Annotated in this window: 50 protein-coding genes, 1 tRNA gene and 2 riboswitches (2 of these 53 running past the window's edge); of the genes, 32 read left to right on the forward strand and 19 right to left on the reverse strand. The window is 56.4% G+C overall.

Translation table 11 applies throughout. The annotated features are described in order from the left end of the window. Positions 1–675, forward strand: partial view of an ABC transporter substrate-binding protein gene (locus ACTQ3R_RS07375; protein ID WP_441778447.1) — the 3' portion only. The gene continues 480 nt to the left of window position 1, outside the view; the window shows 675 of its 1,155 coding nt (coding positions 481–1,155); its start codon lies off the left edge, out of view; the stop codon is at positions 673–675. Between the two features lie 94 nt (positions 676–769). Next, the gene (locus tag ACTQ3R_RS07380) at positions 770–922 is read left to right on the forward strand and encodes a hypothetical protein (protein WP_441778446.1); all 153 of its coding nucleotides are present in this window, start codon (positions 770–772) and stop codon (positions 920–922) included. A gap of 496 nt (positions 923–1,418) precedes the next feature. Here the strand turns inward: ACTQ3R_RS07380 and ACTQ3R_RS07385 are convergent, their stop codons facing one another. After that, positions 1,419–3,482, reverse strand: coding sequence for an LTA synthase family protein (locus ACTQ3R_RS07385; RefSeq protein ID WP_441778445.1), 2,064 nt, complete (start codon positions 3,480–3,482; stop codon positions 1,419–1,421). A gap of 263 nt (positions 3,483–3,745) precedes the next feature. On the opposite strand from ACTQ3R_RS07385, the gene ACTQ3R_RS07390 reads away from it, so the two are divergent. The 3 genes from ACTQ3R_RS07390 (at position 3,746) to ACTQ3R_RS07400 (ending at position 6,802) form a co-directional block, all read left to right on the forward strand. Further along, a complete protein-coding gene (locus tag ACTQ3R_RS07390) occupies positions 3,746–4,285 on the forward strand; it encodes a hypothetical protein (protein ID WP_441778444.1) in 540 nt (179 codons plus the stop codon). Next, positions 4,282–6,021 carry a carbon starvation CstA family protein gene (locus tag ACTQ3R_RS07395; RefSeq protein WP_441778443.1) on the forward strand — a complete coding sequence of 580 codons (1,740 nt, stop codon included), beginning with the start codon at positions 4,282–4,284 and terminating at the stop codon, positions 6,019–6,021. The genes ACTQ3R_RS07390 and ACTQ3R_RS07395 overlap by 4 nt, the downstream gene beginning before the upstream one ends. Before the next feature lie 115 nt (positions 6,022–6,136). Beyond that, a complete protein-coding gene (locus tag ACTQ3R_RS07400) occupies positions 6,137–6,802 on the forward strand; it encodes a TIGR01906 family membrane protein (RefSeq protein ID WP_441778442.1) in 666 nt (221 codons plus the stop codon). A 39-nt stretch (positions 6,803–6,841) separates the two neighbouring features. Here the strand turns inward: ACTQ3R_RS07400 and ACTQ3R_RS07405 are convergent, their stop codons facing one another. The 3 genes from ACTQ3R_RS07405 to ACTQ3R_RS07415 are packed head-to-tail and all read right to left on the reverse strand — an operon-like array spanning position 6,842 to position 9,838. Continuing rightward, entirely contained in the window at positions 6,842–7,291 is a 450-nt protein-coding gene (locus tag ACTQ3R_RS07405) for a GtrA family protein (protein ID WP_441778441.1), read from the reverse strand. Beyond that, entirely contained in the window at positions 7,263–8,234 is a 972-nt protein-coding gene (locus tag ACTQ3R_RS07410; RefSeq protein ID WP_441778440.1) for a glycosyltransferase family 2 protein, read from the reverse strand. Before ACTQ3R_RS07410 ends, ACTQ3R_RS07405 begins: the two co-directional genes overlap by 29 nt. Positions 8,235–8,239: 5 nt before the next feature. Next, positions 8,240–9,838 carry a glucosyltransferase domain-containing protein gene (locus ACTQ3R_RS07415; protein ID WP_441778439.1) on the reverse strand — a complete coding sequence of 533 codons (1,599 nt, stop codon included), beginning with the start codon at positions 9,836–9,838 and terminating at the stop codon, positions 8,240–8,242. A 139-nt stretch (positions 9,839–9,977) separates the two neighbouring features. Between ACTQ3R_RS07415 and ACTQ3R_RS07420 the strand changes: the two genes are divergently transcribed. From ACTQ3R_RS07420 to ACTQ3R_RS07440, 5 genes are all read left to right on the forward strand, one after another. Continuing rightward, positions 9,978–10,406, forward strand: coding sequence for an RrF2 family transcriptional regulator (locus tag ACTQ3R_RS07420; RefSeq protein ID WP_441778438.1), 429 nt, complete (start codon positions 9,978–9,980; stop codon positions 10,404–10,406). A 231-nt stretch (positions 10,407–10,637) separates the two neighbouring features. Beyond that, entirely contained in the window at positions 10,638–12,002 is a 1,365-nt protein-coding gene (locus ACTQ3R_RS07425) for a uracil-xanthine permease family protein (RefSeq protein WP_441778437.1), read from the forward strand. A gap of 395 nt (positions 12,003–12,397) precedes the next feature. Continuing rightward, positions 12,398–13,369 (forward strand): hypothetical protein, encoded by a 972-nt coding sequence (locus tag ACTQ3R_RS07430; protein ID WP_441778436.1) that lies wholly within the window; start codon positions 12,398–12,400, stop codon positions 13,367–13,369. Positions 13,370–13,478: 109 nt separating this feature from the next. Then, the gene (locus ACTQ3R_RS07435; RefSeq protein WP_441778557.1) at positions 13,479–14,204 is read left to right on the forward strand and encodes a response regulator transcription factor; all 726 of its coding nucleotides are present in this window, start codon (positions 13,479–13,481) and stop codon (positions 14,202–14,204) included. Further along, a complete protein-coding gene (locus ACTQ3R_RS07440) occupies positions 14,185–15,498 on the forward strand; it encodes a histidine kinase dimerization/phospho-acceptor domain-containing protein (RefSeq protein WP_441778556.1) in 1,314 nt (437 codons plus the stop codon). Before ACTQ3R_RS07435 ends, ACTQ3R_RS07440 begins: the two co-directional genes overlap by 20 nt. Positions 15,499–15,558: 60 nt before the next feature. Here the strand turns inward: ACTQ3R_RS07440 and ACTQ3R_RS07445 are convergent, their stop codons facing one another. The 3 genes from ACTQ3R_RS07445 to ACTQ3R_RS07455 form a co-directional block, all read right to left on the reverse strand. Further along, entirely contained in the window at positions 15,559–16,107 is a 549-nt protein-coding gene (locus ACTQ3R_RS07445) for a nitroreductase family protein (RefSeq protein WP_441778435.1), read from the reverse strand. 153 nt (positions 16,108–16,260) lie between these two features. Beyond that, positions 16,261–18,378: a rubrerythrin gene (gene rbr, locus ACTQ3R_RS07450; RefSeq protein WP_441778434.1), complete on the reverse strand. Its 2,118-nt coding sequence runs from the start codon at positions 18,376–18,378 to the stop codon at positions 16,261–16,263. Continuing rightward, complete coding sequence (locus ACTQ3R_RS07455; protein WP_441778433.1) at positions 18,375–18,752, reverse strand: Fur family transcriptional regulator; 378 nt, start codon at positions 18,750–18,752, stop codon at positions 18,375–18,377. Before ACTQ3R_RS07455 ends, rbr begins: the two co-directional genes overlap by 4 nt. 227 nt (positions 18,753–18,979) lie before the next feature. Here ACTQ3R_RS07455 and ACTQ3R_RS07460 point away from each other — a divergent pair, with 227 nt between their 5' ends. From ACTQ3R_RS07460 to ACTQ3R_RS07495, 8 genes are all read left to right on the forward strand, one after another. Beyond that, positions 18,980–20,083 (forward strand): hypothetical protein, encoded by a 1,104-nt coding sequence (locus ACTQ3R_RS07460; protein WP_441778432.1) that lies wholly within the window; start codon positions 18,980–18,982, stop codon positions 20,081–20,083. A gap of 90 nt (positions 20,084–20,173) precedes the next feature. Further along, a complete protein-coding gene (locus tag ACTQ3R_RS07465; protein ID WP_441778431.1) occupies positions 20,174–20,524 on the forward strand; it encodes a BlaI/MecI/CopY family transcriptional regulator in 351 nt (116 codons plus the stop codon). 11 nt (positions 20,525–20,535) lie between these two features. Beyond that, a complete protein-coding gene (locus ACTQ3R_RS07470; RefSeq protein WP_441778430.1) occupies positions 20,536–23,112 on the forward strand; it encodes a M56 family metallopeptidase in 2,577 nt (858 codons plus the stop codon). 138 nt (positions 23,113–23,250) lie between these two features. Beyond that, positions 23,251–23,574, forward strand: coding sequence for a PadR family transcriptional regulator (locus ACTQ3R_RS07475; protein ID WP_441778429.1), 324 nt, complete (start codon positions 23,251–23,253; stop codon positions 23,572–23,574). Beyond that, positions 23,571–24,950, forward strand: a complete 1,380-nt coding sequence (locus ACTQ3R_RS07480; protein WP_441778428.1) for a DUF2812 domain-containing protein — start codon at positions 23,571–23,573, stop codon at positions 24,948–24,950. The genes ACTQ3R_RS07475 and ACTQ3R_RS07480 overlap by 4 nt, the downstream gene beginning before the upstream one ends. 162 nt (positions 24,951–25,112) lie before the next feature. Next, positions 25,113–25,688: a TetR/AcrR family transcriptional regulator gene (locus ACTQ3R_RS07485; RefSeq protein ID WP_441778427.1), complete on the forward strand. Its 576-nt coding sequence runs from the start codon at positions 25,113–25,115 to the stop codon at positions 25,686–25,688. 9 nt (positions 25,689–25,697) lie between these two features. Then, entirely contained in the window at positions 25,698–28,139 is a 2,442-nt protein-coding gene (locus tag ACTQ3R_RS07490; protein WP_441778426.1) for an efflux RND transporter permease subunit, read from the forward strand. Further along, positions 28,136–31,303, forward strand: coding sequence for a hypothetical protein (locus ACTQ3R_RS07495; RefSeq protein ID WP_441778425.1), 3,168 nt, complete (start codon positions 28,136–28,138; stop codon positions 31,301–31,303). Before ACTQ3R_RS07490 ends, ACTQ3R_RS07495 begins: the two co-directional genes overlap by 4 nt. A 96-nt stretch (positions 31,304–31,399) precedes the next feature. Here the strand turns inward: ACTQ3R_RS07495 and ACTQ3R_RS07500 are convergent, their stop codons facing one another. The 5 genes from ACTQ3R_RS07500 to ACTQ3R_RS07520 form a co-directional block, all read right to left on the reverse strand. Beyond that, positions 31,400–32,098: an ABC transporter ATP-binding protein gene (locus ACTQ3R_RS07500; protein ID WP_441778424.1), complete on the reverse strand. Its 699-nt coding sequence runs from the start codon at positions 32,096–32,098 to the stop codon at positions 31,400–31,402. After that, on the reverse strand, positions 32,085–33,089 hold the full coding sequence (locus ACTQ3R_RS07505; RefSeq protein ID WP_441778423.1) for an ABC transporter ATP-binding protein: 1,005 nt from the start codon (positions 33,087–33,089) through the stop codon (positions 32,085–32,087). The genes ACTQ3R_RS07500 and ACTQ3R_RS07505 overlap by 14 nt, the downstream gene beginning before the upstream one ends. Then, a complete protein-coding gene (locus ACTQ3R_RS07510) occupies positions 33,086–34,426 on the reverse strand; it encodes a branched-chain amino acid ABC transporter permease (protein ID WP_441778422.1) in 1,341 nt (446 codons plus the stop codon). The genes ACTQ3R_RS07505 and ACTQ3R_RS07510 overlap by 4 nt, the downstream gene beginning before the upstream one ends. A 13-nt stretch (positions 34,427–34,439) precedes the next feature. After that, positions 34,440–35,348 (reverse strand): branched-chain amino acid ABC transporter permease, encoded by a 909-nt coding sequence (locus ACTQ3R_RS07515; protein ID WP_441778421.1) that lies wholly within the window; start codon positions 35,346–35,348, stop codon positions 34,440–34,442. 164 nt (positions 35,349–35,512) lie between these two features. Next, positions 35,513–36,739, reverse strand: coding sequence for an ABC transporter substrate-binding protein (locus tag ACTQ3R_RS07520; protein ID WP_441778420.1), 1,227 nt, complete (start codon positions 36,737–36,739; stop codon positions 35,513–35,515). Between the two features lie 380 nt (positions 36,740–37,119). Then, positions 37,120–37,202: riboswitch (glycine riboswitch) on the forward strand. Between the two features lie 3 nt (positions 37,203–37,205). Beyond that, a riboswitch (glycine riboswitch) is annotated at positions 37,206–37,290 on the forward strand. Positions 37,291–37,425: 135 nt separating this feature from the next. Here ACTQ3R_RS07520 and ACTQ3R_RS07525 point away from each other — a divergent pair. The 10 genes from ACTQ3R_RS07525 (at position 37,426) to ACTQ3R_RS07570 (ending at position 44,131) form a co-directional block, all read left to right on the forward strand. Next, on the forward strand, positions 37,426–38,814 hold the full coding sequence (locus tag ACTQ3R_RS07525; RefSeq protein WP_441778419.1) for an alanine/glycine:cation symporter family protein: 1,389 nt from the start codon (positions 37,426–37,428) through the stop codon (positions 38,812–38,814). A gap of 96 nt (positions 38,815–38,910) precedes the next feature. After that, positions 38,911–39,822: a stage III sporulation protein AB gene (locus ACTQ3R_RS07530; RefSeq protein WP_441778418.1), complete on the forward strand. Its 912-nt coding sequence runs from the start codon at positions 38,911–38,913 to the stop codon at positions 39,820–39,822. Then, complete coding sequence (locus tag ACTQ3R_RS07535; protein WP_441778417.1) at positions 39,823–40,332, forward strand: stage III sporulation protein AB; 510 nt, start codon at positions 39,823–39,825, stop codon at positions 40,330–40,332. Positions 40,333–40,380: 48 nt separating this feature from the next. Continuing rightward, positions 40,381–40,575, forward strand: a complete 195-nt coding sequence (spoIIIAC, locus tag ACTQ3R_RS07540) for a stage III sporulation protein AC (RefSeq protein WP_441778416.1) — start codon at positions 40,381–40,383, stop codon at positions 40,573–40,575. Beyond that, the gene (locus ACTQ3R_RS07545; protein WP_441778555.1) at positions 40,575–40,964 is read left to right on the forward strand and encodes a SpoIIIAC/SpoIIIAD family protein; all 390 of its coding nucleotides are present in this window, start codon (positions 40,575–40,577) and stop codon (positions 40,962–40,964) included. Before spoIIIAC ends, ACTQ3R_RS07545 begins: the two co-directional genes overlap by 1 nt. Beyond that, complete coding sequence (locus ACTQ3R_RS07550; RefSeq protein ID WP_441778415.1) at positions 40,961–42,025, forward strand: stage III sporulation protein AE; 1,065 nt, start codon at positions 40,961–40,963, stop codon at positions 42,023–42,025. Before ACTQ3R_RS07545 ends, ACTQ3R_RS07550 begins: the two co-directional genes overlap by 4 nt. Beyond that, on the forward strand, positions 42,022–42,519 hold the full coding sequence (locus ACTQ3R_RS07555) for a stage III sporulation protein AF (protein WP_441778414.1): 498 nt from the start codon (positions 42,022–42,024) through the stop codon (positions 42,517–42,519). The genes ACTQ3R_RS07550 and ACTQ3R_RS07555 overlap by 4 nt, the downstream gene beginning before the upstream one ends. Then, positions 42,516–43,031, forward strand: a complete 516-nt coding sequence (locus tag ACTQ3R_RS07560; protein ID WP_441778413.1) for a stage III sporulation protein AG — start codon at positions 42,516–42,518, stop codon at positions 43,029–43,031. The genes ACTQ3R_RS07555 and ACTQ3R_RS07560 overlap by 4 nt, the downstream gene beginning before the upstream one ends. A gap of 23 nt (positions 43,032–43,054) precedes the next feature. Continuing rightward, positions 43,055–43,678, forward strand: a complete 624-nt coding sequence (locus tag ACTQ3R_RS07565; protein ID WP_441778412.1) for a SpoIIIAH-like family protein — start codon at positions 43,055–43,057, stop codon at positions 43,676–43,678. Positions 43,679–43,783: 105 nt separating this feature from the next. Next, on the forward strand, positions 43,784–44,131 hold the full coding sequence (locus ACTQ3R_RS07570; protein ID WP_441778411.1) for an Asp23/Gls24 family envelope stress response protein: 348 nt from the start codon (positions 43,784–43,786) through the stop codon (positions 44,129–44,131). A gap of 101 nt (positions 44,132–44,232) precedes the next feature. Here the strand turns inward: ACTQ3R_RS07570 and tsf are convergent, their stop codons facing one another. Together tsf and rpsB are read right to left on the reverse strand one after the other, a co-directional pair. Continuing rightward, positions 44,233–45,150 (reverse strand): translation elongation factor Ts, encoded by a 918-nt coding sequence (gene tsf, locus ACTQ3R_RS07575; protein ID WP_441778410.1) that lies wholly within the window; start codon positions 45,148–45,150, stop codon positions 44,233–44,235. Positions 45,151–45,252: 102 nt separating this feature from the next. Beyond that, positions 45,253–45,981: a 30S ribosomal protein S2 gene (rpsB, locus tag ACTQ3R_RS07580; protein ID WP_441778409.1), complete on the reverse strand. Its 729-nt coding sequence runs from the start codon at positions 45,979–45,981 to the stop codon at positions 45,253–45,255. 241 nt (positions 45,982–46,222) lie between these two features. Between rpsB and ACTQ3R_RS07585 the strand changes: the two genes are divergently transcribed. Next, the gene (locus ACTQ3R_RS07585; protein WP_441778408.1) at positions 46,223–46,768 is read left to right on the forward strand and encodes a hypothetical protein; all 546 of its coding nucleotides are present in this window, start codon (positions 46,223–46,225) and stop codon (positions 46,766–46,768) included. 154 nt (positions 46,769–46,922) lie between these two features. Then, positions 46,923–46,999, forward strand: a tRNA-Pro gene (locus ACTQ3R_RS07590). A 143-nt stretch (positions 47,000–47,142) separates the two neighbouring features. Here the strand turns inward: ACTQ3R_RS07590 and ACTQ3R_RS07595 are convergent. Next, positions 47,143–50,196: a restriction endonuclease gene (locus ACTQ3R_RS07595; protein ID WP_441778407.1), complete on the reverse strand. Its 3,054-nt coding sequence runs from the start codon at positions 50,194–50,196 to the stop codon at positions 47,143–47,145. 49 nt (positions 50,197–50,245) lie between these two features. Further along, the gene (locus ACTQ3R_RS07600; RefSeq protein ID WP_441778406.1) at positions 50,246–52,204 is read right to left on the reverse strand and encodes a site-specific DNA-methyltransferase; all 1,959 of its coding nucleotides are present in this window, start codon (positions 52,202–52,204) and stop codon (positions 50,246–50,248) included. A 525-nt stretch (positions 52,205–52,729) separates the two neighbouring features. Here ACTQ3R_RS07600 and ACTQ3R_RS07605 point away from each other — a divergent pair. Both ACTQ3R_RS07605 and ACTQ3R_RS07610 read left to right on the forward strand, forming a co-directional pair. Beyond that, the gene (locus ACTQ3R_RS07605) at positions 52,730–54,193 is read left to right on the forward strand and encodes an SLC13 family permease (RefSeq protein ID WP_441778405.1); all 1,464 of its coding nucleotides are present in this window, start codon (positions 52,730–52,732) and stop codon (positions 54,191–54,193) included. Between the two features lie 125 nt (positions 54,194–54,318). Further along, the gene (locus ACTQ3R_RS07610; protein ID WP_441778404.1) at positions 54,319–54,879 is read left to right on the forward strand and encodes a chorismate mutase; all 561 of its coding nucleotides are present in this window, start codon (positions 54,319–54,321) and stop codon (positions 54,877–54,879) included. Positions 54,880–54,974: 95 nt separating this feature from the next. Here ACTQ3R_RS07610 and ACTQ3R_RS07615 read toward each other — a convergent pair whose 3' ends face one another. From ACTQ3R_RS07615 to ACTQ3R_RS07625, 3 genes are all read right to left on the reverse strand, one after another. Then, positions 54,975–55,439 (reverse strand): DUF6465 family protein, encoded by a 465-nt coding sequence (locus ACTQ3R_RS07615; protein ID WP_441792666.1) that lies wholly within the window; start codon positions 55,437–55,439, stop codon positions 54,975–54,977. 81 nt (positions 55,440–55,520) lie between these two features. Continuing rightward, positions 55,521–57,401 carry an S-layer homology domain-containing protein gene (locus tag ACTQ3R_RS07620; protein WP_441778402.1) on the reverse strand — a complete coding sequence of 627 codons (1,881 nt, stop codon included), beginning with the start codon at positions 57,399–57,401 and terminating at the stop codon, positions 55,521–55,523. 15 nt (positions 57,402–57,416) lie between these two features. Then, on the reverse strand, positions 57,417–57,671 hold the 3' portion of the coding sequence (locus ACTQ3R_RS07625; protein ID WP_441778401.1) for an ABC transporter permease. 936 nt of this gene lie beyond the right edge of the window; 255 of the gene's 1,191 nt are visible here — the last part of the coding sequence; the start codon falls outside the window, past its right edge — the gene reads right to left on this strand; its stop codon occupies positions 57,417–57,419.

A 57,671-nucleotide genomic window follows, 5' to 3' on the forward strand; every position in this document is an offset into this window, starting at 1 on the left:
GGCATCATCTACAACACCACCATGGTGGACGAGCCCATTACCAGCTGGGAGGTCATGTTCTCCGATGAGTATGCCGGAAACATCCTGCTCATCGACAACTCCCGTGACGCCTTCGGCATGGCCCTCTACTATCTGGGCTATGACGTGAATACCACCGATGAGGCTCAGATCCGGGAAGCAGCCAAGCTGGTGGCCGATGCCAAGGCCCGCGGCGTCTATGACGGCCAGGGCATGGATGAGGTCTTCCAGATCATGGAGCGCGGCAACCTGGCTATCGCCACCTATTATGCCGGTGACTTCCTCAGCATGCATGAGAATAATCCCGATCTGGCCTTCTGCATTCCTGAGGAGGGTTCTAACTGGTTTGTGGATGCCATGTGCTTGCTGAAGAACGCTAAGAATGTGGACGAGGCCCACGAGTGGATCAACTTCATCGCTTCCACTGATTCCAACCTGGCCAACATGGATTACATCTGGTACGCCTCTCCCAACGCAGAGGCACTGGAGAAGTACCCCGCCTACTACGAGGAGACCTACGGGGAGCCTCTGGATCAGGAGCTGTACGAGATCATGGCCGCCCCCAAGGACGTTCTGGCTCGCTGCTCCATGTATGAGAACCTTCCCGCTGAGACCCTGGCCCTCTATAACGACCTGTGGATCGAGCTGGGTATTTGAGCTGTTTAAAAAATCCGCGCGGAATGATTTCCGCGCGGATTTTTTTGTCCGTTCCTACCCATACTAGGAAAAACGAGGAAAGGAGGTGAGCACCGTGAGCAGAGCAAAGGAAGCGAAGGGCTGCCAAGGGAAAAAGCGGAAAAGCTCCGCCCCTGTGGCCGGTCCTACCGACCCGAAGCGCAGTGCCCAGGACCCCATGGCCGATCCCCTGGAGATGCGCATGAAGGGAGAGAGCCACCAGATGTAAGACACATTTTGAGAAGATGTTTTCTCTGGGCGGACAGGTTAGAAATTGTTTCGAACGGTTCACATAATGTTCATGGAAAATTCCAGATTTGGTGAAGATTCCCCTGGGGCACTATGGTAAGCTATGGACAGATCAAAGATCTGATCTGTTTTCCTCCTTTCCCGTGGCACAGGCCGCGGGGGGACGATCCGGCACCCGCGCGAATACCGGATCACGGGAAATAGCCCTTTTCTCCCGGGGCTGTGAACCGACCTCTTGACGCAGAGGGTATGCGTCTCACTGCCGCCGCCGCTGTATCGCCACGGGGCGGCAGACCAAAGGCTCCCGCCCGTTTTCGGACGGTTTGCATATATTCATTTCTTCACCTCCCTCTCTTTTATGCCAAAAGGCCCGCCGTTTTCGGCGGGCCTTTTGGCATGTTCCAAACAGCAGCGGGGCTGTTTTTGGAAGATTACTTGTTCGCTGCCTGGGGCGGTGAACTTCTCAAAGGGCGTTCTTAGGGGGTGAGAGGCAGGCTCAGCAATCCAGCCGGGCCCTTCTCCATGAGCTGATAGTAGTCGTAGTTGAAAAGGATACGGTAGTAATCGGTGTCCAGAATGGTGGAGGAGTAGGCAACGCGGTTTTGTACCTCAGCGATGAGATTGGCCACTGTCTCCGCATCGGGCTCGGCTCCGTCCCAGCGGGTAAACTCGTCGGTGGTGGAGTTATAGTAGCCGGTTTCGCTGATAAAACTATAATTGGCAAAGATCACCAGAGGCTCTTGATCAGAGAGAATATCGGTGCCCATAATAAGCCGGGAGTCGTATTCCAGCCCGAAAAGGTTAGAGAGGGTGGGCATCACGTCCAGACTGGAGCAATACTTGTCCACATACACCGGCTCTTCCATTTCACTGTTCCAGACGATCAGGGTGTTTTCGTAGATCTCAAACACCGGGTCTACAGGGTGCCCCAGCAGCTCGCTGTATTCCGCATCGGTGAGCCCGTAGGGGTAGTGGTCGGCAGAGAGGACAATTACGGTGTCTTCCAGCTTTCCAGCCGCTTCCAACTGGTTCAAAAGCCGCTCCATCGCCAGTTCCAGCTCCATCTGACTGGCCAGATAGCATTTGACCGCTTCGCTGTAAGGCAGATCCTCCACTTTGCTCCAGTGCCGGGCGGCCATGGCGTTTTCTTCCAGATTATAATTCAGGTGGCCGCTTACCGTCAGACAGTAGACCATGAACTGGTCTTCGTCAATGAACATGGGGACGATTTCCTCCATCATCTCCAGGTCGGAGGGAGGGAACTGGCCGCCCCAATCCATATTGAGCCCCTGGCCGATGGCGTAGTACTCGTAGCCCATGTTGGGGTGGGAGAGGTTGCGGTCATAGTAATCGTACAGGTAATCATGGAAGGCCATGGTCCGGTAGCCTTCTTTCCGGAACTGGTTGCCCAGAGCAAAGGGCATGTAGTTTTCCGAAGACAGGGAGTAGCTCCACACGCCGGATTTTGGGATCAGGCCGGTGGTTGTCACATATTCTCCGTCCGAGGTGGATACTCCCCACAGGGGCGTGTAGAAATTCTCAAAGACAAAACCCTGGTGAGACAGCTTCCAAAGGGTAGGGGTGCGCTGGGGATCCATAGCCAAAGTGGAAAAGCCCTCGGCCACGATCCAGATGAGGTTTTTCCCTTCAAAGTAGCCGGTCCACTGGTTTTCCGGGGTGGGGGTACGCTGGGAGAACCACTGGTGAGCCTGAAGGAGCCCCTCGTCCGTCTCTTGGGCAATGATGGTGTCAAAGTCGATGGGGAGAGTGTGTACTCCCTCGGGGGCAAAAGCCGGGATAGAATTCCCATCATCTTTTCCCTGGCTGCCATCTGGGCTGGGGGCATCTGAGCCGGGCTCCAGCTCCTGGTCAGGGTCAATGCCGAAGAGCACACGGCGCAGCTCCAACTGGGTTTGGGTAAGCGCGCCAAAGTACTGAGTCTCCAGCTCGGGGGTGGCGGTTTGAAAATAGATGTACCGCAGAGACATGACTCCGCCGCCGCACAGCATCACAAGGCCCATGGATAAAAGCTGAATGAAAGCGGCCAGCATCGCCCAGCGAAGGCCCAGTCCTTTGGAGTGCGGACGGGGAGAAATGATCCGCTCCCGCAGCCAGAAGGACAGGACCGGAGGAATAGCCATTACCACCACCGGAAACCAGTTGACCAGCACCTCCCCCACGGCCATATCTCCAAAGGCTCCTGCCACCATAGCCATTTTGGTCAGAGAGAAGATGGTCAGGAAGGTTTTAAACAGGCGGTAATAGACGGTCTGCGCCCCCAGCCACAAAGAGAGGATCAGGGTGCACAGGACCAGCAGTGCCCGTCCCCGCCGGGGGGATACGCTGCCGCACAAAAGTCCTAGCAGCAAGGCGCAGGGCAAAGAGAAGAGCAGCGTGAACAGCACCCCCGGAATGGTGAGGGAGCCGAAGCAGAAAAGCTTTAATGAGATCTCCTCGTAATAGATGACTGCGAAAAAGAACAGGGAGGGGGCGGCCAGGGGCCTCCAGCGCTCCCACAGTCGGGAGAGTCGAACAGACATGGTGGTATCTCCTTTAAGGCAGACTGTGTTGCCTTGATTATATTGAAATCCTTGGAGGTTGTCAATGTGGGAGGAAATGGAAGAAAACTATAAAAATAACATAAAAAATTTTTCCAGATAAAGTGCCTTTTTGTATGAATGACATAGGAATTTCCTTGTCAGAATAGGCTTCTTCTGCTATAATAAGTCGGAACTTCACAGTTTGTTCACATCTTTGCCGCTGGAGTTTTTGGCGGCCTTTTACAGGAAAGCGAGGAACGCGTGTGTCCCAGTTGAGCCAAGCTGTTGTCCGGGGCCTGATCGGGGCCTACTCCGCCTATTATGACGTGGAGGAGATCCCAGGGGAGGGCCCGCTGAAGGCCCTTTGTGCCTATCACTCCCGAGAGAGCCAATATGTGCTGAGCAAGAAGGCAGAGCTGTGGGCGGCGGAAAGTCACGAGTACCTCTACCTGTGGGAAGTCGAGCAGCTGGAGGAGGGGAGCGGGGAAAAGATCTTTGCTCAGGTTCTCTCCGATGGAGAACCACGGATCAAGCCCCATTCCCAGCATATGAGTACCTATTTGACTGCGGTGGTTCTCTATGAGAGTGCCGCCCCCCGGACTCTGCAGCAGCTGAAAAAGCTGAAAAAGCGCCGGGAATTTAAGCTATCGCTCCATGGATGGATGGAGTTTCGTATAGCCGCCGTGGACTTGTCCACAGGCGAGATTTCCACCAATCGGGCGGGAAAGGTCCTGGAGAAAGACCTCAAGCGCCTGGTGGAACGCATCATTGCTAACTATAAAGGAGAGGAGAAAACTCAATGAATGCAATGCTTGTTGTAATCGTTGGCATTATCATTCTGGTCGCAGGATACATTTTCTACGGCGGATGGCTTGCCAAGCAGTGGGGCGTTGACGACTCCAAGGTCACCCCCGCCCATGAGCTGGAGGACGGTATGGACTATGTCCCCGCCAAGGCCCCCGTGCTGATGGGACACCACTTTTCCTCCATCGCCGGCGCCGGCCCCATCAACGGCCCCATCCAGGCTGCTGTGTTCGGCTGGGTGCCTGTGGTGCTGTGGGTTTTGATCGGCGGCATCTTCTTCGGTGCCGTCCACGACTATGGCGCTTTGTTCGCCTCCATCCGCCACAAGGGCCAGTCCCTGGGTGAGGTGGTCGCTCTGAACATCGGCGACCGGGCCAAGAAGCTGTTTTTGATCTTTTCTTACCTGACCCTGGTGCTGGTGGTGGCCGCTTTCGCTTCCATCGTGGCCAGCACTTTCGTGGGCTTCAACACCGACGGTTCCCTGAATGAGACTAACGCCTCTGTGGCTATGATCTCCCTGCTGTTCATCGTGATGGCCATCCTGTTCGGTTTCTTTGTCTATCGGAAGGGCGCCCCCCTGTCCGTGGCTACCATTGCCGGCGTGATCGGTATCGTGATCTGCCTGTATGTCGGCCTGAAGTGGCATCCCATCTACCTGAGCAGCTCCGCCTGGATGTGGATCATCGGCGCTTACATCCTGGTTGCTTCCGTGGCTCCCGTGTGGATCCTGCTGCAGCCCCGTGACTATCTCAGCTCCTTCCTGCTGTACGCCATGATGATCATCGCCGCTGTGGGCGTCATCGGCGCCGGCCTCACCGGTGCGGACGCCGCCCACATGGATATGCCCGCCTTCACCGCTTGGAAGGACCCCTATACCACCCTGGGCTATATGTTCCCCGCTCTGTTTGTCACCATCGCCTGCGGTGCTATTTCCGGCTTCCACTCCCTGGTGGGCTCCGGCACTACCGCCAAGCAGCTGGACCACGAGCGTGACGCCAAGCCCATCGCCTACGGCGGTATGCTGATCGAGTGCGCCCTGGCCCTGATCTCTCTGGCTGCTGTGTCCTTCATCTGGACCGAGTACGCCGCCGGCGACATCCGGGTGCCTACTCAGGTCTTTGCCACCGGTATTTCCCGGATGGTTGCTTCCATCCCCGGTCTGGCCGGCACCCAGGCTACCATTGCCTCCCTGCTGGTGCTGACCGTTTCCGTGTTCTGCCTGACCTCTCTGGATACCGCCACCCGTCTGGCCCGGTATATGTTCCAGGAGTTCTGGCTGAAGCCCGGCGAGACCTATAAGGATGCCACCGGCTTCAAGGCCGTTCTCACCAATCCTGTGGTGGCCACTGCCATCACCGTGGTGCTGGGTGTGGGCCTGGGTATGACCGGCTACGGCAAGATCTGGCCTCTGTTTGGTGCTGCCAACCAGCTGCTGGCTGCTCTGGCTCTGCTGACTGTGTGTGCCTGGCTGGGCAACATTGGCCGCAACAACAAGATGTTCTACTTCCCCATGGCCTTTATGCTGTTGGTCACTCTGGTGTCCCTGTTCCAGACTGTGACCACCAAGGTGGGGGAGATTGCCAGGGCTGGCGGTATGCCGCTGGATGCCGCGGGTGCCTTTGACTGGGGCCCCTACGCGCAGGCCATCCTGGGCACTCTGCTCTTCGTGCTGGCCATCGTGCTGGCTGTGGAGGGCGTGATCACCATCTTCTTCAAGAAGAAGGCCAACGTCTGATTTCCAGTCCAATTTGTAAAAGCGGACCCGATTTGGTCGGGTCCGCTTTTTGTTTGCCCGCTGGGAAAAACTGTGGTATGATGAACAGAAGAATATCAAAGTGGGGTATGTTGTTGTGAAATCCAGTAAAGTATTGTCCTTTGCCTGTGCGGTCCTGCTGGCCCTGGGGGTGCTGTCGGCCTCCATTGCCGTGCCCATTCTCTACCGGGGCTTCTATTATGCCCAGATCGGTCCCCTGGGACTGGAGGAATATACAGGACTCAACGAACCGACCATTCGGGAAGCCTATGATCAAGTTCTGGACTACTGTACTGGAAAGACCGATACCTTCTCTGCTGGCCTTCTGCCCTTTTCTGAGTCCGGAGCCAGTCACTTTGCGGATGTACGCAAGCTGTTCCTGCTGGATCTGCGGGTACTGGGATTCTCACTGACTGCACTGGCGGCGCTGCTGCTCTTTGCCCGCTGGAAAAGGCTCCGTCCACAGCGCTTTTTGGGACGGGGACCGGGCTTTTGGGGGGCGGCCGGACTGGGAGGTGCCTTCCTTTTGATCGGGGGTTTGGCTTCCTTGGACTTTAACCGGGCCTTTGTGATTTTTCATACGCTGTTTTTTCCGGGAAAGGACAACTGGATCTTTGACTGGCAGACCGACCCGGTGATTCTGATCCTGCCCCAGGATTTTTTCCGCAACTGTGCCATTCTGGTGCTGGGACTTTTGCTGCTTTGGTGCGCAGTGCTCATCACTCTGGATTTTGTACTGAGTAAGAAAAAACCTGCCAAGTAATAAGCTGCCCGAACCGCTTCCGGTTCGGGCAGCTTAATTTTATTTGGATTTTGGAGTCCGGAAGGCAAAGAAACGCTGGCCCAGGTAATTGAGTACCACGAAGAGGCCGGAGCCCGCCAGCATGGTGAGGTTTCCCTGAAGCTGTCCGCTGAGTCCCAGCCCGCCCAGCAGCTGTTCCATCACCGGCTGGGCTAGGCCATAGGCCAGCAGCCAGCACACGGAGATGTTGACGATGAACCGGGCTACAACCCCGGCTCCCGTCTCTCGACTGCGGAAGGTGAAATGCTTGTTGAGAAAAAAGCTTACGATACTTCCTACCACGTAGTTGGCTGCGGAAGAAATCCAGTACCCGGCGTCTCCCCAGGTGTGCAGTCCAGCCAGGTTATAGAGGCCGAACATGACCCCATAGCCTACCAGGGTGTTTACAATGCCCACCAGGATAAAGCGGAAAAAGGTGGGATCAAAGATCTGTTTCAGCTTGTCCATCATTGGTCTTGTCCTCGCAGAGGTCGGCCACGATATACCGGGGCCGGTCCTTGATCTCCTCATAGATTCTGGCCACATAGTAGCCGATGATCCCCAGGCAGATCATCAGCACACTGCCGATGATGAGCTGCAGGAGGATGACGGTGGTAAAGCCCTCCAGGGCCTGTCCAGAGAGCTTTTCCCACAAGGACCAGAGCCCCAGCCCCACTGAACAGACAAACACCACCAGCCCCAGCAGGGTGATGAGCTGCAGCGGCGCGGCGGAGAAGGAGGTGAGGTTCACCAGCGCATACCGGATGAGACTGCGCAGGGACCACTTGGATGCTCCCTCCAGCCGTGGTTGGACCTCAAATTCCACCTGAGCGGTGGAGAAGCCGATCCAGGAGGACAATGCCCGGAAAAAGGCATTTTTCTCCCGCATGGCCAGCAGGGTATCTACCGCTCTGCGGTCCAGAAGCTTAAAGTCCGAGGCACGGGACATGTCGATGCCCGTGGCGTTACTGATCAGCGAGTAAAAGGTTTTTGCGGCCAGAGTGTGCAAGGGGCTCTCCTTGCCGCGGCTTACCTTGACTCCCTCCACCACTTGATAACCCTGTTCCCAAAGACGGTACATCTCAACGATTTTCTCCGGGGGGTGCTGCAGGTCACAGTCCAAAACCACCACACAGTCCCCGCGCCCCTGGGCCAGACCGGCGAAGATAGCCGCTTCCTTGCCGAAGTTTCGGGAGAAGCGTACGCCGCGTACCTGGGGATGGCGGGCGGTCTGGGCTTGAATGGCTGCCCAGGTGCCGTCTTTAGAGCCGTCGTCAATAAAAATGATCTCGTGGCGGATGTTTGCTTCTGCCAGAAGGGAACAGATGACCTGAGCTGCGCGTGGAACGGAGGCCTCCTCGTTATAGGCGGGGAGGACGACCGAAAGCAAAGATTGTTTCGTTGTGTCCTGCATAGGCGTTATCTCCTGTTTTCATAGGCCAGCTCATAGTCGGACTTGGGGGTATATTCCTCCCCCATGCGCACCACGACCCGGCCGTTCAGCACCTGGACGCTGCCCTGGGCGGGGTAGAGAGGCATGGCCTGGAAAGCGGCGGAGTCCGAGATGGAAATCATGGTCTCCTCCGAGGGCTCTTCCACCGGGAAGCTCAGCCAGCTGTTCAGGTAGTAGTAGATGTGTTTGTTGAGCGGGAGGACCGAGTGGATGGGTACGCTGTAGTGGTCCACCTGGAGATAGCTGGGGATGTCCGACTGAATCTGATCGGCGGGGACGGCCCCCACAATGGCGATCTCCATCCCCGGTTCATATCCCTCACAGCTCTCGATCCGCCCCAGCAGCCGGGTGGCGTAGCTCTCTGTGGCCCGGTGGGCCTGGGCGGAGGCAGTATAAAGCAAGTTATTGGTATTCAGGCAGAAGAGAAGCAGAAGCGCACACCACACGGCTCCGGCGGGGAGAAGAAGGCGCAGCTTTCCCAAATGCTCCAATGTGTCCGCCCGGTCCAAGGCGAGAAAAACCAACAGGTAAACAGACACAAAGGCATACTTCATAAGGGGGGTGGGGGCAGAGTAGGGGCTCAATACCTGCATGAAGTTCATGCCCAGAGGCAGCAGAGCCAGCAGCGCCAGAGCGCCGATGGGCCGCCACTTCTCCGAAAAAAGTCTGCGTTGGGAAAATACCGCCCACAGAGCCAAAAGCCCCAGAGCCAGAGCAAAAAGGTCCAGGAGGACCAGAAACCAGTTAGCAAAGCCGTTTGCCGAGCCGGGAAGAAAGAAAAAGGCGATGGCTTGTTTATAGCACTCCAGGATGAGGCTGGGAAGCTGAAGGAAGGGGAAGCCCTCCGCTGCGGCGTCCATCCCCAGGTAGGAGAGCAGCTCCAGATCCTTTACCTTTAAAAAAACCAGCAAGATCACATAGTAGAGTACCGCGCCCACTGCCAGGTAACCTACCAGACGAAGCCCCAGGTTCAGGGTGTCCCGGAAGGAGCTCCCCTTGTCCAGTACCCGGCCCAGCACCACCAGCAAAGACAGTGCAATGGCCACAGTGGCGTAGGCCTGATAGGTGCCCATGGCCAGGGCCAGGGTCACGGCCCCAAGCAGCCACCGAACCCGGCCTTTCCGGGCCAGCCACACAGACAGGACGGCCAGGAAAATGGCCAGGCAGTAAGCCGAGGCGGTAAACAGATAGAGGAACGTATACCCTACGCAGGGGAAAAGGGCCATTACCGCCCCGGTGAGAGCGGAGAGGGTGCGGCTGCGAAGCTCCAGCACATCTACGGCCAAAGCGGCGGCCAGAGACAGAAAGAGCACCGACAAAAGCCCAATGAGGGCAGGCATCTGGGTGAAATCGTTGAGGGAAGAGGCGTAGTGAAGAAACCACCGCCCGGAGACGGTCATCTGCTGGGGGTCGAAGACCCGGCTCAGTCCGTCGGAATTGGGAATTAAGTTGGTAAAAGCGTAAAGGTGCCCCAGATACCCTGCCGCAAAGCAGCCAAAGAAGGCGGCGCGGCGGTTGGGGCCGGCTTTTTGCCACAGGGAACGGCTCAGTTGATCCATGAACATAGAAATCCTCCTGGAGGAAAATGATAACAATACAGCATACATTATAGGCCCAAAGGGTGGATTTTGCAAGGGGGAGAGGGTTGCAAAAGGAGAAACCCCCTGTTATAATAGGTTTAATGAATGAAAGGAGGGGTGGCCCATGATGATCTCCACCAAGGGCCGGTATGCCCTGCGGGTGATGATTGAGCTGGCCCAGCGGGAGGGGCAGGGCTATGTGGCCCTGAAGGATGTGGCCCGCCGCCAGGACATTTCGGAAAAATATTTGGAAGCCATTATGAAAAAGCTGGTGCAGGTAGGGCTTGTCACCGGCGTGCGCGGAAAGGGGGGCGGCTATCAGCTGTCCAAGCCCGCACGGGAGTGTACCGCGGGAGAGATTTTGCGGGCCACGGAGAATGCCCTTTCTCCCGTGTCCTGCCAGGGACTCGGGGAGGCCGGCTGTCCTCGGGGAGAAAAGTGTCCCACATTGCCCATGTGGCGGGAGCTCAACGGTCTTATTCAGGACTACTTTGACCGCACGACTTTGGAACATCTGGCCCAAAAGGCACGGGAGCTGGAGGGGGAGGACTGAGTCCCCCTCCCGTGCGGGCGAGAAAAGTTGAAAAATGATGAAATTTCCTCTTGCGTCCGGGGGAAAGTTCTGGTATGATACTTCGGAACATGAAAGGGGGAGGACGCCATGACCAAATTGTCCGCACGGCTGGGCACAGGGTCCGGGTCAGTGTTTCCTTTTTTCGTGGAGTGGTGACAATCACATGGTGATTGTCTTTTTTTATGCGTGTTAGAGAAGGGAGAAATGAAAATGAATCAGAACGAAGGCATCTATGACGCCCGGCAGCTGGGCCGGCCGAAGATGTTCATCCTGGGCGTGCAGCATATGTTCGCCATGTTTGGCGCCACGGTGCTGGTCCCCGCCCTTACCGGGCTTTCCGTGTCCGCTACCCTGTTGTTTGCGGGTCTGGGCACTTTGCTGTTCCACCTTTTAACGAAGCGGATGGTGCCCGCCTTCCTGGGTTCCTCCTTCGCCTTCATCGGTGGGTATGCCGCTGTGGCCCCCATGCTGGAGGATGGCACCCCCAACAATGAGATGCTGCCCTATGCCTGCTTCGGCGTTATGCTGGCGGGCCTTATGTATGTGATCCTGTCCGCGCTCTTTAAAATCTTCGGTACGAAGAAGGTTATGCGTTTCTTCCCGCCCATTGTCACCGGTCCGGTCATTATTTGTATCGGTCTGACCCTCTCCTCCACCGCCATCACCAACTGCCGGGACAACTGGGCCATCGCCCTCATTGCCATCGCCATTGTGGTGGGCTGCAACATCTGGGGTAAGGGTATGGTGAAGATCATCCCCATCCTTCTGGGTGTGGTAGGTTCCTACGCTGTGGCCGTTATTTGCCAGATCACCGGTATGCATACCATGGACTCGGCCAAGCTTCAGGCTCTGGCCGATGCGGCCTGGATCGGCCTGCCCTTCCGGTTTGAGGATACTCTCTTTGGCCTGTTCAGCCGTCCCGACTTGGATACCGGCCTGCTCCTCACCGCCGCAGTGACCATTATGCCTCTGGCCCTGGCTACCATGGTGGAACATATTGGCGACATGTGCGCCATTTCCTCCACCTGTGAGCGCAACTACCTCCAAAATCCCGGCTTCCACCGCACTCTCCTGGGCGACGGTCTGGCCACCTCTCTGGCTTCTATCTTCGGTGCTCCTGCCAACACCACCTACGGTGAGAACACCGGTGTGCTGGCCCTCAGCAAGGTTTATGACCCCCGTGTCATCCGCATTGCCGCCGGTCTTGCCATCCTGTTTTCCTTCTCCCCCAAGTTTGCCGCCCTGGTCTCCGCCATGCCTACTGCCACCATGGGCGGGGTGTCCATGGTGCTGTACGGTATGATTTCCGCCGTGGGTGTGCGCAATGTGGTGGAGAACCAGGTGGACTTCACCAACAGCCGCAACGTCATCATTGCCGCCCTCATTATGGTGCTGGCCATCGGTATCAACTACTCCGGCGCGGTGACCTTCCAGGTAGGGGAGGCTACCATCAGCCTGTCCGGTCTGGCCGTGGCCGCCATCACCGGTATTGTCCTCAACGCCATCCTTCCCGGCAAGGACTATGAGTTCGGCGCTGACGAGAAGGGTGATACTGCCGTAAACTTCAAGGTGTAAACAATTAAAACAGCAGCGCTGCCGCTGTTTGGGACAAGCGCGATCCCCCCTGATGTAGCTTTCTGCATCAGGGGGGATTTTTTATTTGTTTCTTGACTTGCGTGAGAGCGGAGGCGAACGGCTGCTTTTTGAGAAAAAAGGAATTAAGAATCGTTAAGAAGTTCACAGGTAAAGGATTAAGAAATAGGGCGTAAAATGCAGACCATCAGGGACAGCTCCCTAGAAGAACCGGGAAAGGAACCATTACGATGATGCAAAGCAGAAAAAAGCCTGTGATGAAAAACATAATCCTTATCCTAGTGCTGACAGTTCCCATTCTATTGCTGCTCAAAGGAATTGCCGTGGGCAAGCGGAGATGGAGCGCCTGAAAAACAACATTGGAAGGAAGTACTATTATGAAGACGTTGGCAAAACGTAAATTTAGAAGCGCAATGGCCCTGGCCCTCGCTTTGGTCATGTCTGTCTCCGTAATGACGGGGTGTACTACAGGAAAGGGCGGCGATAAAAAGCCCACCACCTCGATCAGCCAGAGTCAGGATGGAGATAAAAGCGCAGACAAAAGCATGGAGAAAAGCGACGGGGAAAGCAAGCAGGGCGGTGAAAAGAGTGCCGCTGGAAAAGGCACCGTTCACAGCAGTACCGTAAGCCGGAGAAGCCTGCGGAAGGATGTCGCTGAAAAGGAAAAGAAGGCCGCCGAAAAGAACGAGAAGAAGAGCGATTCCAAGAAGGGAAGCTCCAAGCATAAGAATTCCAAGCGGGATGAGGCCAGAAAGAACAGTGCCGCGAAGGAAAAGACCAGAAAGGACGCTGCAAAGAAGAACTCCGGCAAGGAGGACACCAGCAAGAAGAACTCCGGCAAGGAGGATACCAGCAAGAAGAACTCCGGCAAGGAGGACACCAGCAAGAAGAACTCCGGCAAGGAGGATACCAGCAAGGAGGATACCAGCAAGAAGGATACCAGCAAGAAGGATACCAGCAAGAAGGACACCAATAAGAAGGACACCAATAAGAAGGACACCAATAAGAAGGACACCAATAAGAAGGACACCAATAAGAAGGGCACCAATAAGAAGGACACCAATAAGAAGGGCACCAACAAAAAGGACACCAACAAGAAGGATACCAATAAGAAGGATACCAATAAGAAGAACAACAAAAAGCGCAACGCTGCCCGAGACAATACCACAAAGAAGGATACGGTCAAGAAGAACAGCGGCAAGCAGAATAGAAATCGAAAGAAGAGCGCTTTTGAGAAGAACTTCCAAAAGAAGACTCCCAAGAGCAACAGCAACAAGGGCACTGCAGCCACTGAGACCGGCAAGAATCAGACCGGCAAGAATCAGACCGGCAAGGCTTCCAAGAACTGAGCACTGATTTGAGTGCCCAGGGCAGATTGAACATAACACCAGAGTACCTCCCAGTATTTGCTGGGGGGTACTCTGTATTAGGAAGATAAGAAAGGAGGGGCGGTTGATGATGGATGTACAGACTATTTTGATTGTGGACGATGACAGTGAGATCCGGGAAGGGCTTCGGATCCTGCTCAGTGGAGAACACTACATGATCTTAGAGGCAGCTGACGGGTATGAGGCGCTGGAACGGCTGACGGATACGGTGGATCTTGTCATTTTGGATATTATGATGCCGGGCTTTTCCGGCCTGCATGTCTGTGAGGAAATCCGCAAGCGTTCCGCAGTTCCCATCTTGTTTCTCACCGCCAAAGCGCAGGAATCGGACAAGCTGGTGGGGCTGATTGCCGGCGGGGATGATTATCTCTCCAAGCCCTTTTCTTATGCGGAATTGGTGGGACGGGTCAAGGCTTTGCTGCGCCGGTACTGCGTTTATCGGGGAAAGGCCCAGGCGGGAGCGTTGAGCCGGGATAATATTCTCTCCGCACGGGGAATTCGAATCAGTCTGGATTATAACCAAGTCTGGGTCCGGGGGCAGGAGGTGGAGCTGACGGAAATCGAATATAAAATTCTTCGTCTCCTAATGCAGAACCCGCAGCGTATCTTTTCCACCCAGAATATCTATGAAAGCGTGTGGGGAGAGCCCTATTACTATATTTCCAACGGCACTGTCATGGTTCATATCCGAAAGCTGCGCGTCAAAATTGAACAGGACCCGCAGAATCCCCGTTATTTAAAGACTGTCTGGGGAAAGGGGTATCGCTTTGAAATCAATGACCGGGAAGAGCTGTAGACGCAAGGGATTGATTACCCAGCATGGGGGACTTTTATGCCTGGCGGGGTGCGTCAGCGGCGTGCTGTTTTTTACCCTGAAGGTGGGAGGCGGCGTGCTTCTGGGGCGATATCTGGAGCAGGACCACAGACAGGAACAGCATGTGGAGGAGCAGGTGGCGTTATTTCAGGAGTATGTTACCGAACATAACCTTGCTGCCAGCGACACACAGGAACTGACCCAGTGGGTCCGTAGGAATCCATTGATCCTGATGGAAATTTACCGCTCCAATGTTTTGCTCTATACGTCCCTGGCCCCCGCGGAATCCAGCGATGGAGAACAGGACCTGGAGGCACCCTACTACGATTGGGTGTCCTATTACGAGGTTGAATTTTCAGACGGACCGGCGGATGTGGTCTTATATTCGGGTGAAGCCTACCAGTGGTATGTCTTTTTGACCATTACCAGTCTGGCGCTGTCCTTTGGAGTCTTTCTGGTGATTTTTATCCTGGGAATCCGGAAATTGGTGGAGTATATCTGCCTGCTCAGCGATCAGATCCAAGCTATGGAGGGAGGCGATCTGGACCAGGAAATTTACGTCAAAGGGGATCATGAGCTCTCTACCCTGGCGCGGGGACTGAATTCTATGCGCCTCTCGTTTCGGGAACAGAGAGAACGGGAGAAGGAGCTCTATCGAAACAACCAGATTATCATCACACAAATGTCCCACGATTTGCGCACGCCCCTTACGGCCATACAGATTTATACGGATATCCTGCGTTATCGGAAATTTGAAAACAGCGGTCAGGCCGAGGAATATCTCAACCGTATTGATGGGAAAATATCTCAAATTAAGCAGCTGGCGGAAAATATTTTTGAGTATTCCCTGGTACAGGGGGAGCCTCAGGTCATTTTAGAGGCATCGGAAGCGGTTCGGGAGATTTTCCATGATCCGCTGTCGGAAATGGCCGCTTATTTGGAGCGCCAGGGCCTTCAGCTTCAATTGGAAACGGGTTGGCCCGATGGAAGAATTTGTGTCTATGCGCCCTATGTGAAGCGCCTGATGGACAACATTGCGTCCAATCTGATAAAATATGCCCTTCCCGCGCAAGCGGTGCGTGTCGCTATGGTGGTGGAGGGACAGGAAATCTGTTTTCGTGTGACCAACGCCATCGCTCCTGAGGCCTCTGGACAAAGCAGCAGCGGCATTGGCCTTTCCAACATGCGGGCCATGATGGAAAAAATGGAAGGGAGCCTGGAGACAGTGCAGACTGGAGAGATGTTCCAGGTAACGCTTCGCTTTCCTCTGGCTTAATATATATCCCACACAAAAAGGCGCGGAGAACGGATTGGTCCGTTCTCCGCGTGTTGTCATTTATTCCACCACATGTAAAAGATCAGAAACATCCTTGCGGGGTGGGGCGGCCTTGGCCGGCTCCAGAGGATACCCCAGAGCGATGAGGTTGGTGACCCGTTCTCCCTGGGGAAGGGAGATGTACTGGCGGATCTTGTTCTCATCGAACACCCCTAAAATGACGCTGCCCACTCCTTTGGCGTAGGCAGACAGACAGAAGGTCTGGGTGGCGATCCCCGCATCAAACATCTCCCACCGGTCCCCCTGAGAGGTGGAGAAGCTGCCGTCAGGCTCATATCCGCTGAGCTTTTCCACCACAGTCACCAGCACCAGCGCCTTGCAGCGGAGAATAGTCTTGGCATTAAAGTCAAAATTCAGCACACAGTTTCGGGCAATTTCTTCTTTGGTCTGGGGATTCTTGATGACATGGTAGCGGGGAACCTGGGTATTTTTCCAAGAGGGAGAGAACCGGGCCAGATCCACGATTTCTTCCAGAACAGACTGAGAAATGTCCTGGTCAGAGAATTTTCTCACACTTCTTCTGCCCCTTACACATTCTTCAAACAGCATGGGAGAGCCTTCCTTTCTAAGCGGTGATATCTGGAAAAATGATAACACCCACGGGGAGGTGTGTCAATTCTTTTGAAGCGGTCGAGAGACCCATTGAAAACGACGAAAGGGCGGCGAGACTCTGGTCTCGCCGCCCTTTCAATGAAAGGTGAATCAGTAGTTCTCGCAGCTTACTTCAAAGAAGCTCTTGGAATAAAGGCAGGTGGGGCACACCTCCGGGGCGGCAGTGCCGACGACAATGTGTCCGCAGTTGCGGCACTCCCATACCTTGACCTGACTCTTCTCAAAGACCTGAGCGGTTTCCACATTGTGCAGCAGAGCGCGGTAACGCTCCTCATGGCGTTTCTCAATGGCGGCCACCAGGCGGAATTTGGCGGCCAGCTCGGGGAAACCCTCTTCCTCGGCCGTTTTGGCGAAGCCGTCGTACATATCCGTCCACTCATAGTTTTCCCCCTGAGCGGCATGGAGGAGATTTTCGGCCGTGTCGCCAATTCCATGGAGCTCCTCAAACCACAGTTTGGCGTGGGCCTTTTCATTTTCGGCGGTTTTCAGGAAGAGCTCGGCGATCTGCTCGTACCCTTCGCTCTGGGCCACAGCGGAGAAATAGGTGTACTTGTTCCGGGCCTGGGACTCTCCGGCAAAAGCGGCTTCCAGGTTCTTTTCGGTCTGAGTGCCGGCATACTTGTTGCCGTTTTTCACAGGGGCCTCTTCGATCTTTTCAAAAGCGGAGGCGGGCTGTTTGCACAGCGGGCAGGTAAAGTCCTCAGGCAGGGTTTCACCTTCATAAATGTAGCCGCAAATTTTACATTTCCACTTGCTCATCGTTGTTTGCTCTCCTTGTGTAATTTTTTCCGGATGGGGAAGGTCGGTGGGAAGCTGCTGGGAGTCGGGCTTCTTTTGAATGAGCCCGCTTCGGTCCTGATAGGTGGTATGAAGCATCTGTTCCGCCAGCTCGCTGAGAGGTTTGCCGTAGAAAGCCTCATAGACGGCCTGGATCTCGGGATTCTCATGGCTGGTGCGAAGGGCCATGGAGCCGTCCCGCTGATAGAGGGCGGCAATACGGCTCCTGCGGATTTCGTCTCCATCCTTCATCAGGTTCTTCGGCTGGCCGCCGCCGCCAATGCAGCCGCCGGGGCAGGCCATGACTTCTACAAAGTGATACTCTTTTCCCTCATCCTTCATGCGTTTGAGGAAGCTGCGGGCGTTGGCAGTGCCGTAGACTACGGCGACCCGGAGAGTGTGCTCTCCCACCGCCACCTGGGCCTCCCGGACGCCCTCATAGCCTCTCACAGCCTGGAGCTGAAGCAGGGTTTCCGGGGCTTTTTGGCCAGTGAGGTATTCATAGGCGGTGCGCAGGGCCGCTTCCATGACGCCGCCGGTATTGCCGAAAATGACCCCGGCGCCGGAGGCCTTGCCCATCAAAGAGTCATAGGCGGAGTCCTCCAGAGCGGTCCAGTCGATCCCGGCATCTTTGGCCCAGCGGGCCAACTCACGGGTGGTGATCACCTGGTCGGTGTCCCGCATGTCTTCCATGCCGTGGTAGTCGGCAGCGGCGTGCATCTCCTCCCGCCGGACTTCAAACTTTTTGGCGGTGCATGGGGTCAGGGTGACGTGGACGATCTTTTGAGGGTCCAACCCCATCTTTTGGGCAAAATAGGTCTTTACCGTGGGCCCCTGCATTCCAATGGGGCTTTTGGCTGTGGAGAGATGGGGCAGCAGCTCCGGGGCGTAAATCTCCGCAAAATGGACCCAGCCGGGGCAGCAGCTGGTAAACTGGGGGAGGGGGCGGTCCTTCTGGGTGATGCGCTGGATCAGCTCGCTGGCCTCCTCCACAATGGTGAGGTCGGCGGCAAAGTTGGTGTCCAACACATAGTCGGCCCCCAGGGCCCGGAGCAGAGCCACCATTTTTCCCTCCACAAAGGCTCCGGGCTCCATGCCGAATTCCTCACCCAGAGAGGCCCGGACTGCAGGGGAGGTGCTGACCACCACAACTTTGTCGGGGTCGGCAATGGCGCGCCGTACCTGGGGACACTCGTCCCGCTCGGTGATGCTGTCCACAGGGCAGACGTTGGCGCACTGTCCGCAGTAAATGCAGATGGCCTTTCCTCCGGTTTCCTCCAGTGTGTAGGCGCCGTGTACTCCCATCAGATTGGTACAGGCCTCCTTACACATACCGCACCGGATACATTTTTCTTCCCAGCGCACAATGCTGGGGTTGTCCGCTTCGATGGGAACGCGGACGGATAAAGGCAGATGATTCAGATTCCTCACATTCCTTTCTGTTTGTTGTTCTTCCTACATTCCTCACATAGATCCATCAATTTCAAGTCGTAAGACAGGATCGAACGCCCCACCGCCTTCTCCAACTGGGCAGTCAGGTCCCCCAAATCCACATCCAACAACCGGCCGCACTGTTTGCATACCAAATGGTCGTGACGCTGTGTCCGGTCATACCGGTCCGGCATGCCTTCTACGGATACCTTGCGGATGCAATCCTCCTGCCACAGATGGTTCAGGTTGTTATATACCGTGGCCAAAGCCACCTTAGGAAAGGTTTGCCGCAGTACGATAAACACTTCTTCGGCAGTCATATGACTGTGGGAGGAGGAGATGATTTCTAAAATTTTTGTTCCGTATTTCGTCACAGCACTCAACACCAAATTAGAATGATTCTAATTCTTATTATATAAATTTGGGGAGAAAAGTCAAGAGAAATTGAAGGGAACGGAGTATATTGCGCTGGGAAGGAAAGCAAAGCAGATTTGTGTCTTTGTAAGGTTGATAATCTTTGTGTTTTTGTGTATGATCGACTTACAAATAGCTGGGCAATGTTGAAACATCTGGGTGACACAGGTTGGGAGGAGGAAAGCCAATGAAGTACCAAAAATATGGCGATATGGTCATCTGCGCAGCTCCGGATGAGGGGGAGCTGGATTGGACCGAGATTGAAAACATTGTGCGCCATACCCATAATACATGGCAGCACGACCGGAAGGAGGAAGAAACCCGAAAAAATACCATCCAGGGGAAAAAAGCGGAGCTGGTGATGGAACGCCTGCTCTCTGCGTACAGCTCCTTCCGGTATTTGTCCTATGACCGCATTCGCAGGGATGACTTTAAAAAGCACGCCCCCTTTGACGGCCTGATCTATCCGGTGTCATTGGATGAAGGGGTAAAGGCTGAGGCCATCCAGCGCATTTGCAGCGATGTCCAAATCAGTGCGGGGGATTCGGGCGTTATTTCAGTGGAAACGCGGACCTTTTTGGCCAGCAGCGGGATTTTTACCGTGGAAATCAAGTCTTCACTTCTTCAGGATCCGAGAGACTACCAGAACATGGAGCACAAGGAGAACGGGGAGAGGACGCAGGCAGATTACCAGGCTTTATGCGGGCACATCAGGGAATTTTATGATTACTTTGTCTACCCTCACTACTGCAGGGACAGTGAAGCGGTTACCTGCTTTTACGAATATACCACCTATGTGCGGCGGAACCATCCGGAGCTTACGAAGGGTGTGGGGAGCAGGGGCTTTTTATATCGTCTCATGGAAACGGAATTTGACCATGCCTGCGACATCTATACCAGAGTGTTTTTTGATGTGCTGACGCAAGAGATCATCATCCCCGGTTACATCTTGAAAACCCGGTTTTTTGAGGAACCGAGAATCCAAAAGATGTACTCGTCAAAGTCATATAATGCCCTCTACTATATGTACCACATGAGATATGGAAGGTGTATCCTGTCCATAGACGAGGATGATGAGCTGCTCCATTGGGAACGCGATAAGGAATGCAGCCGGCTGTTCGGGGCAAAAAAGGTTCGCTGTCCCAACTGTGGGAACCTGCTGAAGATAAGGGAAGTCACAACAAGGCCAGACCCCAAGGAGAACAAATTCCATTATCTGTGCGATTCCTGTCAGAGAAATAAATGGTTTACCTTCAAACAGATTCATCCCCAGAATATGGAGAATCGGTAAAAGGAAGTTTCCCCCCTTGACATCGGGTGTCTAATGTAGTAGACTTCTTCGTAGAGAGTGTCTACTACATTAGACGAAGGGGGTACCCATATGGATACGCCGAAAATATTTGAAAGTGAATACCGTTTCTGTTTGATTTTGTGGGAGCGGGAACCGGTGACCACCACGGAGCTGGTGAAGTTGTGTCAGGAAGAGCTGGGATGGAAGCGCACCACCACCTACACTGTCATCAAGCGCCTGGGGGAGCGGGGAGTGCTGAAGAATGAGGACGGCGTGGTCTCGTCCCTGATCTCAAAGGAAGAGGTGCAAGTGTCTGAGCTTGATGAGCTGATGGAGAAAAAATTTCAGGGCTCGCTGCCCGCGTTCCTGTCCGCCTTTGCCCGCAGGCAGGCGCTGTCTGAGGAAGAGGTGGAGGAGATCCGGCGCATTCTTGAGAAATAGGGGGGCCGGCGATGGAAGCAGTATTCTTGAAGCTGGTCAATCTGAGCATTGCAGCCGGCTGGTTGGTCCTGGCGGTGATGGTGCTGCGGCTGGTGCTGCGGAAGGCACCAAAATGGATTTTCTGCCTATTGTGGGCCCTGGTGGCCCTGCGCCTGGTGTGTCCGTTTTCCATCGAGAGTGCCCTGAGCCTGATTCCCAGCGCCCAGACCCTGCCCCCGGAAATCCTGTACACAGCTGCGCCTCAAATTAACAGCGGGATCCCGGCTATCAACAGTGCCGTGAATCCCGTGCTGGACCAGAGCCTGGCCCCGGCACCTGGGGCCAGCGTCAACCCTGCCCATGTCTGGTCGTTTCTATTCTCCTGTGCGTGGATTGCCGGGGTGGCCATCATGGCGCTTTATGCCCTTGTGAGCTATTGGCTGGTAAAGCGCCGGGTGGCAACTGCCACCCTACTCCGGGAGAACATCAAGCAGAGCGAGTATGTGGATTCGCCCTTTGTGCTGGGTCTCTTTCGTCCGGTCATCTACCTGCCCTACGGGATGGAGGAGGACGACCAGGCCTATGTGGTGGCCCATGAGCGGGCCCACATCCGCCGGAAGGATCACTGGTGGAAGCCGCTGGGATTTGCCTTGTTGTCCGTTTACTGGTTCAACCCCCTGCTGTGGGTCGCCTATGTACTGCTGTGCCGTGACATTGAGGGGGCCTGCGATGAAAAGGTCATCCGGGAGATGGGCCTGGAGGACCGGAGGGGCTACTCCACCGCCCTTTTAAATTGCAGTGTGCGCCGCCGGTCCATTGCCGCCTGCCCCCTGGCCTTTGGGGAGGCGGGAGTGAAGGAGCGGATCAAGTCGGTCATGCATTATAAAAGGCCCGCCTTTTGGCTGGTTGCGGCGGCCCTGGTGGCCTGTGCGGCCGCGGCGGTGTGCTTTCTCACCGATCCGCCCCCCAGCCGATATTTTCCCATGGAAGGGACAAACATCGCCGACCTCGATCCCCAGGAGATCGTGGAGCGGATTGCCAAACTGGAGAAGCTGGAGGACGGTTCCAATCTGTACGTCAACGGGGACAATTTTGAACTTGCCCTTACCAGCGACTTTCAGTGGAAGGACTCCGGGACAGTACGCTTTTTCTTTCTCCGGGATCAGCAGACTTACAGTGCCCAGCTGCGTATTTTCCCCGACGAGGGCAAGTATTTTGTGACCGAGGCCACTTTGTGGGAGGAGCAGGACAGCTATTTTATGCTCCAGACCTATTTGGAAGCACTGAAATATCTGCCGCAGGACGTCATCCGGGAATGCACTCCTGAAGCGGAGGAATACTGTGTGTATCAGGTGAAGGATGGCACGCCCGCCAGTAGCAAACCCTCCTGGACCTATACAGCGGACGGGCCGGGAGTCATTGACGGCTGGTATATCCACCTGGCAGCGGCACCCAGCTTTGGAGGGAGCGAGGCGATCCCGGCAAAGGAGGTCCTCCACTTCTTTTACAGCGGGGAGAGTGCCTCCCCTGCGGTGACCAAATGGTTTGACTATGCGACTTCCTCGGAGGTGGACTGGGAAAAGGAACTTACCACCCAGGTGCCCCAGTTCCCCGGTGTGACCTTCCGTTATACTCCGGGGCAGATTACTGCCGTGAGTGAGGCGGAGTGGCAGCTGCGCCCGCTCATTTCAGGTATGCCCATCTGGAACGCCTACTTCTGTGATCTCACCGGAGACGGCCTGCCCGAGCTGTGCTCCACCTTCAGCTGGGGTTCTGGCATCGTTGACATCCGGGTAGTCATCTATGACTACGCCAACGACACCAGTTACATGCTGCAGGACCGGGGCAGGTACGACTACTGCCTCCGGTACGAAGAGTCGGACGGCTTTTTATATGTGGACAAACGGAGCTACATGAAACGTCAGAAGTATATGAAGGATACTTTGGTGTCGTCCCACCGCCTGGCTTATGTGGATGGGAGTATCCAGCTGTTGGACGTGGGTGCAGATGGATGGGGAGAGGGTATCTCCTTTACGCAGCAGACGGAAATTGTCCCCGGTGACTACGATTTTAACCATGACGGGGCCCCGGAAGTTGTGGAGCTGACAGCGAATCGAATGGAATACACCTGTTATGAGCTTCTGGTCACCGAGCAGGACGGGACAGAGCTGTGGCGGGGAGAGGCATATCCCGTCCATCCAGGCTACAACAGTATCTTTGCCTGCCGCCTGGAAGATGGGGACTACCTGCTCCAGTACCATCCCGCCATGTACCAGGGTTTCGCCACCTACACCTATGAGCTGTTCTCTCTGGACGAATCGGGAAACCCCGTAACCAAGCAGGAAAACAGCGTCAGCTTTGACGTGAACTGGGGTACACCTCTGCACGAGAGCTTCGATGGGGAAGCGGTCGCTGATTTTATGGATGAGCTCAACGGCCTGCTGGCACAAAGTAAGCTCCTGGTGACCACGGATACCGCTTTGGATGGCATCGATCCGGACCACCCACAGGACAACCTGTGGTGGCTTCGGTATGGGGACTTTGCCTATGACGAGAATCTGAGCCTGCGGGAAAACCTGCTGGCCCTTGAACAGTTTATTGGGGAGTAGCACAGCTTTTTTGCATGTCGCAGATTAGGAAAAACAGCGCCCCCGGCACAAGCTGGGGGCGCTGTTTTTCTTGACTTTCTCGATATTCGAGATATAATAAAATCAGAAAACTCGATCATCGAGAAAGGAGCGGCCGGGATGCCCAGAGAGAAATTTCAAACCCTCACCCAGCAGATGTTTTATATTCTGCTCTGCCTTTGTGAGGAGCGCCGGGGGATGGACATTCTGGAGCTGGTGCGGACCATGACCGGGGGGAGGGTAGCCATCGGTTCCGGTACCCTCTATGACCTTCTGGAGCAATTTACCACAGAAGGGATGATCCGGGAGACCAAGGCGGAGGGCCGCCGCCGCAGTTATATGATCACAGAGAAGGGACAGGGAATGCTAAAGCAGGAGTATCAGCGCCTGCGGGAGCAAACCGCCGATTATGAGCGGCTGCTGGGAAAGGAGGCAGAGGGATGAGCAAGGTCAAGCGCTGTTTTGCCAATTTTTCGCCCTTTGATCAGAAGACCATTGAAACAAAGCTGGAGGAGATGGCGGCAAAGGGCTGGATGATCCAAAAGCTGGGGAATCTCTTCTGGACGTATGAGCGGACGGAACCCCAAAGGCTTCACTTTGCCGTTACCTATTTTCCTGAAGCCTCGGAATTTGACCCAAAGCCCAGCGAGGGACAGCTGACCCGAGAGGAGTTCTGTACCCAGGACGGGTGGCAGCTGGCGGTTCGCTGGGGAGCCATGCAGATTTTTTATTCCACACAAGAAAACCCCGTGCCCATCGACACCGACCCGGTGACCCAGGTGGAAACCATCTGCCGAACCATGAAAAAAACCGTGGTGCCCACCCAGCTTGTGTCCCTGCCTATTTCGGTTTTTTACCTGGTGTTTCAACTGTGGGAGCTTTGGCATGCTCCGGTGGACTATCTGGCCAGTAGCTACAAACTTTTGTCCCTTCCCATGTGGCCGCTGCTGATCCTCGTAGAGGGCTATGAGCTATGGTTCTGCTTTCACTGGTGCCGCAGGGCCAAAAAAGCGGCACGGGATGGGGTGTTTCTTCCGGTCCGAAGCCACCAGTTTCTCAGCTGGTTTGTGCTGGCCGTTGCGGCGCTGTTCCTGCTGCTGTCCATGGGAGGGTCCGCCTTTTATGCCTCTGCCGTAGTATTCGGTGTGGTTATGGTGTTTGTCAGCGGGGCGGTGGGCAACCGGCTAAGCGGTTGGCTGAAGGGGCAGGGGGTCTCCCGGCGGGCAAATATGGTGGTCAGCTCGGTTGGAGTCCTGCTGGTGGTAATTCTCGCCTTTGCAGGGATGTTCGCGCTGATGATCGGGAACCGGTTCCCATTTTCTCCGGGCAGCACCCCGGTAGACACCTATGAGTGGAACGGGCACACCTATGACATCTATGATGACCCCCTGCCTCTCATCGTGGAGGACCTGGTGGAGGTGGAGGCCCGGTGGTCCAAGAAGGCCGAGATCCAGGAGAGCGTGTTTCTCACCTATGGAGAATATACCCAGCGTCCCCTCTATTCCGAGGAGGTGGACTACCAAATCCGGTATGACATTACCGATGTCAAAGTCCCTGCCCTCTATCCATTTATCCAGGAGAGCCTGGTCAACGCCCGGCAGGACCAGCTGCAGGGGGACTTTGTGTTTGTGGATCACTTTGAGCCCGCAGACCCGGCGCCCTGGGGAGCACAGGAAGCCTATCAGCTCCTGGGGAACGATGGCTTGATGAATACCTATTTGGTCTGCTGGGAAGACCGTATTGTGGAGATCAAATTTTACTGGACGCCTACCGCCGAGCAAATCGCACGGGCAGCGGACATCCTGCATATGGGAACCTAATAGAAGAAATGAAGGGGAGCTCCGGAAAGGGGCTCCCTTTTTTGGGAATCAGGAGGGTGGAACCCAAAAACAGTATTAAAAATAAACTACATATGTATAATATCTTGACAAGTGTAGAATTAGGAGCTATGATAGCTCCACTGAAACAAGGAGGAGAGCAAGATGGACGATCAGAAGGAGAACCACCTGGACCTGCGCCAGCGCAAGACCCGCAAGCTGCTGGTGGAGGCGCTGGCCCAGCTGCTGGTGGAGCGGCCCTACCAGGAGGTATCGGTGGTGGACATCTGCCAGCGGGCCATGGTGCACCGCACCACCTTTTATGCCCATTTTAATGACAAGCAGGAGCTGCTGCGCTATCTGCTGGAGGGGCTGGAGCGGGAGTGCGCTTCTACCTGTCTGCCCCAGGAGCCGGGATGGGGGCCCAGGGAATATTTGCTTACCGCTGGGCGCAACGTATTTCAATTTTTTGCCCAGCGCCGGGAGCTGTACCGGGCCTGCCTCAACAGCGGGGCGGATGCCCAGGCCCACACGTTGGAGGAGTGTGCCGCCGGAGAGCTGTGCCGCCTGTTGACTGAGCCCCGTTTCCGGGAGGCCTCGCCCCAGGTGGACCCCCAGGTAGCGGCCCATTTCTATACGGGAGCCATGCTTTCACTGATCCGGTGGTGGCTCTCCAGCGACGACCCTCTGCCCATTGATCATCTCCTGTCCAATTTGGAACAATTCATTCCCATCCAGTGAGGCCTTATCATGCAGGAAAAACGTACGGAAAGCCCTATGATCAAGCTTGCCCGCTTTATCGTGGACAAACGGAAGGCATTTTATCTGGTGTTTATTGCCGCCTTTGTGTTTTGCGGGGCGTCCATCAATAAAGTGCAAGTGAACAATGATATTACTTCGTATCTCCCGGCCCAGACGGAGACCCGACGGGGCCTTACCATTATGGATGAGGAGTTCATCACCCTGGGCAGCGCCAATGTGATGGTGGCCAATGTGACCTACCAAACGGCCCAGGACCTGGCCCGGAAGCTGGAAGCCGTCCCAGGAGTATCCGAGGTTGCCTTTGATGATACATCGGAGCACTACAAAGAAGCCTCGGCCCTGTTTACCATCTCCTTTGACGGGGAAGAAACTGACCCGGCCACGATTGAGGCCATGAACGGGGTGCTCGCTGCTCTGGAGGGTTACGACGTCTATTCTTCCACCCAGATCGGCCGGGATGAGTCGGCCAGTCTGCAAAAAGAGATGACGGTCATTTTGGCCATTGCAGCAGTGGTCATTGTGGTGGTACTGCTCTTTACTTCCAAAAGCTACATGGAGGTACCCGTCTATCTCATCGTTTTTGTGGTGGCTGCGGTGCTCAACATGGGCACCAACTTCATTTTCGGCACGATCTCCTTTATTACCAACTCCATTGCCGTGGTCCTCCAGCTGGCCCTGGCCATCGACTACGCCATCATCTTCTGCCACCGGTACATGGAAGAGCGGGACAACGGCCTAAGCCCCCGAGAGGCGGATATTGAAGCGCTGAGCAAGGCCATTGTGGAGATCTCTTCTTCCAGTCTGACTACCATTTCCGGCCTGGTGGCCCTGATGCTTATGCAGCTGCGCATCGGCTTTGACATGGGCATTGTTCTTTCCAAGGGCATTGTGTGCAGTATGCTGTGCGTCTTTTTGCTGATGCCGGGACTTCTTATGCTCTTCAGCGGCCCCATCGACCGCACCCGCCACCGCAATCTGGTGCCTAAGATCAATTTCTGGGGCAAGATCATCGTCCGTCTGCGCTATGTGCTGCCTCCCATTTTCCTGGTGGTAGTGGTAGCCGGGGCAGTGCTTTCTTCGCGGTGTGACTACGTCTTTGACACCAATGACACCGACTTTGACAACAAGCCCGACTGGCGCATCGCCGACGAAAAGGTGGCGGATACCTTCGGGTCTAAAAATACCATCGCCGTTCTGGTGCCACGGGGAAGCTACGGCAAGGAGCAGCGGATCTTAGAGCGGGCATCTCAGCTGCCTCAGGTGACCCAGGCCACCGGCCTGGCCAACATCGAGGTGGAGGATGGCCGGATGCTCACCGATGAAATGACGCCCCGGCAGTTTTCGGAGCTGGCCGGGGTGGACATCGAGCTTGCCCGGCTGCTTTATCAGGCCTATGGTCTGAGTGTAGAGGAATATGGGGCTATTTTCCAGGACCCGGATGACTACGCCGTTCCTCTCATCGACGTGTTTGAGTTCCTTCTGGAGCAGAAGGACAAAGGCGTGGTCAGCCTTACCGGAGAGCAGGAGGACAAAGTGAACGACCTCCAGGAGCAGCTGGACGTGGGATTGGAGCAGCTGCGGGGAGAGAACTGGTCCCGACTGGTCTTTGTGGCCGATGTGCCCACCGAGGGGGAGGAGACCTATGCTCTGCTGGATCAGATCCGTTCCATCGCCCAGGAGTATTATGGGGAGGACGTGATCCTGGTGGGCAACTCCACCAACGCCTTTGACCTGGCCAGCTCCTTCTCCGGGGACAACCTGAAGATCAGCGTCCTCACGGCCTTGTTTGTCATGGTGATTTTGCTGTTCACGTTCAAATCGGCGGGCCTGCCGATCTTGCTGGTACTTACCATTCAGGGCTCTATCTGGATCAACTTCTCTGTGCCGGTGCTCACGGGAACAAATCTGTTCTTCCTGAGCTACCTGGTGGTCAGTTCCATCCAGATGGGTGCCACCATTGACTACGCCATTGTCATCACCAACCGTTATATGGAGCTGAAAACCGTGATGGAACGCAAGCAGGCGGCGGTGGAGGCGTTAAGTCAGAGTTTCCCCACCATCCTGACCTCGGGCACCATCATGGCGGTGGCGGGCTTCCTTATCGGCGGCATTTCCACTGACGCCACCATCGGCTCGGTGGGCCAGACCCTGGGGAGGGGAACGGTTACCTCCATCATTTTGGTCATGACCGTATTGCCCCAGCTGCTCATGCTGGGAGATGCCCTTATCGAGCGCACTGCCATTACCCTTAACCGGGACCGGAAACAGCGCTTTAATCAGGGCACCATGCGCCTGGACGGCCATATCCGGGGCCATGTATCGGGCTTTGTGGACGGTGAATTCAAAGGGGTGCTCCACGGCAGCGTAGATGCCCTCATCGAGAGCAAATATCAGGAGCTGGACACTTCGGAACAGGAGGATCACCCATGAAACACATACAGCGAGGAGCTGCCCTCCTGACGGTGCTGGCGCTCCTGATTACCCTGACCCTGCCCGCTGCTGCGGCCTCGGACACGGTCATGATCTCCACGGTTCAGGATTTTATCCGCTTTTCCAAGAGATGTACCCAGGACACTTGGTCCCAGGGCCTCACCGTGGAGCTTACCGCTGACCTGGACCTGAGCGGTGACTTTACCCCAGTCCCCATCTTTCAGGGCACCTTCCACGGCAACGGCCACACCATCTCGGGCCTTTCGTTTGCAGAAAAGGGCTCGAAGACGGGACTGTTCCGTACGTTGACCCAGAGTGCAGTGGTGGAGAATCTTACTGTAGAGGGGACCCTGGAGCCCCAGGGCTCGGCCAGCCAGGCGGGGCTGTTGGCCGGGGAGAACTATGGGACCATCCGGAGCTGCGTTGCCCAGGGCTCTGTGGAGGCCCAAGAGGATGTGGGCGGCCTGGTGGGGCTCAACGGAACGGAGGGCAGGCTGCTGAGCTGCCGAAATGAAGCCGGTGTGTCCGGTGTGACCAATGTGGGCGGAATTGCAGGCCAAAACCTGGGATGGATCGAAGGGTGTATCAACAGCGCTTCCGTGAATATTCAGGCGGACCAGGAGACACCCACCAGCGTGGGAGGCGTGGCCGGATTGTCCCGTGGGACAATTCGGAGCTGCACCAACGCCGGAGCGGTGGGGTATCAGCATGTGGGCTATAATATGGGCGGCATTGTGGGCCTTCAGTCCGGGGAGGTCTCCGGCTGTGCCAATACCGGCCCGGTCAAGGGACGCAAGGATGTAGGCGGCATTGTGGGCCAGTTTGAGCCATACACCAGCCTTACTTACGGTGACTCCCCCTCCCAGCGGCTGACCGACAGCCTGGCTGCCTTGTTCGACCGGCTAGAGGACTTTACCAGTCAGCTCAATACCATGGTCGCCCAGGGCCTTACGGACGCGCGGAGCGTTCAAAGTTCCCTGTCTGCCGTTCAGGACCGGGTCTATGCGGCCGGGACAGAGGGGGTAGGGGATTTTCGAGCCATGTCCGACTCCCTATATCAATATACCACGCAAATCAGCAAAAGCCTGGACCAGCTGCGGGAGGATCTGGGCAACTTTGGAGATGATGCAGGAGATGCACTCCAGGAGACCCTGGACCAGTCGGATGCCTTGCTTGAGGCCTTGCAAAAGTTGGCCGCACAGGGAGACAGTGGTTTAGGGGATGCCATTCATGCCCTGGAACGTACGGTTTCCGCCATCCATACCCAGCTCCAGACGCTTCAGGATCACCGGCAAGCTATGATCCAGGAGCTGGATGCACTGAAACAATACCTGGCCGATGTGGCGCAGCTGATTCGATCCGGTCAGTTTGAACAGGCGCTGCAGCTGCCCTTTCCATCTCTGGACCCGGTGGGCCATATGAATGTCATTACCCAGGTGCTGAAGACAATTTCAAGTCTGGCTGCCCGGCTGCCGGGAGAGTGGGCAGACATTTATGACCAGACATCCCAAGCCGTGGGCCAGGCGGGCCGGGATATGGACCGGGCGTTGGACCGATTGTACCGGGCACTTACCGACCTCAATGAGGCGGGCAGCGCCTTTGCGGACAAAGCGCAGGATTCTCTGGAGGAAGTCAGCCGCGGGAGCGACCAGATTCGAGCGCTGTTAAAGGAATATACGGATACCCTGGGGGAGAAGGCCCAGTCGGCAGTGGATGATATTCACCATGAACTGAACGCCATCCAGGATCAGATGGATAGCATAACGCAGGCTGCCAAAGAGGACAACGATGCCCTTTATGCCTCCAGCCAGGCCATTATGGACCAGATGGAGCAGGTGCGCCAGGCCATTTCCGGCCTGGGGGAGGAGCCGGAGCTGACGGTTACGGACCTTACTGACGAGGAATCTCAGGGGCCGGGGCTGGTGATGAACTGTACTGCCTCGGGTACCGTGGAGGGGGACTCCAATGTAGGCGGTATTGTGGGTACTGTGTCCGCTGAGCTGGGAGACGACCCGGAGGCCACCTTTGACCTGGGAGACCTGAAGCTGATGAGCGATGTATATGCCACCCTCCGGGCGCTGGTGCGCCAGTGCCGGTTTGATGGTGCGGTAACGGTCAAAAATGAATGCGGCGGCGGTGTGGCGGGCCGGTGTGAAGCGGGTGTGATTCTGGACTGTGCCGCACGGGGAAGTATCGAAACCGGCGGGGATTACTGCGGCGGCATTGCCGGTCGGACACGGGGGAAGGTCATCCGCTGTGCTGCCCTTACCGACCTGACCGGCCAGAGCTGGCTGGGGGGTGTGACCGGCCTGGGCCAGGATATTTCCAACTGCCGGACCATGGTACGTGCTGACAGTGACGGAGAGTATCAGGGCGCTATTGCCGGACAGGCGGAGGGCACCCTCACCGAAAACTGCTATCTCATGGAAGACCTGGCCGGATTGGACGGGGTGGACTATTCCGGTATTGCCCAGGGCCTGGACTTTGCGTCCTTTTCCCAATTAGAGGGGATTCCCGCGGATTTTCTCACCTTCTCCTACCGTTTTGTGGTCCATGACCAAACGATTGCGGAGATTCCTTTTTCCTATGGGGAGGACCTGGATATGAGCCAGGTGCCGGAGACTCCGGAGCAAGACGGCCAGTATGGCCAGTGGCCTCAGTTCCCCACCCAGAATCTACGCCGCTCCATGGTGCTGAAGGCTCAATTTACCTCCCCCACCGCCACCCTGGCCGACCAGGAAGGGGTAGCCCAGCTGTTGGTGGAGGGCACCTTTGCTCCAGATGCCTGCCTGACTGTAGAGCAGGTGCGCTTACCCGACTGGAAGGCGGAGGGCTATAATGCCCTGGCCGCCTGGAGCTATGCAGTGACCGGCAGCCAGGAGGATACCGTCACAGTCCGCCTCCGGGCAGAGGATACGAAACGGCCTGGGGCGGCAGTCTATGAGAACGGACAGTGGAGATTGGTGAACAGCACGCTGGAAGGCAGCTACCTGATCTTTTCCGCACCGGCGCAGGGTCAGGTCCTGCTGCTGGACGCGGGAGCTCCCTTCCCCTGGCTCTGGGTGTTGGGAGCCGGAGGTGCCGCTTTACTTTTGGGAGCGTGGTTTGTCTCTAGAAAGAAGTGGCACAGAAAGGCGGAAGAGAATTCCACCGCCGATGTGTGACGTTTCTTATTTGGGCTCTTAAAACGCCAGAAAAAGGCGGCACAGCTTTCGCTGTGCCGCCTTGCCTTATGCCGGTTGGAGAAGACCCCAGTGAGGTCAGGTGCCCAGATAGGCTTTTTTTACTGCCTCGTTGGACAGAAGTTCCCGTCCGGTTCCGGAGAGGGTAATGCGCCCGGTTTCCAGTACGTAGCCGATATCGGCAATTTTCAGGGCCATGTTGGCGTTCTGCTCGATGAGCAGCACGGTGACCCCCTGCTTGTTGATCTCCTTGATGATGTCGAAAATACCCTTTACCACAATGGGAGCCAGTCCCAGGGAGGGCTCATCCATCATGATGATCTTGGGGCGGGACATGAGGGCCCGGCCCACAGCCAGCATCTGCTGTTCGCCGCCGGACAGGGTACCGGCCGCCTGCCAGGAGCGCTCCTTCAGACGGGGGAACAGCTCATAGACCCAGTTGAGGTCGTCGGTGAGGTCGTCCTTTCGAAGGTATGCGCCGATTTTCAGGTTCTCCAGCACGGTCAGATCGGGAAAGACCCGCCGCCCCTCAGGAACCAGAGTGATTCCCTTGGATACGATCCGGTCGGGGGAGAGGCCGGTGATGTCCTCACCCTGGAGGTGGATGCGCCCATGGGCGGGCTTGACCAGTCCGGCAATGGTGCGCAGAGTGGTGGATTTACCCGCGCCGTTGGCCCCGATGAGGGTGATGATTTTCCGCTCAGGCACCTCAAAGGTGACGCCCTTGACGGCTTCGATGCCGCCGTAGCTGACCTTTAGTTCATCAATCTTCAGCATCGTCTGCCACCCCCAAATATGCCTCGATAACACGAGGATTGTTCTGTACCTCTTCCGGACTGCCGTGGGCAATGAGCTTGCCGAAGTCCAGAACATAGATACGGTCAGAGATCTGCATGACCAGATCCATATGGTGCTCGATCATCAGGATGGTAAGATCATACTCGTCCCGGATCTGCTTGATAAAGTCAGTGAGCTCCTGGGTCTCCTGGGGGTTCATGCCCGCCGCCGGTTCGTCCAGAAGCAGCAGCTTGGGAGAGGTGGCCAGGGCACGGGCGATCTCCAGATGGCGCTGCAGGCCATAGGGGAGGGAACCGGCAATTTCGTCCTTCAGATGAAGCAGGTTCTGCTCCTCCAACAGGGCCAGAGATTCCTCCCGCATCCGCTTTTCTTCGGCCGCATTGAGACGGAAGGTGGCGGAAAAGACGTTCTGCTTGGCCCGCATGTGCTTGCCGATGAGCACGTTTTCCAGCACCGTCAGCTTGGAGAACAGGCGGATATTCTGGAAGGTCCGGGCGATGCCCAGATGGGTGATTTTATCCGGAGAGGGGTTGAGAATCTTGTCAGTAAAGGCAAGAGGGTCACGCTTCTTTTCTTCTGCCTTTCGGATTTCCAGAGCCTTGTCGTAGTCCGCCTGCATACGAGTTTTGACCTGCGGATCCTTTTGGGCCTCGATGGCGGAAAGGGCTTTCCGGTCGGATACATCCAGACGGGCGGTATACAGGTCCCGGTGTTCCCCCAGATAGCTTTTGGCCATTTTCCCCTGGGGGTGGTTGCGCACCATGGGCGCTCCGCAGAAAGAGACCAGGCCGTTGGTGGGCTCATAAACCCCGGTGATGCAGTTGAAGGCGGTGGTCTTACCGGCACCGTTGGGGCCGATGAGGGCCACGATCTCCCCTTTGTTTACCTCCAGGGACAGATCATTGACCGCCACCACGCCGCCAAACTGCATGGTGATGTGTTCCAGGCGAAGGACGTTGTCCAAACTCATTTCGCCCCCTCCTTTCCAATGGCTTTCTTGCCGCGCAGGAAGAGATCGGTGAATTCCTTGTCACCCATAATGCCCTGGCGGAAGAAGAGCACCACAATCATAATGACGACGGAGAAGACCACCATGCGGAAGCCCGTTCCCATCAGAGGAACGTTCAGAGAGCCGGTGACAATGAAGTAGCCCAGCCAGCCCAGCAGGAGCAGGGCGACGATCCAGGTGAGAATTTCTGCCCACATTCGTCCGGGACCCTTGCGCTCCCGGCGGATGAGCAGAAAAGCGCCCCCGATGACCACCACGGCGAAGATGACGATGAAGGCGATGCGTTTGGGCTGCATAGTGGAAGTGAACACCATCTTGTTGTCCAAAAAGCGCAGCCACCACTCCGAGCAGGCCACATACAGGAAGGTGGCAAGGCAGGAGCCGGAGATGGAGCCGATGCCGCCGATGACCACGATGAGCAGGATCTCATAGGTCATGGTGGAGGTGTAGACCTTGGCCTGGGCGTTGTTGGCGAACATGGCAAACAAGGCGCCGCCCACCCCGGCGAAGAAGGAAGAGATGCAGAAGGAGAGCATCTTGTGCCGGGGGAGGTTGATGCCCATAGCTTCGGCGGCGATCTCATCCTCACGGATGGCCTTGAAGGCCCGGCCGTAGGAGGAATTGATGAGCATTACGATGACGATGATGCACAAGGTGGCAATGAGCAGGGGGAAGAAAGCGGAGAGATAGAGGACCACCTTGCCGTCCGGTCCGGTGATGTTGAAGTTATTGAAGGTGGGGATCTGGGTGATCATATTGGCGCCGTTGGTGACCGGACCCAGGGCCTGCCACTGGAAGATGGCCCGGAGGATCTCCGCAAAGCCCAGGGTGGCGATGGCCAGGTAGTCGCTCTTCAAACGCAGTACGGGCAGGCCGATGAGCCAGGCAAACAGGGCGGCCACGCACCCGCCCAGCAGGATGGCCAGGATCACGCCCAGAATGAGCCCCACAGGGGTGTCCAGCCCGCCGAAGAGGTCGGGCAGGGAGAACTTCACCGCAGAGCCGCCGAAGAGGTAATATACCTGATCCTTCACAGCCACAGGCACAGTGAGAATGGCGTAGGTATAGGCGCCCAGAAGCATGAAACCCGCCTGGCCCAGGGAGAACAGGCCGGTAAAGCCGTTGAGCAGGTTCATGGACACGGCCACAAGAGAGTAGACCGCACCCTTTTTCAGCACCACAAACAGCTGACTGGTGGGGGCAAGGGTGTTTTCCAGCACGATGACCAGAATGAGGAAGGCCGCCGCGGCGGCCAGGCCGATGAGAGCGCCCGTTTTATCTTTTTTCTGCAATGTCATTGTGGGCACCTCCTTAAACCTTATCGGTGGCCTTTTCCCCGAACAATCCGGTGGGTTTAAAGACCAGGATGATGATGAGCAGGGCGAAGGTAAAGGCGTCCACGAAGGTGGTGGCTCCCTCAAAGGGCAGGATCTTTACAAAGTTCTCGCAGATGCCGATGAGGAAGGCGCCGATCACCGCTCCGGGAATAGAGCCGATGCCCCCGAACACCGCCGCCACAAAGGCCTTCAGGCCGGGCATGGAGCCCACGGTAGGCACTACGGAGGAGTAGGTAGTGAAGTAGAGCATGGAGCCCACCGCCGCCAGGGCAGAGCCGATGATGAAGGTGGTGGAGATGACGGAGTTGATTTTAATGCCCATGAGCTGGCTGGTCTCAAAGTCCTTGGCCACCGAGCGCATAGCCATACCAATTTTGGTGTGGTTGATGAGCTGGGTGAGCAGGATTACCAGGGCTACCACCAGGAAGGGGGTGAGGATAACTACCCACTTGATGGAGGTTCCGGCCACGGTGATGGTGTCGGACAGGAAGGGGATAGAGGGGTAGATCATGGGCTGGCCGCCGGTGATATAGGTGGCGGAGTTCTGGAGCAAATAGCTCACGCCGATGGCGGAGATCATCACCGACATGCGGGGAGCGGTGCGCAGGGGCTTATAGGCCACCCGCTCAATGCAGAAGCCCAGGGCCACTGTCAGCACCAGCACCAGCAAGAGCATGACAGGGATGACCAGGGCAGGGGAGAGACAGGCGGCCAGGAAGGTGTTCAGATAAATACCCATCAGACCGGCTACCATGAACACATCACCATGGGCGAAGTTGATCAGACGCAGAATGCCGTATACCATGGTGTACCCGATGGCGATCAGAGCATACTGGCCGCCCACGGAAATGCCGAACAGCAGGGTGGAGATAAAAAATTCCATAGAATTTCCTCCCAATTATGTATGTGTGGTTGGGACGCTGGGCTGTCTCAAAAAGAGGAAGGCCCGCCTCCTTTTGAGGCGGCCCAGCCGGGGAATAATCAGGATTTGGCGGGGACCCTGTGGGGCCCCCGCCAAATATCCAGTCCGTTGTGTGCGGGGTGGACTTACTGAGCCACCGTCTGCTGGGTCTCCAGCTCCCAGGCGCCGTCGTTGGTGGAGTGCTTGATGTAAGCGGTATCGCGGACCGCATCGCCGTTGGTGTCGTCAAAGGCGATGTGGCCGGACACGCCGTCATACTCCACATCCCACAGCGCGGCCTTGATGGCGGCGGGGTCCACGGAGTCGGCGGCCTTGATGGCCTCCAGAGCCACATAGTAGGCATCGTAGCCCATAGCGGTGACAGCGGCCACGGTGTCGTTGCCGCCATTGGCGTCCAGAGCGCCGGAAGCGGTGTTGATGTAATTCTTCACGCCCTCATCGAAGGTGGGGTTGCCGCCCTCCTGATAGAAGGTGGAGACGTACAGCTGGATGTTGGTGCCCTTGGCGGCCTCCAGAACCATGTTGTCGTCCAGAGTGTCGGAGCCCACAAAGGGGATGTCCAGACCCAGAGAGGCGGCCTGGGTGATGATCTGGGTGGCGTAGGCAATGGACACGGGGGTAAAGATAACATCGGCGCCCTCAGCCTTGGCCTTGTTCAGGTAGGAGTTGAAGTCAGAGTTGTTGGTGGGGAAGGAGTCGGTGATGACCTTGCCGCCGGCCGCTTCAAAGGCGGTCTTGAAGAAGGCGATCAGGCCCTGGTCGTACTCGTTGCCCGCCTCGCCCAGACAATAGGCGGTCTTAGCCTGGAACTTATCCATGGAGAAGTTGGCCAGAACGGTGCCCTGGAAGGGGTCCAGGAAGCAGATGCGGAAGTAGTGGTCGTTGCCGGCGGTTACCTGGGGATTGGTGCAGGTGACGCCGATGGCGGGAATGCCTGCATTGCTGAAGGTGGGGCTGGCGGCAATGGACACGCCGGAGCCATAGGAGCCCAGCACCAGAGCCACGCCCTCGCTGACCAGCTGCGCGGCGGCGGTGGGGGCCTTATCGGTAGTGGAGCCGTTGTCGGCGTAGACCAGCTGGACCTGATACTCCTCGCCGCCCACGGTGACAGTGGGAGTCTCAGAGTTGGCAAACTGCATGCCCAGCATCTCTTTTTTGCCGCCGGAAGCAGAGTCGCCGGTGGCAGGCTCAAAGACACCGATCTTGACAACCTTGTCACCGGCGGCGGCAGAGCTGCCGGTGCTGGCGGAACCGCTGGGAGTGGAGCCGGAAGAGGTATTTCCTCCGCCGCAGCCGGCCAGCAGGCTCAGCATCATAGCAGCGGAAAGAGCGCTTGCAAGAAACTTTTTCATCATTCTTACTCCTTTTCCAAATAGGTTGCTCGCGCGGAATTGCCACAAAAATGTTTTTCTGGCAAATACACTTGTACGCGAATATGGTGACATTATACCTTGGTGCCAGGGAAAAAGCAATACAGATTTGCAAAGTATTTTCTGCAAAGTTGCAGATTTGCCTGTCAGAGAGCCGAGAAGAGGGGAGAACAAACGCAAGATATGGGAGAATGGGGACGTTTTAAAACCTGTTTTTGTAGTAGATACCGAAATACTGGAGGGAATATAAAAATATTTTGTATATATTAGCGAAATAAAGCAATCGACCGGAAAATTTTCTTGTAATTTGTGTGCTGTGAGCATATAATTGTCCTTAACAAACGGACAACTGAACAGGCCAGACGATGTTCACAGGGAAGCGGCCCCGTTTTAACGGGCCCACCGACGGTGTAACGCTCTCAGGTACGAGGACTGTGGACGGATGGCACTCTGGAGACACCCGCCCTGTGCGGGGGCCGAAGGTGCAAAACGGCGGAGCTTCCGCCGTCAATCTCTCAGGCAAAAGGACAGAGACAGCGCAAACGGATCGGGGCCAATCCGGACCCGCCGGGATCGCCGTCAATAGCTTGGAAAAGAGGGGTTTGGCATCGGGCCGGACTCCTCTGTTTGTCTGTTTGGGCTATGTTGCAGAGAGGGGAAGGATTAACATGATGGAAATGATCACCACGGTCAACAGCGCAGTCAGCGGCTTTGTGTGGGGCCCGATTATGCTGGCACTGTTGGTGGGGACTGGTGTGTTTCTCACCTGCCGCACCGGCTGGGTTCAGGTGCGCCGGTTTGGTTACATTATGAAAAATACAGTGGGATCTCTGTTTCGTAAGTCAGACAAAGACCATGGGAGCAATTTGTCCCCCTTCCAGGCGGTGACCACTGCCCTGGCGGGCACCGTGGGTACAGGCAACATTGCCGGTGTTACCGGCGCCATCTTCATCGGGGGCCCCGGCGCTGTGTTTTGGATGTGGGTATCTGCTTTCTTTGGCATGTGTACCAAATATGCCGAGATCGCCCTGGCTCTGGAGTACCGGGTGACCGATGAGAATGGCACCCACAAGGGCGGCCCCATGTATTACATTGAGCGGGGCCTGGGCAAGGGCTGGAAGCCCCTGGCCGTGCTCTTTGCCCTTTTGGGCGGTGTCGCTTCCTTTGGAATCGGTAATATCGCCCAGTCCAGCGAGATTGCCGGAGCCATGAATGGAATGTTCGGGATGGACACCAGGGTGGCGGGCGTACTGCTGGCCGTTATTGTGGCCGTTGTGGTCATCGGCGGTGTCAAGCGCATTGGTCAGGTGGCCTCCTATCTGGTGCCCTTTATGGCCATCTTCTATATCCTGGCCGGTGTGGTCGTGATCGTTATGCGCATTGGAGATGTCCCCGGTGTGCTTGCCAACATTGTGACCAGCGCTTTCAGTATGGAGGCGGTGGGCGGCGGTGTGTTTGGCTACGCCTTCATGGTAGCAATGAAGCAGGGTTTTGCCCGTGGTGTGTTCTCCAATGAGGCCGGACTCGGCTCTGCCCCCATTGCCCACGCTGCCTCCTCCACCGACGAACCGATCGAGCAGGCTATGTGGGGAGTGTTTGAGGTGTTCATCGACACTATTGTCATCTGTACCATCACCTCTCTGACGGTGCTTTTGTCCGGCCTGGAGCTGGGAGAGACTGCGCTGGCCGCCCATACCTCCAACGGTGCCGCGGCGGTGAAGGCCTTCAATACCATTCTCCCCGGTGAGCTGGGTGGCCTTATCATTCAAGTCAGCCTTTTGTTCTTTGCCCTTTCCACCATTCTGGGCTGGAGCTATTATGGTGAGCGGTGCTGGGGCTATCTGACAGGGGAGAATAAGGTGATCAAAATCGTCTATAAAGCAGCCTTTGTGCTGATGTGCGTGGTGGGGTCCACGGGCTCCGGGAAACTCATGTGGAGCATCGCCGACACCTTGAACGGCATGATGGCTATCCCCAACCTGGTGGGCCTGTTGGCCTTGTCCGGTGTGGTGGCCAGGCTGAGCCGGGATTATTTCAACAGGACCATAAAAAAATAAAACCGCTTTGACCGGCGGCCCTATCAGGGCCGCCGGTATTTTTTTGCATATGGCCGGGCCTGTCCTCATATAGATGAGACAAAGGCGGGTGAAGTTATGCAAAAGACAAAAGCATCCCAGGCATATCGCCAGGCGGTAGGGGCACTTCCCCAGCGCCTGCGGCGGGAGGCCCTGGCGCTGAGTGAGGCGGACCAGGGCAGAGTGGAGGAACTGCGGCTGCGGACAGGCTGGCCCATGACCGCCCTGCTGCCGGAGGGGGAGCGTTCTTTGGGGGGAGCACCGGTGGAGAGCCGAGAGTTGGAGCAGCTTTTGGAAATCGCCAGTCAGGCTTCGGTACACACAGTACTGCCTCAGGTGCGTCAAGGATACCTGACGATCCAGGGGGGGCACCGGATCGGCTTGTGCGGAACTGCCGCCATGGAAGCAGGGCAGATCCATGCCCTGCGCGCATTCTCCTCGGCCAGCATCCGCATAGCCCGGCAGATCAAGGGGGCCTGCGCCCCTGTTTTGGACGGGCTGTGTCCAGGGGGACGGTTGGCGGATACCTTGATCCTCTCTCCTCCGGGACTGGGAAAAACCACCCTGCTCCGGGACCTGATCCGTGCCGTGTCCTGGGGGGAGGGGTGTTGTCCCCTGCGGGTGTCTCTGGCGGATGAACGGGGAGAGGTAGCCGCCCTCTTTCAGGGGGAACCGCAGCTGGAGGTGGGGCCCCGTACCGATGTGGTGGAGGGCTGTCCAAAAGCCCAGGGACTCATGCTCCTTCTGCGGGCCATGAACCCACAAGTGCTGGCGGTGGATGAGATCACCGCCCCCGAGGATGTGGCAGCGCTGGAGACGGCGGCGGGGTGTGGCGTCACACTGCTGGCCACCGCCCATGGGGCGGGATGGGAGGACCTGGAGCGCAGACCGGTGTACCGTGCGCTGATGGAAAAGCGGCTGTTTCGTTACTGCGTCCAAATTCGGAGGGACGGAGAAAAGCGCAGCTATCACATAGAGGAGTTGAGGTAAATGGTCCATCTCATAGGAGCGACGCTGTTGGCGGCGGGGTGTGGATATTTGGGATTTCAGGCAGCGGAAACTCTGCGCCGGAAGAGCAGGAGTTTGAGACAGATGGCTCAGGCCCTGGCGCTGGTGGAAGGGGAACTAGAGCTTGGTTCCCCTCCTCTGGGGCAGCTGCTGGAGCGAGTGGCGAACCGCAGTGCCGGGCCAGCCAAAAGACTGATGGAGGCCTGTGTGCGAGGACTGGATCGGCTGGACCGAGAGGATTTTTCCACCCTTTGGCGGCGGCAGGTAGCCGGACTGGAGGAGCTGGGGGAGGAGGGAAGGGCTGCCCTGTCTCCTTTGGGTGATATATTGGGGCGCTATGACGGACAGGCCCAGCGGGAAGGGACCCAGGTGGTGCGCCGGGCTCTGGAGAAGTTGGCCCAGCGGTGGGAGGAGGAGCGCCGGCGGCAGGGCCGGGTCTACCAGGTTTTGGGACTGTCGGGCGGAGCGTTTCTGGTTATTTTATTGCTGTAAACGGGCAGGAGCCCCACGAAAAATACCAAAGAAGGTAGGGAAATTACATTGGATGTAGATCTGATCTTTAAGATTGCCGCCATTGGCATCCTGGTGGCAGTGCTCAACCAGGTGCTCAGCCGGGCAGGGCGGGACGAACAGGCCATGATGACCACGCTTGCGGGGCTGGTAGTGGTGCTGATGATGGTGGTGCGGGAGATTGCCAGTCTTTTTGACCTGGTAAAGACCCTGTTTGGCCTGTGATGGAGACGATGGTCAAGCTGGCCGGGGTGGCGGTAACAGCGGTGGTGTTCAGCGGGGTGTTACGGAAAAACACCCCTGAACTGGCTCTGCTGCTGACCGCGGCGGCCGGGGTGTGGATGCTGACCCTGGTGGCAGATGGCCTGGGGGCGGCGGTGGAGCTGATGGACGAGCTGGCCGGACAGGCGGGGGTGTCTGAGGTACTGCTGGAACCGGTGGTCAAGACAGTGGTCCTGTCTATCCTGACAAAACTGACCGCGGAGATCTGCCGCTCGGCAGGGGAGAGCGGGATAGCGGCCTTTGTGGAGACGGCAGGAAGTGTACTGGCTCTGGTGGTTGCCCTGCCCCTGGTGCGGGCGGTGGCCCAGCTCATGGGGGAGTTGCTGGTATGAAGCGGGTGGTAATTTTTTTGTGCTTGACGGCTTTGTGCGTGATTCCAAGTTTGGGAGCGGAGTTTTCGGTATCCGGGCTGGACGAGGTCATGGAACAGGCAGAGAGCTACGGTGTGGAACCCCAGGGGGACCTGGAACAGGGAATGGGAAACCTCTTTTCCGATGCGGCGGAGCAGGTGGGCGGTTTGCTGCGTGCCAGCATGGCTACGGGGCTGAAGCTGATGGCGGTGGTGCTTTTGTGTGGCCTGGCCCAAAGTGCAAAACTCCAGAGCTCGGATGAGGGGCTGTCAGCAGTCAACATCGCCGGGGCCCTGGCAATCACCGCCCTGACCATGACCGACATGTCAGTCATGATTGGCCTGGGCCGGGACACCTTAGGGCGAATGGAGGGATTTTCTTCCCTCCTGCTGCCGGTAATGGCAGTACTGACCGCGGCTACGGGGGGGATTACTGCCGCTGCTGTCCGCCAGGGGGTGACGGTGATGTTTTCCCAGCTGCTTATGCTGGCGATGGACCGGCTTTTGATCCCTATGGTCTATGCCTATGTGGCCCTGAGCTGTGCCCACGCGGCGGTGGGGAATCCCGGTCTTCAAAAGCTGGCAGGTCTGGTAAAGAGCATGGTTACCTTTCTCCTTACGGCTATGCTGTTGGCCTTTGTGGGCTATCTTACAGCCAGCGGAGCCATTGCAGGCAGCGTGGATGCGGCGGCCATTAAAGCGGCAAAGCTGACCATCTCCCGTGCCATCCCGGTAGTGGGGGGCATATTGGCCGACGCGTCCGAGTCGGTGCTGGCCGGGGCAGGAGTTCTGAGGGGGACGGTAGGAGCAGTGGGACTGGTGACGGTGCTGGCCATCTGCTTGACCCCCTTTCTCCGCCTTGCGGTACAGTACTTTGTGTTTAAAATCACAGGAGCCCTCAGCGCCTGTGTGGCTCAGCCCAGATTGAGCCAGCTCATTGAGGCCATCGGCGGAGCCTTTGGACTGGTGCTGGGGATGACTGGTGCCGGGGCGCTCATTTTGCTGGTGAGCCTGGTGTCTGCCATTACGGTGGTGACGGCATGATGGAGGGGGTGCGCGTGTGGCTGCTGTCCGTTCTGTCCGTCTCATTTCTGTGTGCCCTGGCCGATGCCCTCATGCCAAAGGGACCGGTGAAGGGGGTAGGAAAGCTGGTGTGCGGTTTGATTTTGGCCGTGACGGTGGTGTCACCGGTGGTCAGTCTGGACGTGGAGAGCGGAGTTCAGTGGCTGGAAGGCTGGGAGGTCGGACTGGAGCAGCGGGAAGAGGAGCTGAAAAAGCAGGTGGACGAAGAGATGAAAACAATCATAGAGCAGGAATATGAAGCATATATTGTGGACAAGGCGGCACAGCTGGGAGCGGCGTGCACCGCCCAGGTGGAGTGCCGCCAGGAGGACGAGGGTGTGTACCTTCCCCAGAGGATTTGGATTCGTGGAGCATTGTCCCAACCCCAGCGGGAGGCACTGTCCGAATCGCTTATGGAGGAGCTGGGTGTAGCTTCGGAGGCACTGCATTACGAGGACGGGGAGGGGACGCCATGAACGGAACGTGGATGCAGTCCCTTCCAAAGTGGAAGGGGGCGCTGGGAAAATATCAAGGGGTTCTGTTGGTGATTGTGGTGGGAGTGCTGCTTCTCCTGCTGCCCACCGGAGGCGAGGCAACTTCTCAGGAGAAAATTCCCCCATCGGCAGCGGAGGCTACCTTTGATCTGGAGGAATTTGAGAAGCACCTGGAGGGTACGCTCTCCGAAATCCAAGGAGCGGGGAAGGTGCGGGTGGTGCTGACCCTGGACAGCTCCAGCCGCCAGGTGTTGGCCCAGGACGTGGAGCGAGAGGCCGACGGCGGGGGCAGCTCCACGGTAGTTACCGTGGGCTCAGGCGCCGGAAATCAGGAGGTGGTGGCACTTCAAACAGTTGCGCCCCAGTTCCGAGGGGCGCTGGTGGTGTGCCCAGGGGGCGGGCAGGCCCAGACGAAGCTGCGGCTTTTGGAGGCTGTGTCTGCCCTGACAGGGCTGAGCGCGGACCGGATCTCGATTTGTGAAGGAAATTCTTAAATTTTATAACTGGAGGAATTGACATGAGGACAGGAAAGAAGGGGGCCAACTGGTCCCAGCTGTGGAAGCGCAACGCGGTGGTGGCTGCAATTGCTTTGTTTATCTGCGCGGCGGTCTACTTAAACTGGAGCTATGGCCAGGAGGCCCAGGCGGGTAAGACCCTGGGACAGTCGGCTATGGTGGGGGGGAATACCAACGATCCCCTGGTATCCGGTGACAGCTCCGCCCAGACGGGGAGCACGGACGCAGCTCAGAGCGGAGACACCCAGACCTCCGCCCAAACGGAGACAGGAAGCGAATATTTTGCGACCGCCCGCCTCAACCGCCAGCAGGCCAGAGACAGCGCCCTGTCCTTGCTTCAGGACGCTGCTGCACGGGAGGATGCCGATGAGACGGTAAAGACCCAGGTAAACGATACCATTCAAACCATGGCCGACTATACCGTTACTGAGGCCCAAATTGAGAATCTGGTCATCGCCAAGGGCTATACCGACTGTGTGGCCTTTATTGGAGAAGATGCCCTCTCCCTGGCGGTAGCCGCTCCGGAGGGTGGGCTCACAGAGGCGGATACTGCCAAAATTGTAGATGTGGTCAATCAGAGTTCCGGATTTACAGCCGATCAGATCAAGATTATTGAGGTGGAGTAAGGGAAGAGAGGGAAACTTTTTCGCCCGCGCGGTTGTCAAATGGGGGAAAGTGTGGTATCATAACCATAACCTGTTTGAAAACTGGGAACAGAGGAGTGGCATAACATGAGTGACAGCAAAGAGTATGTCTCCCGCTCTGACGAGCTGGGCAACATCCACATTTCCGAAGAAGTCCTTGCGGCCATTTCTGCCGCCGCCGCCCTGGAGGTGGAGGGAGTCAGCAGCCTGGCCAATGCCGGTAAAAAGAGCTTGGCTAAGGATGTCCGGGTAAAGATGGAAAACGACAAGGTACAGGTGGACCTGTCCGTGCTGATGGCATACGGCGCCACCATCCCTGAGATGGGTAAGGCAGTGCAGGACGCGGTCAAAAACGCCATCGAGTCCATGAGCGGCCTGGAGGTCTCCGCCGTCAATGTAAATGTGGGCGGGATCACCTTCCCTCCTAAGGCGTAATCAATCCAAGATATGAAAAAAGCACGATTCATCTGAATCGTGCTTTTTTGCATCCTCAAAAAGAAATCCCCCCGGCAATGCCGGGGGGATGACAGGGAAAATTACTTGATCATGGAGGCGACCTCGGCGGCGAAGTCGTCCTCGGCCTTCTCGATGCCCTCGCCGGTGGCGAAACGGGTGAAGGCCTTTACCTGGATGGAGCCGCCCAGCTGCTTGGCAACCTCAGCCACGTGCTTCTCCACGGAGATCTTGTTCTCCTTCACGAAGGCCTGCTGCAGCAGGCAGTTCTCCTCGTAGTACTTGCCCAGCTTGCCCATAACAATGCCTTCCTTCACCTTGTCAGGCTTGGAAGCCATCTTGGGATCGTTGGCCATCAGAGCCAGCTGGATCTCCTTCTCCTTGTCCAGGGTGGACTGATCCACGTCGGACTTGTCCAGGAAGGTGGGGTTCATGGCGCAGATCTGCATGGCCACGTCCTTGCCCAGCTCGATCACCTTGTCGGCGTCGATGCCCTCAACAGCCAGGTTCACCAGAACGCCAACCTTGCCGCCCATGTGGATATAGGGCACGTTCACGCCGTCAGCGTAGCGCACGAAGCGGCGGATCTGGATGTTCTCGCCGATGGCCAGCACCTTGTCAGCGGTAACGTCGGCCACGGTGCGGTCGGTGCCGGGGTACTTGCAGGCCTTCAGGGCCTCCACGTCGGCGGGGTTCTCCTTGGCAACCACGGAAGCGACAGCCTTGACGAAGTCCTGGAAGACCTCGTTCTTGGCCACGAAGTCTGTCTGGGAGTTGACCTCAATGATCACGCCCACGCCGTTCTCCACGATGGCGTAAGACACGCCCTCAGCGGCAACCTTGCCAGCCTTCTTGGTCTGGGCAGCCAGGCCCTTCTCGCGCAGCCACTCAATGGCCTTGTCGAAGTCGCCCTCGGCCTCGGTGAGGGCCTTCTTGCAGTCCATCATGCCAACGCCGGTCATCTCGCGCAGCTTCTGTACATCCTTAGCGGAAATAGCCATAATAACATTACCTCCATTTTATCTTCAGCCGGCCGGGGCCGGCTCCATGTCAAAATAAGAACAGCGTCCGCCCGCGCGGGCGGGCGCTGTGTGAAAGCCAAATTACTCGGCAGCGGGAGCCTCAGCCTCAGCGGCGGGAGCCTCGTCCTGGCCCTGCTTGCCCTCCTGGATGGCGTTGGCCATGACAGAGGAGATCAGCTTGATGGCGCGGATAGCGTCGTCGTTGCCGGGGATCACGTAGTCGATCTCATCGGGGTCGCAGTTGGTGTCCACGATGGCCACGATGGGGATGTTCAGCTTGCGGGCCTCGTTGATGGCGTTGCGCTCCTTGCGGGGGTCAACGACAAACAGGGCGCCGGGGAGCTTCTTCATCTCGGTGACGCCGCCCAGGTACTTCTCCAGCTTGGCGATCTCACCCAGGTGCTTCATAACTTCCTTCTTGGGCAGCATGTCGAAGGTGCCGTCCTCCTGCATCTTCTTCAGCTGAGCCAGACGGTCCACACGGCCGCGCATGGTCTTGAAGTTGGTGAGCATGCCGCCCAGCCAGCGGGCGTTCACCCAGTACATACCAACACGGGAAGCCTCTTCCTTGATGGCCTCCTGAGCCTGCTTCTTGGTGCCCACGAACAGCAGGGTCTCGCCCTTCTCGCCCAGAGAACGGACGAAGTTGTAGGCCTCCTCCAGCTTCTTCACGGTCTTCTGCAGGTCAATGATATAGATACCATTGCGCTCAGTGTAGATGTAGGTGGCCATCTTGGGGTTCCACCGACGGGTCTGGTGGCCGAAGTGCACGCCGGCCTCCAGCAGCTGCTTCATAGATACGACTGCCATAGTTTTTTCCTCCTGTTTTTCAGTTGATTCTTCTGGGGGCATCATGTCCTCCGCCAACCTGAGGTTTCCCAGGCACCGGGCGGAAAATCCGCACTCCCACGCATAATGCCTTGGTAGTATACCACGCTTTTTGCACGTATGCAACTATTTTTCCAAAAAACATTTAAAAATTTTCCAGCACAGCCGGGCGGAGGGAAGGCTTTCCCTCTGTCTGCATAGAATGAGAAAAGGGGGCGGTAGGATGGAGAAGCGGATGGAGCTGACGGGCGGTGGCTGGCTGACTGTGCGTCGGGAGGGGCCCAGAGCCGTGTTTGAGGCAGTACGCCCCAATGATCAGAAAGGATTATATAAGGTATGGCTGCGGGGGACTTCGGGGAAAACGTTCCTGCTGGGTACCTTGGCGCCCCAAGACCGAGAACTGAGACTGAGACGTACCCTGTCTCTTGGAGAGCTGGAACAGGCTGGGTGTTGGCCGGAATTTCGGGCGGAGAGCGTGCTGGCCTTTTCTTTTGCGGAAAAGCAGGAGACAAATTGGTACTGTGAGCAGCATCCAGAGCGCTTTTTTACCGACCCGCTGCTGAAAAAGAATGTTCCCGGACCAATGCTTTGCCGCCGGGAAAAGAATGGCTTTTTGCTTGCGGCCCCCTTTCGTCCGGACCGGCCTGTGGCGCTGCCAAGTCTGTTCTGTCTGGCCAGGGTAGAGAAGCTGCCATCAGGCATTCGCCTTGTCTGGCGGTTTGATGAAAAGGGCTGGCCCATTCCAGGAGGACATAAGGTAGGAGCATAGGGGGCGAAACAGTACCTGGAAGGGGCAAATTCTGGGCCGTAAAAAATTTTTTCAGAAAAAGGAAAAATTTTTGAAAAAAGGGGTTGCATTTTTCCGGAAGGCATGGTAATATACATAAGCTGTCTGACACGGACGGCGACACAAAAGAAAATATCCGGGTGTGGCGAAGTTTGGTATCGCGCTTGAATGGGGTTCAAGAGGCCGCTGGTTCGAATCCAGTCACTCGGACCATAAATCCGAACTGCATGAATTGTGCAGTTCGGATTTATTATTTTCCGGTTGCAGACAGAATAGAGGCGGGAACATCGGTCAAGATGTTCCCGCCTAAACTGTTATCATAGTTATGATAGAGCTGAGAGACCGACTGTCTCCATTTACGACACCAGATGAAGAAGCTGCTCAAAATCTTCCACAACCTCGTAGGTCACACTGCCGTTGCTGATTGCGGCAAAATGTGCCTTTGCGCACTGAATTTTAGCTGCTTCTATGCCACGCAGTTCCATAGTGTCCCTGCTGCCCTTGGTTTCCGCCACGAAGTAAATGTGTTTGCTTGTCCCTTCCTGAAAGGCGATGGCCCAATCGGGAGAATATCTTCCCACCGGTGTGGAGATAAAAAAGGACCTGGGCAATTTTACATAGATAGCGACTTGATCCTGGTGCTCCAGCTCTTGGGCAAAGGCGCGCTCTGTGGCGGAATCATAAATTAGATAGTCATAGATGCTTTTTTCCGTGGGCATGGCGTTTTGTCCCAGCTTTCCCCGGAGTGTCGGCCCGGTAAAAACGCTGGTGTCGAAGGCGGCATCCAGTTTGTGATAGGCAATGTGTTCCAGAATTATCGAAGCCTTTTCGTGGTTGATGAGTTTTCCAACCTGGAGGATAAATTCCTCTGGGTTTATGCGGAGCATGGAAAAACCTCCAGGGGACATTCCGGACAAAATGGCCGCCACCGTGGCCCGAGTCAGGCCGGTTTCCTCCACCAGCTTGCCAATGAGATCGTACCGGGCGCTGCCAAGGGATAAGTGCGCCGGAGTTTCATAATTCGTTTTCTTCTCCTGAAAACCTTGTGCCTGTAGAAGCTGCTCTTTGGAGCTGATTTTGCCCTCTTGTTCCCCGTACTCTGTTTTGACCAGGATGGAGGGAACGTCCAGATGTGCGTTGAGGCTGGCAATGGCCTTTTCAACCAGCGTGTTGGAATCGAATGAGACCGTATAGAATGTCTTTTGGCGGATCTTCTTCCAAAGCGCCTGAAACTCGTTTTGCTCCAGCTTTTCCCGAATCAAATGGGCCTGTACATTGCTGCCGTGAACATCTTCAAGCTCCACCGTGTGGCGGTCGTAGATGGTGGACAGAATGGACACAACGGAGGCTGCATAGCCACGGACCTCGCCCGCCACCTGGATGGAGCCGCTGGCTCTGTGTGCGTAATATTTGTCGGTCAGCAATCCACGCGCCACATAGCCCTGGCGGATCAGGTCCTCATAAATGGCCTGAGCGAGATCTTGGGTGACGGTGAGCGTTTTTCCACTGGAATCGGTGAGCGTTTTTCCTAAAAACAGCTGCTCTGAGACCCTTTGAGGGCGGTGGGCCATGGATTCGGCCAGGCCGGCCTGAAGGGCCTGGGCAAATTTGCCGAAGGCCATATCGGTGATCAGAGTCAGCTTGTTGAGCTGATGAACCTGATTGCCCAGCACATGTTCATCCATCCGCTGCCCCTGTTGATTGACACACAGCCGAAGTCCTCTGCCGATTTCCTGACGGCTACGGATTTCTGATTCACTTTGGGGCTTCAAGGTGCAGATCTGGAATACATTGGGGTTGTCCCAGCCCTCCCGGAGAGCGGAATGGGAGAAGAGAAAGCGTACCGGCTCCTCCAAACTGAGCAGCCGCTCCTTATCCCGCATAATGAGGTCGTAGGCATCGGCATCGTCAGAGGTCTGGCTTCTGCGGTCCATCTTGCTGTCCACAAAGCGGGCCGTTTTCCCCTTCCCTTTGTCGATGGAAAAATACCCCTGGTGTGTCTCATGAGCAGAGATCTGGGTCAGATAACGATAATAGGCATCGTCGCCCAACTCGCGCTGGAGAGAACTTACCACGGCCTCATATTCTTCTTCAAACATTTTGGCGTACTCCCCGTTGCGGCCGTCACCGCTGTTTTTGTCATATACGCGGTATTTGGACACCTCATCAATAAAAAACAGAGAGAGCACCTTGATTCCTCTGGGATAGAGCTCCCGTTCCCGGCGGATGTGGGTACGGATGGTCTCACGGATCTGCATGCGCCGCTGAAGGGAGATCATTTGCTCATTGCCCTGCATCTGACCGGCGTAGAGCTTTAACCCGTTGAGGAAAGTGACGGAGTTGTCGCGCCCGTCAATGCCGTCCGGCAGAATGACATAGCGGTCAGAATATTCTTCCAGCCCCTGGGAGAGGGCGTAGAGGTCGTCTCCGCCGCGGACTTTTTTGACTACCGTTCGGGTGCCGGAGGCCCCTTTCACTTCAAAACCCAGGCGGGCGGTGGGAGCCTTGTCCTTGTAGAGGTCGATGCCCTCCAGATAGACGTAGCTGTTGGTGGAGGTAGAGCCGGTGACGGTAACGCCCAGGGCGGCGATTTTCTTCACCAGACACTGATTATACGCGTCCACGGCATCCAGCCGGTATACCAGATTATAGGCTTCCCTGTGGGTGGCAGAATAGCGCAGCGTGAAAAGGGGGTTGAATTTTTTCAGACTTTCTTTTGTCTGTCTGCCCTCCACACTCTGAGGCTCATCGATGATCAGGATAGGATTGGTCATGGCAATGAGGTCCATAGGCCTGCGGCTTTGAAAAGCGTCCAGCCGCTTATCGATGATCCGCTGGTTTTTGCTGGAGTTAAAGGCCTGCATGTTGATGATCATCACATGAATGGCGCTGTCGGAGGCGAAGCGATCCACCTGGGTAAGCTGGTCTGAGGAGTAGATAAAAAATCGGATCTGCTTGCCATATTCTCCGGCAAAATGCTCCTGGGTGGTCAGGAGAGATTTGTATACCCCTTCCCGGACCGCCACAGAGGGTACCACAATAATAAATTTGCTCCAGCCATAACGGGCGTTGAGCTCATAGATAGTTTTTGTATAGGTATACGTCTTGCCGGTACCCGTCTCCATCTCAACAGACAAATTGATGCCGGGAGGGGAGAGGCACTCAGAGGGGGGGAGCCCCTCGCGACGCTGGACCGCCCAGAGGTTTTCGAGAATCCGGGCTTCGGTCAGTTCCGGTGAGAGAGGGGCGTTGGGAAAAATACCATCTCCGATTCCCAGAGAAAGCTGGCCGTCCTCCTCCCAGGCTGCATCCAGCCGGGCGGCTGGGCAAAAAGGCTGGCCGCGGAAGACGTCACACACCGCTGCGGCTGCCTGTGCCTGGAAGGGCTGATGTTTGAATTGAAGTTTCATAGTTCATTCTCCATATGGGCTGCGCTGCAGGGTTTTCTCAATCGGTCTGTCACAGCACTCTCACCTTGGTATCAGGGGAAATATAGTTGAAAAGTTCTGCCCCATTGATCTTTGCGGCATCCGAGGAGAAGGCACTGTCCCGGAAAACGGCCCGGACAGGGTGCTGCTGGGCAATATATTCCACAACGCGCGGGGGGAGGTTGGGACAGAAGCAGGCCATAAGAGCGCCGCCGTCCACACAGTGGACCGTGCATCCCTCCAGTTGGATGGAGGAATGGGGCAGGTCAAGGCCCATACCAAAGTCCAGCAGACACGCGTAGAGCAGGTCCAGGTCGGTGCGGTCCTCTTTAATGTTGGAGACCAGGTCCAAAATTCCCTCCTGGGTGTACTCCTCTGGCTGGAAGTATACGGGTTTCATGTTGCTTTCGTCCACCCGGAATACCCGGAAACCAATATCCAGGTCCTGGGCTGCGGCGGGATCGGCCTGCACGATCCGGTCTCCCGCCCGGCGGATGCGGGCCTTTCCGATTTGGCAGATATTCTGAAACCCGGCTTTGAACGCCTCGGTTTTTTCCCCGCAGGGGGTAGGGAGCTGAACCATAATAAATCTGCGGTGGCCCCCGTCCTGGGCGTTGAGCTGCATAACCGCGTGGGCGGTGGTGGCAGAGCCGGAAAAGAAATCAAGGACGATGTCATCCCCAGTAGTGGCAAATTGGCAGAGGGTATGTAAAAGGGAAACGGGCTTTGAATAGTCAAAGACACTGCTCTGCAGGGTCTCAACCAGATTCTTTTTGGCGTTGTCATTGGAAAATTTATTTTCCAGCAGCTCCAGTGTGGAAATGGCCTTATGCCGCTGAAAATATTCGATTTCAAAAGAAGAACCGTTTTTGACGATCCGGGCATTCTGATATGTTTTGGTGTAGATTCGCGCGTGGTCGCCGTATTTTTTCACCACAATAAAGCCATTTTGATATCCAAATTCAAATAGCTCCTTGCTCCAGCGCCATGCCCAATCTGCCCGTGCATGATGGCCGGCCTTGCGCTGAAGATAATTTTCATAGGACTGTCCGGGATAGAAGGTCTCCCCCTCGATCTCAATGGGATAGTCGAGACTGGCACTATATTGTAAACTGTCGTAGTCCAGGGTTTGGTTGAGTTTGTATTTGCCCCGCTCCTGGACAAACTCATCTTCAAAGCGGAAGCCGTCATCGGTATGGGATGGCAAATACAGGGTGGGATTTGTGGTTTTGCTGAAGGCCAGTACATAGTCGTGGTTATTGGCAATAGCCTGGGTCGTTTTTCCGGCCCGTTTTGTCACTCTGGGGAAACAGGCCAGATAGCACTCGTTCCCAAACAGTTCCTGGCCAATTTGCAGCAGATCACCAAGCTCGCTGTCGTCAATGGAAATGAAGATGACCCCGTCCTCCTTGAGCAGGGTCCGGGCCAGAGCCAGGCGGGAATAGATCATGGAACACCAATCGGAGTGGTATTTTCCGGACTGGGTGCTGTTTTCCCGTGCATAGTTGATGTTGCCGTCCTCGTCAAAATAACCGGAGCAGATGTCATACTCCGGCTGATCCATTTGGAAGCGATCGGGGTAGATAAAATCCTTTCCCTTGTTGTAGGGGGGATCAATATAGATCATTTTGACCTTGCCCAGATAACTCTCCTGAAGCAGCTTCAGGACCTCCAGATTGTCTCCCTCCAGGTAGAGGTTTTTTGTGGTGTCCCAGCTGCGGCTCTCCTCCGGAACGGGGCGCAGTGTCTTGGTGATGGGCCGGGCGGCCTCTGCCATGGCAGCCTTTTTTCCAACCCAGGTAAAGGTGTAGCACTCGTCTCCGTCTGCCGCATCATGGCTGAGCAGCTGCTTGAGCACTGCAAAGTTGATCCCCTTTTTTACCCGCCCGTCTGAGCCGCGGATCTCGGTAACGGCGGAAGGAAACAGCGCGCCGATTTTTTCAATGTTTTCGTCCACCAAATCCGGGGTTTCAAATTTCAGCTTGTCCATGGTATCTCTCCTAATATGGTCGCTTATGTGGTATGGGCCGGATGGGGCCCTGAAACGCTGTCTCCATTTTATCGGATACGGCACAAAGAGACAAGTTAAAAATCGTTTCCAAAGTCCAGTTTGGTGGAACGCAAACGTGTCTTGCCGTGAGGACGAGGAAAAAATGGGAGTGGGAGAACTGGCCGATACATGCCCGGAAAAGGTTTTCGTCGCGGGATAGGGAAGGGTTTTTGGAGGGGCCGCATAGGAAACTGCATAAAAATTCCTCTGCTGCTGCACGAAATTAGCGCCCTTATTTTTGTTGAAATTCCATATAAAACAAAAGAAATATCAGGTTTTTCTATCGATATTATAGTAATTGAATGTTTTACAAATGTCAATTGGGAGGTTATAATGAAAATTACCTATTATATCCAGATTTGAAGAACGAACGGGCTTGCCGTGCAAGAGTGATTCTATTGCTGCGGCAGAAGTGCTGCAGGTGGGATCGGACCGGTCTGTGGTGAGAAGAGAGGAGTTTTTAGTGTGACAGGTGGCAAAAATGTAAAAGAATGGCTGTTTTTGTGTTTCTCCATTGCGATTATGGTGCTGTCCCGGATCATCGGTCCGGTAGGCGGACTGTCGGCCGATGCGGTGGCCGTCATCGGTGTATTTTTGGGTTCGCTGTTTCTGTGGATCACCGTATCCATTGATTGGCCCAGTATGATTACATTGCTGGCCCTGGGCTTTATTCCTTCCGTGGGCTTCAGCAAAACCTTCAGCGGTGCTTTCGGCAACAGCACGGTAGCCTTCCTGCTGTTTACCTTTGCCCTGGTCTATCCTCTGGCCCAGACCAACTTTGTGCGTCGCTGTACCGTCTACTTCATAACAAATCCCATTGCCCGCCGGGGCCCTTGGTTCTTTGTGTGTTTCCTGCTGGCGGCCGTGACGTTTATGGGATTGTTTGTCTCCCCCTCGGTCCTGTTCGTGGCTTTTATGCCATTCCTGGAGGATATTTATAAGGTGCTCGGGGTCAAAAAAGGCGGCAAGACGGGTAACATGATGATGATGGGTACTGCCTTTTGCATAAGCCTCTCCTCTGGTATGACGGCCATCGGCCATGTGTGGCCCACCATGGCCATCGGCTATTATTCCGCCGCCACGGGGAAGGATGTCAATCAGTTCCAGTACATGGCCATGGGGATTCCCACTGGCATATTGCTCATTGTGCTGCTCATTCTGGTTTTTCGGTTCCTCTACCGTCCCGATGACATTCAGGACATCAATCCGGATAAGGCTATGGACCTGCGGGGCACTGTGCCTGCCGCGGACCGGAAGGAGAAGATCATTCTGGCCACCATGGCTCTGACGGTGGTGCTCTGGGTCGGCCCCAGTCTGATCCAGGGAAGCCTGCCCCAGGTTTATTCTCTCATCAACGGCTGGACCACTGCCATGCCGCCGCTGCTGGGATGTGTTATCCTCTTTGTGTGTAAGGTGGATGGCCAGCGGATCCTGAATTTTAAGGAAGTTACCTCCAAGGGAATTTTATGGGGGAGCATCCTGATGACCGGTGCGGCTACCTGGCTGGGTTCCTGCATGACCAACAGTGACATCGGCATCAGCGATTGGCTCACCAATACCTTGTCTCCTGTGACAGTTGCCCTGCCTGCGACGGGGATGATCCTGTTCTTTATGACCTGGGCTGTTCTGGAGACCAATTTCTCCTCCAACATTGTGACTACCACCGTGGTAAGCGCTGTGGCTCTGTCTGTGTTGACGGCTCTGCCCGCCGGTACGGTGAGCGTAGGCGCGGTGGTGTGTATGGTTGGCTTTGCCGCGGCGGTGTGCAACATGACCCCCGCAGGCCAGAGTACCGTCAACACCGTGGCCATTGGTTCCGGCTGGACCACCACCACGTCCATGTTTGTGTGGGGCGGGGTATTTGCCGTCATGGCCATTTTGGTGCTGACTTTTGTGGCCTACCCTCTGGGTGCTCTGGTCATTGGATGAGAATGGGAGCGAGAGGAACACCACACTTACGATCACAACCGGAAACTATCACGAAGATATTAAGATGGAAAACGGACGCATAGCCGGAGTGCTGTGCGCAGCATTAGAAAAGAGGGGAATGATCCATGTCTTTGGATGAAATTAGGCTCCATATTGATGCGGTGGATACCCAGGTGAAAAAACTCTTTTTGGAGCGCATGGACTGTGCCCGGCAGGTGGCCCAGGAGAAGGCGAAAACCGGAGGGGATGTGTTTGTCCAGTCCAGGGAAGAGGCCATCATTGCCGGGCGCACCGCCGATGTCTCCCCGGACCGACAAGCGGAGTATGCCTATTTTCTGCTGCTGCTTATGAGCATAAGCCGCCGCTACCAATATGGGCTGCTGCCTGATATGCGCCGGCAGGTGCTGGAGGAACTGGGCAGCCGGTCGGGGCTGGACCTGAACGTCCCCCACACGGAGATTCAAGTCTGCTTTTCCTGTGTTCTGGGAGAGCCAAAGCTGGCGCTGTTTTCCAATATGGCCGCGCTCAATGGCATTGCCGTTTTCAGCCTGACGTTAACCACGCAGGATGAAACCCAGCATGTGCGTGCCACCCTGAAGGGAAACGTACAGCAAGAGAATATGCAGCGGCTGCTGTGCCAACTGGGCAAGGAACTCAGAGAGTTTACCATAACAGGACTTTGCTGATTGGAAATCTGGATAAGCGCGCAGAAGAAAAGCCTCCCACCGTGTGGGAGGCTTTTGGACAAAAAAGCGGCGGAGGAAACTCCGCCGCTTTTCCATTAGATTGCAACGCTGCCGGTGATCTTGTCGTTGATGACATAGTAGGCCATGCGCTCTTCGGGCTTGACATACACAGTCAGCTTCTTAATGGTGGAGGCGCGGTGACCCTCGGCCACATAGGCGTCCTGGGCAGCCTGCTTCAGCTGAGCCACAGTCCACTCAGAACCGCCGAACTGGATCACGACCTCTTCCACCTTCTGGGCGGCGGCGGGCTTTGCGGCGGCCTTCTTCTCCACCTTCTTTTCCGCCTTTTCGGCCTTCTTCTCGACCTTTTCCACCTTCTCAGCCTTTACGGTCTCCTCGACCTTCTGGATCTTCTCGGCCTCGGGGGCCTTGGGAGTCTTAGCCGTAGCCATAGTATATTCCTCCTTGCTCTTCTCTTCAGCAAGCCCGCTATGTGTCCCACAGCAAGCTTTCAACATATTGTATACCAGAACGGCGGTTTTCGCAAGAGTATCCTGCATGAAATCTGTGGGAAAAGCTGCGTAAATGTGATAAAAACGACCAAAAAGAAGAGGAAACAAGGCAAAAAAGAGACCTCATGTTTACTTTGGAACTGCCACGATCACCCGAATGCGGCCGCCGGCAGAATAGCCCAAATCGTCATACCAGCCGGTGAGGTCATAGTGCTGGGTGTCGATTTGAGAGAGGGCAGCGGTGTAGTAGTTATATAGCCCTGACCCATCCCGAAGAAGCACTTGGACGTCCTCGGACAGGAAATATTCCTGATTGCCGGACATGGCGCTCAGGCTGCCCAGACTGTCCAGTGTGACGCTGGAGAGCTGGGAGATGGAGGTAAGGGAGTCGTCCTCGTACACCAGTACGGCTCCGCCCACACGAATGTTGTACCGGGAACTTTCGCTGAGGGAGTGCGTTTGCCCATCCTGGATGTAAGAGTAGGAGACAGAGATGTTGGAAACAATTCCGCTTCCGCTGGTGGAGTTGTCGGTGACGCTGCTGACGTAGACATATTGCAGGGTGTCGCCGGTGACCTCATTTAAGATAAGCCGGTCAATTTCTCCGCTGGCGTTCAGGGTATAGTAGCGCACGTCCTCTCCGCTGAGGGTCGTGCCCGCCAGGCGGGAGGGATAGATGCGTACATAGCCGCCCTCTGGGTCGGTGTCCAAAATTTCCACATCACTGGCCAGGGTATATTTGCCCAGAGTGCTGCCGTCATTGCTTACGGTGCCCTCCAGGTGGTTTTGGGACATTCCCTGCACCTTGGTGCATGACTGGGACACGCTCACTGCTACCAGCCGTCCTTCCTCAAAGGCGCTGCCGCTGTGGTAGAAGGTACGCAGAACGCCGTCCGTGCATGCTACCTGGGTAGTCACCTGGGCGGAGGTGGTGGACGAGGCGCTGGTGGAGGAAGTGGAAGCTCCCTTTGTGCTGGAAACTACGCTGCCGTAGTAGGTGCTCTCACTGTCCTGGGGGTCCAGTACCTCCACGATTTCTCCGTTCATCCCCAACAGTAAGGTGACTAAGTCCCCCTCTTGGAATTGGCCCTGGCTGGAGAGCTGGTAGGCGGCCTGGGAGGTGCCGATCTCATAGGTTACCCCGGCCACGGTGGCGGAGGTGGGAGAGACCTTGCTGGGGGAGAGGGCGGTGAGGGTGCCGGAGGCCCGGTTATGGTAGACCCAGACGGTGCCCATACCCTCGTTGTAGTAGTACACGTCGTAGGCCTCCACTGCACTGGCCGAGGAGAGAGCATCGTTTCGATAGATGGTGGCGGAATTTAGGGAGAAGGGGAGGGAGAGGGAGCCGTCGGTGGAGACATAGGGCCCCTTTGTCTCGGCGGAGACCAGGGTGGCGTAGTCGATTTCTCCATTGGTGACGGTATAGCCCAGAGAGGTGCCATAGGTGCCTCCGGCGCTGGCCTGTGCCACCAGGGTATTATAGATAAGGTCCACGCAGTTTTGACGGGTGAGCGGGGAACCCTGTGCGGCAGTCACATCGTCCAGCAGTCCCAGACTGTCCGCCTTGGACAACTGGGCGGCGGGATAGGCACCGGTGAGGGAGCTGGCATCATAGCCCAGCAGCCGTAGCAGGGCGGTGCAGCCCTCCTCCAGGGTAATGGGCTGGTCAGGGCGGAAGGTTCCGTCCACATAGCCGCTCATCCAGCCCTGCTCTACCGCCAGACGTACATAGCCGCTGGCCCAGTGGCCGCTGGACACGTCTTTGAACAGTGCGCTTCCATAGGAGCTGACCGAGCTTCCGTAGGGGGAAGCGGCGGACAGCATGGCGGCAAACTCGGCCCTGGTCACCTGGCTGGAGAGGTTGAGGTTACCCGCCTCGTCTCCCTCCAGAATGCCAAGAACCCGGATGGCTTCCAGCTTGGAACTGCCGCTTACTGCCCCCGCTCCGGTACACAAGAGCCCCAGGGCCAGACAAAGGCAGAGCAGCCCGGATACAATACGTTTTTTCATATGCAAAACTCCTAACTAATCGTAGTGAAGGGCATCGATGGGGTTGAGACGGGCGGCCTTCTTGGCGGGCAGGTAACCAAACAGGATCCCAATTCCCACCGAGATGCCAAAGGCCAGCAGTACCGCCCCCAGAGTAGGCGTCACGGTGAGAGCCTCCTCGGAGATTTGGGATATCACCGCGGTGGCCACGGCGGATAACCCATCACCAATGAGGATCCCGATGATGCCGCCCAGGGCGCTGGTGGTGGCAGCCTCGATGACAAACTGCTG

This window comes from Lawsonibacter sp. LCP25S3_E2 (assembly GCF_052117285.1).
GTDB lineage: Bacteria > Bacillota > Clostridia > Oscillospirales > Oscillospiraceae > Lawsonibacter.

Bases quoted from the DNA above. Each gene is read 5' to 3' on its own strand.
- ACTQ3R_RS07445 (WP_441778435.1), bottom strand. From the start codon at position 16,107: ATGCTGTTTGAAGAATGTGTAAGGGGCAGAAGAAGTGTGAGAAAATTC.
- ACTQ3R_RS07495 (WP_441778425.1), top strand. From the start codon at position 28,136: ATGAAACACATACAGCGAGGAGCTGCCCTCCTGACGGTGCTGGCGCTC.
- ACTQ3R_RS07530 (WP_441778418.1), top strand. From the start codon at position 38,911: ATGCAAAAGACAAAAGCATCCCAGGCATATCGCCAGGCGGTAGGGGCA.
- ACTQ3R_RS07560 (WP_441778413.1), top strand. From the start codon at position 42,516: ATGAACGGAACGTGGATGCAGTCCCTTCCAAAGTGGAAGGGGGCGCTG.
- ACTQ3R_RS07545 (WP_441778555.1), top strand. From the start codon at position 40,575: ATGGAGACGATGGTCAAGCTGGCCGGGGTGGCGGTAACAGCGGTGGTG.
- ACTQ3R_RS07515 (WP_441778421.1), bottom strand. From the start codon at position 35,348: ATGGAATTTTTTATCTCCACCCTGCTGTTCGGCATTTCCGTGGGCGGC.
- ACTQ3R_RS07475 (WP_441778429.1), top strand. From the start codon at position 23,251: ATGCCCAGAGAGAAATTTCAAACCCTCACCCAGCAGATGTTTTATATT.
- ACTQ3R_RS07470 (WP_441778430.1), top strand. From the start codon at position 20,536: ATGGAAGCAGTATTCTTGAAGCTGGTCAATCTGAGCATTGCAGCCGGC.
- ACTQ3R_RS07525 (WP_441778419.1), top strand. From the start codon at position 37,426: ATGATGGAAATGATCACCACGGTCAACAGCGCAGTCAGCGGCTTTGTG.
- ACTQ3R_RS07615 (WP_441792666.1), bottom strand. From the start codon at position 55,439: ATGCAGGATACTCTTGCGAAAACCGCCGTTCTGGTATACAATATGTTG.
- ACTQ3R_RS07505 (WP_441778423.1), bottom strand. From the start codon at position 33,089: ATGAGTTTGGACAACGTCCTTCGCCTGGAACACATCACCATGCAGTTT.
- ACTQ3R_RS07480 (WP_441778428.1), top strand. From the start codon at position 23,571: ATGAGCAAGGTCAAGCGCTGTTTTGCCAATTTTTCGCCCTTTGATCAG.
- ACTQ3R_RS07535 (WP_441778417.1), top strand. From the start codon at position 39,823: ATGGTCCATCTCATAGGAGCGACGCTGTTGGCGGCGGGGTGTGGATAT.
- rpsB (WP_441778409.1), bottom strand. From the start codon at position 45,981: ATGGCAGTCGTATCTATGAAGCAGCTGCTGGAGGCCGGCGTGCACTTC.
- ACTQ3R_RS07565 (WP_441778412.1), top strand. From the start codon at position 43,055: ATGAGGACAGGAAAGAAGGGGGCCAACTGGTCCCAGCTGTGGAAGCGC.
- ACTQ3R_RS07610 (WP_441778404.1), top strand. From the start codon at position 54,319: ATGTCTTTGGATGAAATTAGGCTCCATATTGATGCGGTGGATACCCAG.
- ACTQ3R_RS07600 (WP_441778406.1), bottom strand. From the start codon at position 52,204: ATGGACAAGCTGAAATTTGAAACCCCGGATTTGGTGGACGAAAACATT.
- ACTQ3R_RS07440 (WP_441778556.1), top strand. From the start codon at position 14,185: ATGACCGGGAAGAGCTGTAGACGCAAGGGATTGATTACCCAGCATGGG.
- ACTQ3R_RS07430 (WP_441778436.1), top strand. From the start codon at position 12,398: ATGAAGACGTTGGCAAAACGTAAATTTAGAAGCGCAATGGCCCTGGCC.
- ACTQ3R_RS07460 (WP_441778432.1), top strand. From the start codon at position 18,980: ATGAAGTACCAAAAATATGGCGATATGGTCATCTGCGCAGCTCCGGAT.
- ACTQ3R_RS07420 (WP_441778438.1), top strand. From the start codon at position 9,978: ATGATGATCTCCACCAAGGGCCGGTATGCCCTGCGGGTGATGATTGAG.
- ACTQ3R_RS07395 (WP_441778443.1), top strand. From the start codon at position 4,282: ATGAATGCAATGCTTGTTGTAATCGTTGGCATTATCATTCTGGTCGCA.
- ACTQ3R_RS07465 (WP_441778431.1), top strand. From the start codon at position 20,174: ATGGATACGCCGAAAATATTTGAAAGTGAATACCGTTTCTGTTTGATT.
- ACTQ3R_RS07405 (WP_441778441.1), bottom strand. From the start codon at position 7,291: ATGATGGACAAGCTGAAACAGATCTTTGATCCCACCTTTTTCCGCTTT.
- ACTQ3R_RS07520 (WP_441778420.1), bottom strand. From the start codon at position 36,739: ATGAAAAAGTTTCTTGCAAGCGCTCTTTCCGCTGCTATGATGCTGAGC.
- ACTQ3R_RS07425 (WP_441778437.1), top strand. From the start codon at position 10,638: ATGAATCAGAACGAAGGCATCTATGACGCCCGGCAGCTGGGCCGGCCG.
- ACTQ3R_RS07620 (WP_441778402.1), bottom strand. From the start codon at position 57,401: ATGAAAAAACGTATTGTATCCGGGCTGCTCTGCCTTTGTCTGGCCCTG.
- tsf (WP_441778410.1), bottom strand. From the start codon at position 45,150: ATGGCTATTTCCGCTAAGGATGTACAGAAGCTGCGCGAGATGACCGGC.
- ACTQ3R_RS07550 (WP_441778415.1), top strand. From the start codon at position 40,961: ATGAAGCGGGTGGTAATTTTTTTGTGCTTGACGGCTTTGTGCGTGATT.
- ACTQ3R_RS07570 (WP_441778411.1), top strand. From the start codon at position 43,784: ATGAGTGACAGCAAAGAGTATGTCTCCCGCTCTGACGAGCTGGGCAAC.
- ACTQ3R_RS07435 (WP_441778557.1), top strand. From the start codon at position 13,479: ATGGATGTACAGACTATTTTGATTGTGGACGATGACAGTGAGATCCGG.
- ACTQ3R_RS07410 (WP_441778440.1), bottom strand. From the start codon at position 8,234: ATGCAGGACACAACGAAACAATCTTTGCTTTCGGTCGTCCTCCCCGCC.
- ACTQ3R_RS07485 (WP_441778427.1), top strand. From the start codon at position 25,113: ATGGACGATCAGAAGGAGAACCACCTGGACCTGCGCCAGCGCAAGACC.
- ACTQ3R_RS07510 (WP_441778422.1), bottom strand. From the start codon at position 34,426: ATGACATTGCAGAAAAAAGATAAAACGGGCGCTCTCATCGGCCTGGCC.
- ACTQ3R_RS07595 (WP_441778407.1), bottom strand. From the start codon at position 50,196: ATGAAACTTCAATTCAAACATCAGCCCTTCCAGGCACAGGCAGCCGCA.
- ACTQ3R_RS07555 (WP_441778414.1), top strand. From the start codon at position 42,022: ATGATGGAGGGGGTGCGCGTGTGGCTGCTGTCCGTTCTGTCCGTCTCA.
- ACTQ3R_RS07415 (WP_441778439.1), bottom strand. From the start codon at position 9,838: ATGTTCATGGATCAACTGAGCCGTTCCCTGTGGCAAAAAGCCGGCCCC.
- ACTQ3R_RS07385 (WP_441778445.1), bottom strand. From the start codon at position 3,482: ATGTCTGTTCGACTCTCCCGACTGTGGGAGCGCTGGAGGCCCCTGGCC.
- ACTQ3R_RS07585 (WP_441778408.1), top strand. From the start codon at position 46,223: ATGGAGAAGCGGATGGAGCTGACGGGCGGTGGCTGGCTGACTGTGCGT.
- ACTQ3R_RS07500 (WP_441778424.1), bottom strand. From the start codon at position 32,098: ATGCTGAAGATTGATGAACTAAAGGTCAGCTACGGCGGCATCGAAGCC.
- ACTQ3R_RS07490 (WP_441778426.1), top strand. From the start codon at position 25,698: ATGCAGGAAAAACGTACGGAAAGCCCTATGATCAAGCTTGCCCGCTTT.